This is a genomic window from Halococcus sp. IIIV-5B (assembly GCF_003602035.1).
Lineage (GTDB): Archaea > Halobacteriota > Halobacteria > Halobacteriales > Halococcaceae > Halococcus > Halococcus salsus.
Genome location: NZ_QZWE01000006.1, coordinates 55,048 through 110,958, shown reverse-complemented (window position 1 = coordinate 110,958; position 55,911 = coordinate 55,048). Strand labels below are relative to the sequence as shown.

Genomic DNA, 55,911 nt, shown 5'->3' with positions numbered 1-55,911 from the left:
CGGAGAGGAGGGCTGGCACGCCGTCGACGACCCGGAGGTCCGTGAGCGTCCGCGACCCCGTGTTCGTTATCGTGACGGTGACCACCACGGGGTCGTCGTGAGCGGCCGTCCCGTCGGAGACGGTTCGCGAGAGGTCGAGGTCGACGGTCGGCGGACCGACGAGAAGCGGATACCCCACGTACGCGATGCCGAGAAGCGACGCCGAAAAGAGCGACGGCGCTTCGAGATACAGCCCTGCCGTGCCCGTAAAGAGGACGAACAGGAGGGCGACTCGCCAGCGATGTGTCCGTTCGACCGACGTCACGGGCGGTGGGTCCTCCGTGACTCGTGACGTCGGTCGTAGGCGACGATCTCGTCGATGGTCCGGCGGGCCCCGTGACGAAAGGCGTGGCTAGCAGAAACTCGGGCGTAGAGGCGGACCGACCGGGGTGGCGAGGTGTCCCCGAGGAACCACGCCGCGGTAGCGTTCTCCGTCCAGTCACCGTGCCGTAGACGAGCGGCAGCGTCGTCCCGCTCGACGCCCGTCCGGCGACGGATAGTACCCAGAGCCGCCTCCCGGAGCCGCGTTCGGATCGCTTCGCGCTCCTCGTCGCCGAGGTGACGTCCGAGAAGCGGGTTCCCCAACAACGGTTCGAGGTTCGCACCGGTCCGCGGAACGTCGGGTACCCCCTCGGGTTCGTGGGGGCTCGCGTCGGTCCCTTCCGCGTTCGCGGTCGCATTTTCGGGACCTAGATACAGGGGAACGAGGAGGAGCGATCCCGCGAAGAGCGCGACTAGGCAGTACCCGACGACGAGGAGGTCATCCCCTCGCGGGTAGCCGGACGCGTTGAGCAGCGACGGAGAGAGGACATCGAGTCCGGTGAGGAGGCCGGCAACGACGACGAAGACGAGCGCCGTCAGCGCGAGCCAACGGCGAACACGGTGACGGGGGTGCTCATTCATCCGGAACGCCCCCGTCGTCGAGCCGTTCGAGCATGGCCCGGGCGTCGTTTCGACGGTCGTCCGTTTCGGACGCGTTGCCGTACCGAACGGCACAGAACACCTCAGTTATCGTCTCGACGGCATCGGGCGAAAGACCCGAGTCGACCGCGAGCCGCTGCCATTCGCCCGGGGTTCGCGACGATGGGGCCTCGACACCGTCGTCGATGCGGTGGACCATCGCGAGCCAAACCGCCCGGACCGACTGCGATTCCGTTTCGGGTGACCACGCCGGGTTCGTGGTTCCCGTCGACGGGGACCGGCCGGTCGGTTCGGTGCGTTCGCCGGACGAGGGCGAAACGCGGGGAACCGCGAGGCGATGGCGGTACTGATAGAGGAGCACCGAGACGGTGAGCGCGACGAGGAGTGCGACGACCGCGAGACGGTGGTGGTAGACGAACTGGAGAGCGACGATGACGACTCCAACGAGCCCCCTTCCGGCGGCCCGACCCGACGGGGCATCGAGAGTGACCCCGAAGAGCGCGAGGAGTCTGTTGATGACCAAGTAAAGGAGTTCGAGGATGGAGCCACCGGACGACGGCGGCATCGACTTCGGTGGTTCGGGAGCGACCGTCGTCGAGACCGTGGGTCCGAGGGTCCGTGTGACGGTGGCGAGCACCACCGCACCGAGAGCGATGGCGAGCGCCGAGAGCGAGCGAGCGAGCACGGACGCCGGTGGTGCGGTCTCCCATTGGTCGGCCTCTCTCCGATGGCCGTGATTTGTGCCGACCAGCCTTATGTAATTTTATACGTTCGGCGAGTCGTCCGGAACGGATCGCCGTCGCTGAACTCGGGTGCTCTCCCCTGCCGGGCGACGAACCGGGAGTTATCCTCGTTCGACGGCGTTTCGCCCGTATCCCCACGTCCAGAAGTCGCAGTTGGGACAGACGTATCCGAGTTCCGGGTCCTCGCACTTCGCGTCCGGGAGTTCGAACCGGTGGCCACACTCGTGACAGCCGATCATGCGTTGCGATGACACGTGGAGCCGAGAAATACGAGTCGCATGGACGGTCAGGGGAACGGTCCGGTCGTATCGAACGGTGAGCGGCGACCTCCCGCTTCCGACCGCCCGAATTGTCAGTATGCGAAAGCGTATAGTGGCCACCACCGGAGATCGACGGATGCGTACCGTCGTCATCGGGGCTACCGGCCACATCGGGTCGTATCTCGTACCACGATTGCTCGCCGCGGGGCACGACGTCGTGTCCGTGACCCGTGGCGAGAGCGAACCGTACCGGTCGCCCGGCTCGTGGGCGCAAGTCGAGCACGTCTCGATCGACCGCGAGGCGGCCGAGGCGGAGGGGACGTTCGGCGATCGGATTCGCGAGCTCCGACCCGACGTCGTCATCGACCTCATCTGCTTCGAACTCGACAGCGCGGAGCGGTTGGTGCGAGCGCTCGATGGGGAGGTTCAGCACCTGCTTCACTGTGGGACGATCTGGGTTCACGGGCCGAGCGCAGTGGTGCCCACGACCGAGGACCAGGCTAGAGAGCCCTTCGGCGAGTACGGGCGCAAGAAAGCCGAGATCGAAGCCTACCTGCTGGACGTCGCTCGCCGCGACGGGTTCCCGGTGACGGTCCTCCACCCGGGTCACATCGTTGGTCCGGGCTGGGAACCACTCAACCCGGCGGGTCACTTCTCCCCCGAGGTGTTCGAGCGGCTGGCGAACGGCGACGACCTCGCGCTGCCGAACCTGGGTTTGGAAACCGTTCATCACGTCCACGCCGACGACGTCGCACAGGCCTTCGAGGCGGCGCTGAACAACTGGAGCCGGGCCGTCGGGGAGAGCTTCCACGTGGTTTCGCCGTCCGCACTGACGCTCAGAGGCTACGCCGAGGCGGTCGCCGGGTGGTTCGGTCGGTCGGCGGACCTCTCGTATCTCCCGTGGGAGGAGTGGCGCGAGCAGGTCTCGGACGAGGAGGCGGAGGCGACGTGGGACCACATCGCGCACAGCCCGAACTGCAGCATCGAGAAGGCACGACACGCGTTGGGATACCAACCCCGCTATACGTCGCTCCAGGCCGTTCGGGAGTCCGTCGCGCGGCTCATCGAGGACGGAACCGTCGAGGCCGACCCGATCGCCTGAACCCGGAACGCCGTCGCTATACGGTCCGACCCCAGTCGACGACCTTGCGCTCCTCGGCCCGGGTTATCTCGTGGAGATCGGTCGTCGAGAGGTCCGCACAACGCTCGGCAATGGTCCGTTTCGCGCCCTGTGCGTCGATCCCGGGGGCGCTCAGGATGGCACGACAGTCCTCGGGAGCCGACGAGACGAAGCGATATCGGGAGACCCCGTCCCGGGGCGAATCGGGTGTCGCTGGTCGCGCTCGAAACCCAGCCTCGTACCGGTGCTGGCGCTCCTCAGCCATTCGTTTTCGTCCGAACTCGAGTTGGTGCAACCATCACTACTTCGACGTACGAAAACGGGATATTTGACTCTTAGCATGAACGTTCTAGGCCCCTCGCCCCGTCGATCGTTAGGCCCACTCGGGAGACGTTAGCCGTCGAATCTGTGGGTAGGGTGCCGTTCGGCGATGGTTCACGCGTCAGCGGTCGGCCGTCGGTGGGGAAGGGAACGTCCGAGTCGGGAACAGAGGGTATCCCAGGGGAGGAACATCGCGAAGAACACGAACACGTCGAAGAAGAACGGCCCGATGGCGACCGCGATCACGGCCTGCATTCCGAGCACGCCGACGACGAAGGGGTCTATCGGGAGCCGCGTCACCACCGCCACCAACAGCCCAAGTTCGAGAACCAGCGTCCCGACCGCGGCCGCCGAAACGAGAAGGGGATACTGGAGCAACGACGGTCCGATCGGTATCGGGTGCGAGTAGAGCGCGTTGCGGACGAGGACGATCCGGCTGAGGTTCGCGGGGCCGGCCCACGCGAGCCCCGCACTGAGGAGTTTGTCGACACCACCGCCGAAGTAGACGATCGCGATGACGACGAGGTTGTACTTCAGTGCGGTCATCGGGTAGGCAGCGTCTTCGGAAGCGGAGGACCGAGGGGTGGCCGTCTCGGGTGACGAGCGACTAGCGGTGGCCTTGGTCAGCCGCCGCCGGAGCGCCCGCCAGAGGACGGCCGCCGTGAGCACGTCCTGGTCGCGATACAGACCGAAGAGGATCAGGAAGTAGACGCTGAAGAACAGCGCCGTCGTCCCGCCCGAGGTGTTCACCGTATAGCGGACCGCACCGAGGTGCCCGACGAGCAACGCGCTCAGGAACGTCGTGAGACCGAGTCGATAGCCGACGAGGACCAGAACCAGAAGACCGATCAGCGCCCACTTCTCGACGACGAGGACCGTCGGCGAGGCGGGAACGAGGAACGTGTAGGTGTCCGCGACGGTGAAGGGCGTCGCGAGCAGCCGAGGCCAGTCGTACCAGACCGTCTTCCAGATCAGGTAGCCGGCGAGGATCATCCGAGCCGCCGCGAGGTTCAGCGGCGTCGAACGGGTCTCGTCGCGCACGTAGTTGATGAAGAGCGCCATCGGACGCGGTCAGGCTCCCGTCCTGTTGGTCGCCGATGGCGATGCCGAAGTGGAGGAACCGTCGAACGCACACGGGGCGGTGGAGAAGTTAGCGGCCGCTTCGGTCCCCTCACAGCCGGGATAGAACCCCTCGACGAGGGTCTCGGAGCGCGAGAGGACCTCGGTCCCGTCGGGAGAGGTGGTCAGGTTCGTTCGGTACAATCGGAGCCCGACGAGGGGGACGTTCGATCGGATCGTCGCTTCGTCCCACGATTCGAGGAAGCCGTGTGGGGGGAAGCGGAGGTACTGCACCACCGAGCGGTGGCGCGCCGCTTGACGATGGTCGCGCGCCCGAACGAGGAGGTATCGGACCAAGCGGCGGTTCTGGGCGGGCGAATACTCCGTTCGCATCTTCCGTGTGAGCGCGGAGAAGGAGACGGAATCGGCCGAGAGCGTCGCCTCGGTTGGATACGACAGCTCCTCGCCCTCGGCGGTGACGAGCCGGAGCGAGTGGTGGGTCTGTGATTCCGGGCGCGGCTCCGAGAACTTGTGCCAGTGCATCATCGGGAGCACGGCCAGCCCCGTGAGGTTGACGACCAGGAACACGACCAGAAAGCCCGCGACGTAACTCCGCTTGACGTATCGGTGCCGGTGGAACGCGAGCGCGAACGCCGTTCCGACGAAGAACGCGACGAAACACAGCTGAAGCAAGGACGAGAGCGACGGCAGCAGGGTAGAAAGGAGGTCTCCAGTTAGTTGGAGGGGAGCGGACGTCACGATGAACACCGGAAGCCCCCAGGATAAGTAATCTGTTATCTTCGAGGTGAGTACGGAGGGTCGGCGTCGTCGCCGACGAAGTGACGGGTAACTCGAACGGTCGGCTGCGACGAAAGGGGGAACCGCTCGCACTGACGAGGGCGACTGTTGGACGGGCGGTAACCAGCAGAGCGAAGTCCGTGTGTCCTGGATCGACGAACGATGGTAGATCCGCGACCGGTCGACGCTGGCGTACAGCGATTCGAGGGACGGCCACTCACCGATCGTGCCCGTCGGTGAGCGCGAGGACCGGCACGGCTTCGACGAGAACAGGAACTATCTCGCCGAGGCTCTCGGCAAGTTCGTCCCACAGGTCGTCGCACACCGGGCGCTCCGTGTCTCGGTCGAAACCGACGGGAAGCGATACGGGGTCGGCGAGCCGGTCACGATAACCGCGACGTTCGAAAACCGGCTGCCGGTTCCTATCGTGGTTCGAACGCCACGACAGCGGCTGTGGGGGTGGAGCGTCGATGGCGAACTCGAAGCCAGCGACGAGACCCGCTACACCCGAACGAAACCGGGTCGGTTCGGTTTCCGCCCTCGCGAGCGAAAGCGGATCGAGTGGCAGTGGAGCGGCCGGTTCGAGCGAACCGACGAACGCCGGTGGGTTCGTGCCGAACCCGACGAGTACGAGATCACGGTTTTCGTTGCGCTCGAAGGGGAGCGACGACCGTCGGCGACGACGACCGTCCGGATCGGGTGACGGCGTACTCGGAGACTACCCGCGATGGAGATGACAGGCCGCGAAGTGCGTCCCGGAGCCGTGCTCCGGCGTGACCTCGTAGGCGGGTTCCGCGGTGGCACAGATGCTCTGCTGGGCGAACGCTTCGTCCAGTAACCGATCCGCGGACTCCCAGTCGCCGGAGAGAACGTGGTCGATCGCCTGGTCGACGATCGACGCCGTCTCGCCCGCGAGCGACACGTCGGCGAAGAATCGACTTTTGAGGGATCGTTCGTCCGCCGGCTCGAACGTCCGGCGGTCGACCGCCCGCATGAACGCCCGCACGGCTTCCCACTGTTCGTCGGTGAGGTCGTACTCCGGTGGCTGGATGAGTTTCGGACACCGCGTTCTGAATCGACACCCGGAGGGTGGATCGATCGGGCTCGGTACGTCACCTTCGAGCACGCCGCGGGTCCCCGTCGCCAGCGGGTCCGGAACCGGGATCGAATCGAGCAGCGCCCGTGTGTAGGGGTGTTGGGGGTTCTCGAACAGCTCTTCCGTCCCGGCAAGCTCGACGAGCTGTCCGAGGTACATCACCGCGACGCGGTCGGAGATATACCGGATAACCGAGAGGTCGTGGGCGATGAAGAGGTAGGTCAGCCCGAACTCCGCCTGGAGTTCGTTCATCGTGTTGAGCACCTGGGCCTGAATCGAGACGTCGAGGGCGCTCACGGGTTCGTCACACACGATGAAGTCGGGGTTGACCGACAGCGCCCGCGCGAGGTTGATCCGCTGGCGCTGGCCGCCCGAGAACGCGTGTGGGTAGCGGTTGTAGTGTTGTGGGTCGAGACCCACCTTTTCGAGGAGTTCGTGGGCACGCGCCTCCCGTCCCTCGTCGTCGAGCATCCCGTGAGCCTTCATCGGCTCCTCGACGATGGACCCGACCTTCATCCGGGGGTCGAGGCTCGACTGCGGGTCCTGGAAGATCATCTGCATGTCCTGACGCTGCGCCCTGAGCTCCTCGCCGCTCAACTCGGCGAGGTTCGACCCTTTGAAGTAGACGTCCCCGTCGGTCGGACTGAGCAGTCGGAGGATGGTCCGGGCGAGCGTGCTCTTCCCACAGCCGGACTCGCCAACCAGACCGAGCGTCTCCCCCTCCCTGATGTCGAACGAGACGTCCTCGACCGCGCGAACCCGTTCCGAACCGAAGAATCCGGACAGGAACCCGCTTCCCTGGTCGAAGTGCTTGGTCAGCCCATCGACCTCTAGCAGCACCTCCGGGTCACCGGTCCGGTCGACCCCATCGGTCCGGCCGGTCCCGTCGTCGACGTCCGGCGACGTCCGTGCGTCACTCATCGTTTCCACCCACGCTGCGCTCGGCGTTCGACCGCTGTGACCGGCCTCCAGCCACGAGGTCCGGGGCGAATCCAGTATCGACCTCGTCGGTCAACGGGTCGCTGTCCCAGTACTCGACGTCGAACGCGTCGTGCATGAGGCAGGCGGCGTTGTGTCGTGGGTCGTCCGGGTCGCTCACGTCGCGCGCGTCCGGATGCACGCGAACACAGACCTCGCGGGCGTCCGGACACCGGGTGTGGAACCGACAGCCAGTCGGCGGGTTGATCGCCTCGGGCATGACACCCTCGATCGGCGAGAGCTCCCCGACCGTTCGGTCGGGGCGGGGGATCGATTCGAGTAGCGCCTTCGTGTAGGGGTGTTTCGTCTCGTAGAACAACGGTTCGACCTCGGCCTGCTCGACGATCTCGCCGAGGTACATCACGTTCACGCGGTCGCAGATCTCGGCGACCACGCCCATGTCGTGGGTCACCCAGATGAAGCTCGTCCCGTACTTCTCCTGAAGGTCGTCGACGAGGTCGAGGATCTGTCCCTCGACCGTGACATCGAGGGCAGTGGTCGGTTCGTCGGCGATGATCAGACTCGGTTCGCACGACAGCGCCATCGCGATCAGCACCCGTTGGCGCATGCCCCCCGAGAACTGGTGTGGATAGTCGTCGTAACGGTTCTCGGGTTCGGGGATACCGACCTCTCGGAGCATGTCGATCGCCTCGCGCTTCGCGGCGCTCGAATCGAGGTCGCGGTTGAGCTCGATGAACTCGCGGAGCTGCCCGCCGACGGTGAAGACCGGGTTGAGGCTCTCCATCGGATCCTGAAAGATGATGGCGATCTCCCGCCCTCGGATGCGTTCCCGCATCTCGCGGTTCGAGAGCATTCCATCGCGCTCGACGAGTTCGCCGTCCCCGCGCTCCTCGAGACCGAACAACGTCTCCCCGCGGAACGTGACCTCGCCGCCGACGATCTCGCCGGGGCGTTCGACCAGTCGGAGGAGGCTGGACGCGGCGACGCTCTTTCCGGCCCCGCTCTCGCCGACCAGACCGACGATCTCGCCCTCGTTCACGGTGAAGGAGATCCCGTCGACCGCACGAACGACCCCCGCCTCGGTGAAGAAGTGCGTCGTCAAGTCCTCGACCTCGAGAAGTGGTTCCTGACTCATTCTCGATCCCTCGTTTCGGTGTCTGTGTTCATAGTTGGTGATCGGTGGGCGTCCGTCGTGTCGCGAACCGGTTTCGTGTCGTTGCTGTCCCGTACATGTCAGTTGTTGAGCCGTGGGTCGAGTGCGTCCCGGAGCCCGTCGCCGAAGAGGTTGAACCCGACCACCGTGATCAGGATGGCGATCCCTGGCCAGAGGCTGAACCAGATGCTCTCGAGCATGTAGTTGCGCGACTGGGAGAGCATCTGTCCCCACGAGGGCGTCGGAGGTTGGACCCCGAAGCCGAGGAAGGAGAGGCCGGCGACGATAATGATGCTCACGCCGACCTGGAGGGTCGCTTGCACGAGCGCGGGCGCGAAACTGTTCGGGACGACGTGTCTGAAGATGATGTTGCGGTCCTTGACACCTGCCGCCCGTGCCGCCTCGACGTAGTCCTCCTCACGAACGCTGAGGACGCGCGAGCGTATCAGGCGAGCGAAGACCGGTATCGAGGCGATCCCGACGCCGATCATCGCGAAGAGCAGGTCCCGGCCGAAGACGGTCATGAACGTGACCACGAGGATCAAAAACGGGATCGCGTACAGGGTCTCGACACCGCGCATCAGCACGTCGTCGACCCAGCCACCGTAGTAGCCCGCCACCGCACCGATGACGACGCCGCCGAAGAGCCCGAAGGCGGTCGCGATGAATCCGACCTGGATGGCGATACGCGTGCCGTAGAACAGCCGGACGAGGATGTCGCGGCCACGGTCGTCGGTGCCGAGCGGATGTGCCCAGGTACCCGTGCCGAGCGCGTTCTCGACGTAGACCGGTGGCTGGAGCGCTCGCACAACTGCCGGGTCGGTCACGGGGATGACCCAGAACGTGTTCGCGAACCAGTAATCGAGGAGTTTCGCATCGACGTACGCGAACACCGCGATGGCGGTCATGAAGCCGATGATCACCAGTCCGGTCAGGGCGGTCGGGTCGTGACGGACCTGCCCGACGGTGTAGCGCCAGCCGATCCGTGATTCGACCTCGCGCTCCTGGTCGTTCGCTCCGCTTTCCTCGGTTCGCCCCGAGGAGAGCATCTCGTCGGACTGCGTTTCACCTGTCGCCATGTTATGCCCGCCCCTTCGTCGAGCGAGTTTCGCCCGGGTGTGTCTGTGTGTCCCTCATTTCATTCGTTCTCGCCGTAGGAGACGCGTGGGTCGACGTACGCGTAGGAGAGGTCGGTGAGGATCACGCCGACCACGAACGCCAGCCCGAACACGAGCGTCGTTCCCATGAGGAGCTGATAATCCTGGTTGAGCACCGCGGTCAGGATCAGCGTCCCCATCCCGTTGATACTGAACACCGTCTCGGTCAGTACCGCCCCGCCGAGCGCCGTCGAGAGGTTGAGTCCAAGTACGGTGAGGACCGGGAGCTGTGCGTTGCGGAAGGCGTGTTTCCGGAGGATCGTCGTCTCGGAGACGCCGTACGCCCGCGCGAGCTTCACGTACTCCTCCGAGAGCGTCTCGAGCATCGAGGAGCGCTCGATACGGGTGAGCGCCGCCATCTGCAGCGTCCCGAGCGAGAGCATCGGCAGGAGGAGATGCCGCCCCGATTCGACCAGGACGTCGAGACGCGTCGTGGCCCCCTCGACCCGGAGTGGGTGTGTCCAGGGGAGTATCAGGTTCGTCGCGGGGAGCCAGCCGAGCTTGAACGCGAAGATGATGATGAGCATCAGCCCGATCCAGAACGAGGGCGTGCTCACGCCGATCAGCGCGACGACCCGTGCGACGTGGTCGGTCGGCTTGTTCCGCCGCTGGGCCGAGACGACGCCGAGGGGTATCGACACGGCGATCGCGAAGACGAAACTCGAGAACAGGAGGAGCATCGTCACCGGAAGCCGTTCGAGGATCTTCTGGACGACAGGGACCTGATAGTAGAGGCTCTGGCCGAGGTCGCCCTGGGCGACGCCAACGAGGTAGTTGAGATACCGGACGTACAGCGGCTGGTCCAGCCCGAACTTCGCCTCCACCGCCGCGACCTGTCCCGGTGTCGGGGCGGGCCCGAGCATGATCCGTGCGGGGTTCCCGGGGATGGCGTTCGAGAGCAGGAACGTGATCGTCACGATACCGATCAGGACCGGGATGGCCTGGAGCAATCGACGAGCGGTGTAGCGGGCGAGTCCCACGAGTCACCGTCCCCGCCGGTATCGATCCGCGATGCCGAATCGTGTGGTCGTCGTGTGAATCATTGAGTATGCGAGCGGGTGTGGAGGTCACCTGACGTTACTTGTTGACCGAGACGTTGTTGTAGTTGGAGACGAGGCTGAGGCTGCTCACCGGATGGGCCGTGAAGTCGTCCACGTAGCCCTTCACCCCGAAGCTGTTCTTGAGGTTGTACGCTGGCAGGTTCACCCGGTCCTCGAGGATGGTCGTGATGGCCTGCTGGTAGAGCCGCTTTCGCTCGCCCCGGTCGGTCGACTTCCGGGCGTCGATGATCGCGGAGTTGACCTCGTCGTTCTGGTAGAAGTGGCCCTGTCCGACGCCCGCCTGTGACTGGGCGAACAGGAAGTACATGAACGAATCGGGGTCCGGCGACCCGGACCACCCGAGCGTGTACATGTTGTAGTCGTTGGGGTCCCCCGAGACGTACTTCTCGAGGAACGCACCCCAGTCGAGCCGCTGGACGGTCGCGTTGTAGCCGGCCTCCTTCAACCCGTTGGCGACGCTGGTACCTATCTGCTCGCGCTTGTCGTCCGGCGGGACGATGATCGTCGCGTTCCAGTTGTCCGGAACGTTGTCGCTGTCGTCGAGCATCGACTTCGCTTGGTCGATATCCTTGTCGTGGGGGATCTTCTTCCACTTCTCGATCGGCATATCCCAGTCGTCGACGAGGACCTTCGGCAGCGGGCTGTACTGACGAACACCGGTCGGTTCCACGAAGTTCGACACCGCCTGGTCCATCGAGAACGTGTAATCGATGGCCTCACGAACCGTCGGGTCCGCGGTCGGCCCGTTCTTACAGTTGAACGAGAGGTAGAAGTAGCCGACCCCCGGGACGGCGTCGATGGACGCATCGCCCATGCTCTTGACCGTGCTCCACGATTTGGGTGGTATCTCCTCGACGACGTCGTTCTCGCCGGACCGGAGGGTGGTGATCCGGGTGGTGCCCTCCTCGACCGGGATGAACTCCACTTCGGCGAGGTTCGGCTTGGGGTCACCCCAGTAGTCGTCCCAGCGTTTGATGCGGGTGTAGTTCCCCTCCTGCCAGCCCTCGAAGGTGAACGGACCCGCCCCGACCGGGTTCTCGGTGTTGAAGGCGTCCTTGTTCTTCTCACGAACCGATTTCGGGACGATGTAACCTGTGAGGTACGACTCGAACGCGCCGAACGGGTACTTCAGGTCGAACTGAACCGTCTTGTCGTCGACGGTTTCGGCCGTATCGATCATGTTGAAGTCGGCGGCGTTCTCCGTCTCCTCCTCGACGGGGGCAGTGAAGGAGTAGGCGACGTCCTCCGCCGTGACTGGGTCACCATTGTGGAACGTGGCGTTCCCGTTGAGCTCGATGACGTATCGCTGGCCACCGTTCTCGACTTCGGGTTTGCTGGCAGCGATCTGGGGTACGATCTCACTGCCCTGTTCGTTCCACGTGTACAACGGATCGAACACCAAACCCGCGATCTGGTCGGAGGGAACGTCGTTGAGCACAACGGGGTCGAACTCGATCGGGCTCTTGACCTGGGCGAGTTTGAGTTTGCCGTTGGAACTACCACCGCCACCGCCACTGCTTCCGTTCCCACCGCCACCACCTCCGTTCCCATCGCTTCCGTTCCCGCCGCCACCACTCCCGTTTCCGCCACTTCCGTTTCCACTGTCCGGCGCGGAAGCGCTGTTGAAACAACCGGCGAGGCTCCCGACACCAACGACCCCGGTTCCCTGCAGGATCCGGCGTCTGGTTACGTTGTATGTTGATTGTTCGTCCGTCATAGTCTGTCTCGGGTACCAATACCACCCTATGAGGATAGCTATATGTACTTTTGGATCGTTTGAGGCGTTTCGGTGTATCGATTAGTTATCCTCAATGACGATGCGCTGTCGCTGTCGGAATCGATTACGTATCCGGTTATAGTTCGACACTTATCAACATACTAATCATTCATGATATACGTGTGTTGGCACGGGGTGAGCAGTCATTGAGTAGCGGGGAACCCCAGACGAAAGAGAGGAACGCGCTACGCGAACTCTCCGGACCGCCTTCCCGGGGAGCTATCGGCGGGAGGAACGAACGCGCTCGACGAGCGTGCCGACAGCCGCCCGTCCGGGGGCCCCGTCCTCGATCCAGACCACGTACACGGCCACCGCTATGACGAGTTGGAGGGCGAATCCGGGTGAGAGTGAGATGTCCTGTAAGTGAGTGAGGAAGGTGCCCTCGTCGCCGAACGGTGGCGGCGGGAGGAGCGGCCACCCGAGATACGAGAGGTAGGCGTACTCGCCGGTGAAGAGGTAGGTGTAGCCGTCGGCGACGAGATGGGAGAAGTAGCTGATCGCGAACACCGCTCCGAGGTCGGAGCGCCCTCGCTTTCGACAGTAGGCCCAGACGATCGCGCTCACGAGGACGGCGGCGAACACCGAGTGTGCGAGCGAACGACCGCTCGGCAACACGTGGAGGGTCCACGTGAGCGGTTTGTCGACGAGGTCGGGGAGCTGGGTGCCGAGGACGATGGCGAGAACCGCAGCCGCGTCCGGGGGGTTCCGATAGACGAGCCGGGAGTACACCGAACAGAGCACGTAGCCGAACGCGAGATGCCCCCATGGCCACATACGGTTCGATCGAGACCGAGACTCCGCATAGGTCTTTTCGTCCGGAGGTGTGCGGTGTCACAGTCTTGGGTGACGAACTCCCGCGGGCGGCCATGCCCGCTGGTCCCGCCAACGGCCTGCCGTGTCGCCGTGCCGACGATCTCCTTAAATGAGAGTCTCGTCCCGTGGCGATCCGGTTCGTTCCTCGGCGCGAAATCGTCGTCGGAAACGACTTTTACTGGTTGTCCCCTCTCTCGAACGTGAACAGGGAGGATGACCACCGCTTACTACTTCATCAGCGACCTCCACATCGGTGGAGACGAACAGCTCCAGGACGTCGAATTCGAGGACGAACTCCTCGGCTTTCTCCGGGAACTCGAAACGGGCGACGAGGACGCGGAACTCATCGTCAACGGCGACGCCTTCGGGTTGTGGGAGTTCACCGAACTCGACGGGATGGAGAAGTTCGATGCGCTGCTCGAACGGTATCCGGAGCTCTTCGAGCAGCTCCGGGCGACCGGCGAACGGATCCCGATAACGTTCATCCCGGGAAACCACGACTACGAACTCGCCTGCTACCCGGAGTACGTCGAGCGGCTGGCCGAGTACAACGTCGTCCTCGACCAAGACGTCGCCATCACGCGCGACGTCGGTGACCACGTCGTCTGGATCGAACACGGCCAACAACGCGACCCGAACAACCGGAGCCCCGACTTCGGCAACCCGTACGCCAACCCGCCCGGCTACTTCGTGAACCGACACGTCACGAGCAAGGCGGGAAAGCTCTCCGGCCGCGGCAGGTTCAACTGGTTGAAGGACATCCAGTCGCTGACACCGATGGAGGAGATCCCCGACTGGATGGTCTCGAAGTACTTCTATCGGGAGATGAGCCCGTTCCTTCGATACGCGGTCCTCCCGTTCCTCCTGCTGTTCAACCTCAGTCTCCTCTACGCCGCCCTGGTCTTCCTCGACGGGGTGGGACTCTGGTCGGGACCGCTGGACGTCGTGACCACGCTGCTCCGCCAGTTCGGTGTCGTCGGTGAACTCCTCGACGTCGTGCTGGTGGTCAACCTCGTCGTCATCGCGATCCTGGCCCTGGTATCGGTCCCGCTGTTCTTCCTCGTGAGGGACGTCCGGAAGACGCTCGACCGCTTCGGGTTGCTACGACTCGACGAACCGAGAACGGCCGGGGGCAGCTACATGGAAGGCGCACGGGAGGTGTTCGAAACCCACCCGGAGGTCGCCGTCTTCGTCTACGGCCACACCCATCGCGCGTCGGTCACCGAGGTCGACGACCGCGCCGTCGTGAACACGGGAACGTGGCTGAAGCGGCTCCACCGTCAGTCCGTCGTACTCGGCGTGCTTCCGTGGGTCTTCTACCCCTCGTTCCGGCTGAACTACGTTCGGATATCAGCGGAGGACGGTGCCGTGGTCGTCGAGTATCGAGTCATCGAGAAGGAGGACCCCGAGGACTTGACGACGCTCGAAACCCTCCTCACGCACGACCCCCGACCGGACGAGTCGATCCCGGAACGAACGGTCGTCGACCCTACGTGACCGTTGGCCGTCAGCCCCGATCCAGCGTCATCGACGGACCCTCCAGCGCTACACCGCTATCCCGCCTGCCGAAGCGACCCACTTCGCGTTCGACCCGAGGGGTAGCAGGTGTGAAACCGGGGAGGAAGAGGAGGATCGTCGGGACGTGTTACAGGTGATGCCAGGCAACGGAGTCCCCGTCGATCCTACATCGTTCTCCACGCCGTTTCGTGATAAGTTTTGTGTGGGTTCCCGTCGGTCGCACGGGGAACGGGCCCGCGGGACTCTATCATCAAGAACCATATAGATTATAACATACAAAAGTGTTATATTGTGGTTATCGTGTTATACGGGTGGGAGGTGTCGAGTGGCATATCGGCCTCCCATCTACCCGACCGCTGCGTCGTCTCACTCCGCGTCGGCGACCCGATGACGGTAGACGTGAACCAGGTCGTCGGTCGTTGCCTCCCGGTGTTCATCACTGATATCGGCGTCGACGAGCGCCGCTTCCATCTCGTCGGCGGAGATGGAGGTCCCGTGCTCGGTCCCGTCGATTAGACGATCTACCAGCTCGCTCTCTTGCTCGCTCAGGGTAACGTTCGCCGTGTCGATGAGCGGAACGTGGCCGTTCTCCGAGTGGTTAGTGTTCTCGTTCGTCATGGTTCGTATCGTAGGGTCCTGTTCGGTACCAATCTTACGGCCGGTCGTCGACTCCAAAAAGGTGGCATTCCACACCAATGGAGCAGTGCAGAGTTTCCCGAGAAACCCACTCGGGACTGTCGGGAGCAGGAGGCACGTACGTCTGCGTTCTCGACTTCGACCGCTTCCAGTCGACGCTCAGCATCGAGGAACAAACCTGCCAACGAAAGCGAGCCGCTCATAGGCCGACCACACGTATCGAACGACGCGTTTCTGGGCTCGGGCGGTCGGGGATCGGTCTCCCGCCCGCCTTTCAACTCATCCGAGAACGGCAGGTGCCGGCAGTACCTACTGGTGGGTAGCCGCCCTCCGGTCGGATGGCATGGCAACCATTGACGAAAGCGCCGAAGGCAAGACCGTCGTGACCGCCGATGGCACGACCGTCGGAACCGTCGTCGACGCCGACAACGCGACCGCACACGTCGAGCCCGACCCCGGACTCACCGACGAGATCGCCGCAGAACTCGGCTGGGGTGACGCCGACGAGGGGACCTACCAACTGGACAACGACGCCGTCGAAACCATCACGGACGACGAGATCCGGCTCGAAGAGTACAACTGAAAAGAGGCCGACGACTACCGCGATCCCGTCCCGTGCAACGTGAGTAGGACCGCGGGTTCGGGGGAGACCTCGATACCGCGTACTCGGTCGGAGAACGTATTAGCGAGACCCTCAATATAACTTGTGTTCGTCCAGATTCAAGAAAATAACGTGGCGGTATGTCCTGTTTTTTCGGGATGATCGGCGCGAATCGACATATATTCCTGACGCCGGTTTCGAGTTGCGATCACATGGCGTGCGTACCAGTATCATGTCTCACGCGAGCCGCTATCGGACGGAGAACAAGCGGTCGGTTCCCTGAGTCACGGTCGTCGACTCGTTCGGGAATGGTTCGCTGATGGGGGTGCTCGATTCCCTGCTCAACGCGGATCGCGAGCACAGTAACTTCGTCTACGCCATCGCGCTCATCGCGGCGTTGAACGGGTTGTTGTTCGGGTTCGATATCGGGGTGATCTCAGGCGCACTCCTGTACATCGGGCAGACGTTCCCGCTCACACCGTTCCTCGAAGGGGTCGTCACGAGCAGTATGCTCGTCGGAGCGATGATCGGGGCTGCCACCGGCGGGAAGCTCGCCGACCGATACGGTCGTCGTCGGTTGACGCTCGCCGGTGCCATCGTGTTCTTCGTCGGGTCGTTCGGGATGGCCCTCTCCCCGACGCTCGAATGGCTCATCTTCTGGCGCGTCGTGGAGGGGGTCGCCGTCGGGATCGCGTCGATCGTCGGCCCGCTACTCATCTCGGAGACGGCCCCGTCGGATATCCGTGGGTCGCTCGGGTTCTTCCAGCAGCTCATGATCACGATCGGGATCCTGGGGTCGTACATCTCGAACTACATCTTCGCTCCCGAGTTCTTCGGGATCATCGGCTGGCGGTGGATGCTCTGGTTCGGCGCGGTGCCGGCGGCGGTCCTCGCGGTAGGGACGTACTTCCTGCCCGAGAGCCCTCGGTGGCTCATCGAGAACGACCGTGTCGACGAGGCCCGGGACGTCCTCTCCCGGATCCGAACCAAGGACGAGATCGAAGGCGAGATCGAACAGATCCGTGATGTGAGCGAAACCGAATCGAAAGGGAGCCTCTCGGACCTCCTGGAACCGTGGATCCGCCCGGCGCTCGTCATCGGTATCGGTCTGGCGGTCATCCAGCAGTTCAGCGGGATCAACACGATCCTCTACTTCGCGCCGACGATCCTGAGCAACATCGGCTTCGGCGACATCGCCTCCCTCGCCGGAACGCTCGGTGTCGGGGTCGTCAACGTGGTGCTGACGGGGGTCGCGATACTGCTCGTCGACCGTGTCGGCCGGCGGCCACTGCTGCTCGTCGGGACCGGTGGGATGACGGTGATGCTCGGGATCCTCGGCCTCGGGTTCTTCCTTCCCGGCCTATCCGGCGTGATCGGCTACATCACCCTCGGAAGCATGCTCCTCTACGTCGCCTTCTACGCGATCAGCCTCGGTCCGGTGTTCTGGCTCATGATATCCGAGATCTACCCGCTCCGTATCCGCGGTACGGCCGAGGGGACGGCGAGCGTCTTCAACTGGGGCTCGAACTTCGTCGTGGGACTGACCTTCCTGCCGCTCATCGACCAGATCGGGGAGGCGTTCTCGTTCTGGATACTCGGGGTCTTCTGTGTCTTCGCGTTCGTCTTCATCTACACCCGGGTCCCGGAGACGATGGACCGTTCCCTGGAGGAGATCGAAGCGGACCTGCGGGAGAACACGGTCGTCGGTGCCGACACGAAGTCGACCGAGTGACGCGGGACCCCTCGGCCGTCGAGTTCCGTGTGGGCTTCACCTCGCTCACTTCCACGGGTTCGACACCAGCTCGGTCTGGACGTCCGAACCCACTTCGATCCGGCAGTCGGATCGTGGCTCGGCGATACACAGGAGCACGTAGCCCGCTGCCAGATGGCGGTCCTTCAGGGCGCGTGGCGGGCGCGTGTGCTCGATCCGCCCGTCGACGACTCGTCCGGTGCAGGTGGCACACGCGCCGGTTCGACAGCCGAAGGGAAGCGCCAAGTCCGCACGTTCGGCCGCGCCCAGAACGGACTCGTCCGCACGGACCCCGATCACCGTTTCGCGACCCGCCGACCACGACAGGACGGTCTCGTGGACGCTACTGCCAGACATCGCTGGTACAGTCGCCGTCCGGCCAGCGGATCTCGTGGGCACGGGCCGGGCCGGCGGGAAGCTCCCCGAAGTCCACGAGGAACTCCTCGTCGAGCTGCATGGTTCCCTGACGTGGGTTTACGTCGGCCTTCAACATCACCGAGCCGCGCTCGGCCTCCTCGGGGTAGAACTGGTCGTCCCAGCTCGAGAACAACGAGGTGGTCCAGTAGAGACGCTCCCCGTCGAGACTGAGTTGGAGCATCTGTGGGCCACCGGCGAGTTCGCGGTCCTGAACCGGCGCTGGGTCGCCGAAGTGCCCGCCCGCCCAGATGCGGTCGGCGAGCCGCGGGTTCGACGGGTCCGAGATGTCGTACATTCGAACGTCGCCGTGGAGCCAGTTCGAGAAGAACAGGTAGCGGTCGTCCATCGAGACGAGGAGGTCGGTCACGAGCCCCGGGACCGGCATCTCCCACCCGTCGTGCTCCCGAGCTTCGACGTCGATGACGCACTCCGCGCGCCACTCGTCCCCGGCATCGTGGAAGTGGAACACGTTCGAGGAGAGCGCCGCCCCGACGTACCCGTGGGTGGCTTCGGGGCTGTGGAGGAAGCGGACTTCGAGGGGTATCAGCCCCTCCTCACCGAGGTCGATCGTCTGTTCGACGGTTCTGTCCCCCCAGTTCCAGACGTGGATCCGTCGGCCGTAGTCGCCCGCCTCGACGTCGTCCAGGTCGAATCCCGGATAGTACGTCTTGGGTGCGGCCCACTCGCTGGAGACCATCACGTCGTGTCGTGGCTGGTACCAGTAGTCGTAGTTCATCTCGATCTCGCCGGGCGGCTCCCACCGCCCCTCGACCTCGAAGTCCTCGTCGAGTGCGAGGAACCCGCCGGGAAGGTCGCCGTCCCGGTCGCCGAGCATCGAGATGAGGACGTTCCCGTCCGGGATACAGTGGACGGTGTGTGGGGCTGAGAGGTCGTGTTCGAACACTTCCTCGGGCTCGATGACCTTCGTGAGTTCGGGGTTCCGTCGGTCCTTCGTGTCCACGATGTGGATCCGCGAGGAACGCTGGCCGGGGATCACGAGATGGCGGCGTTCGAGCCCCTCCACGTGACAGGACGACGAACAGGCGTTCCAGCCGAAGTGGTGGAGTTCGTCGCCGCGGTTCGGCATCTCGACGCGGTCGATGACCTCGGTGTAGCTCTCCGAGTCGGGGTCGACGTCCACCACGCCGAGGAAGTCCGGCGCGTCGACGTCCGTGCCGACGTAGAGACCCATCACGTAGGCGACCTTTTCGGGGGTGGACTCCTCGATAGCGGCCTGCGGGGTCGTGTAGCCCGGCCCCTCCGAGCCACCCGGCTGTGCACCGTCGGTCGACGTCTCGTTCGGTTTTCGTGCGTCACTCATGCGCATACTCTGTCGGCGGACGTCGATATCAGGTGGCCGAAAGCGGCAACATGATCCGTTTCCGAGACGGGTAGGTGCGAAACCCCGTCCGCTATGGGGAGGCTGCCGACGGCAACACCCCACGAGGGTTCGAGATCGAAGGTGAGCGTGGAGTAACCGGCCCTGACGGATGACTCCTCTCTGGTCAGAGCCCAGGATCACCCTCGGAGCTTCCGAGGGAACGGAGCTATTCGGGCGGGGAGCTCCACTCCTCGCCGTTGTCCTGTGGCTCGTAACCGATCGTCTCGCGAGCGTGTTCGAGGTCGTCGAGCCACCGGCGGTCGTTCGCGCTCACGCCGTAGAAGTGGTCCCACTCGACCGTGTCGTCCCGGAGGCAGCACTCGACGAGGTGCGCGAGGTCACGCCGGGAGTGCCAGAGCCCTTTCATCCGGGCGACTTGCTCGTCGTACTCGTCGCTCCCCCGTTCGATGGTGCCATCGTCGACGCCGCGCTCGGCATCACCGTACGGGTGGTCGTACTCGGGTTCGCGACACGCCCCGATACGGAGCCCGTAGAAGCGGACGTCGTGCGCCTCCGCGGCGAGGCGACCGAGGTCCTCGCCGTACGACTTCGTGAGACCGTAGGCCGAGTCCGGTCGATGTGACTCGGTTTCGTCGGCCGTTACCCCGGAGTCCGAGGTGTAGACCCCGGGTGCGTTCCGCACCTCGACCATCCCGACCGCGTGGTTCGACGAGGCGAAGACGATGCTATCGAGGTCGGCCTCGATAGCTGCCTCGTAGACGTTGTTGATCCCGCGGAGGTTCGCCGCGAGGGGAGCGGACCACCCGACGCCGCGAGCGCTGGCTCCGCCGGTTCCCGGAACCAGGGCGAGGTGCACCACCGCGTCGTGGCCCTCGAACGCCGGCCGGATCGCCTCGTAGTCGGTCACGTCGGCGACGACCGTCTCGCGGTCGGGAAGCGGGTCCGTATCGAGACACGTGAACGAGTAGGCCGAATCGTCGCCCAGGTGGTCGAGGATCGCGCCGCCGACGACACCGCCCGCGCCAGTGATGAGGACGTCCATACTACGCGAACCCCGGCCCGTGCCATGAACCTTCGCTCCCTCCGGATACATTAGCGTCCGTCACGAAGCGAGGCTATGCCACGCGTCACGGTCGTCGCCGACGACCTCACCGGGGCGACCGACACCGGCCACAGCTTCGCGGTCCGCGGTGCGGCGACCCGTGTGGCGGTCCGACCCCTGGAGGGAGTCGCCGTCGACCCGAACGTCCGCGTGGTCAACACCGACTCGCGGTACGCCGACCCACGGACCGCCGCCGACTGGGTCACGAGAGCGGTCGATGGCTTCGATGGGCTGGTCTACGACAAGGTCGATTCGACGCTCCGCGGGAACGTCGTCGTGGAGGCGGAGGCCATCATGGACGCGACGAGCGCACGGTTCGGGATCGTCGCCCCCGCAGCGCCCGGACTCGGGCGCGTCACGGCCGGCGGCCACCATCTCGTCGACGGCCGTCTCCTCACCGACACCGAGTACGCGAACGACGCCAACGGCCCGACGACGGCACACCTCCCTACCCTCTTTTCCGAGTCGACGTATCCGGTGGTCCACCTCGACATCGGGACGGTCGCGAGCGGGAGGGAGGCCGTCGGCGAGGCGATCGCGGGCATTGCACCCGACCGGGCATTCGTGGTCTGTGATGTCACCCATCCGCGCCACCTCGCGACCGTCGCCCGCGCGGGCGCGTCGCTCGACGACCGCGTCGTCTACGTCGGGAGCACGGGGCTCGCGGCGGAGATCCCGATTCCGGGTGACACCGACGAACCGACAGTCGAACCTCCGGTGCTCGACGCGACGACCGGGGGCGGTGCACTCGGGATCGTCGGCAGCGTCAGCGACACGACCCTCCAGCAGTTGGCCGCGCTGCCCGACGACCGAGTGCTCTCGTTCGGTCCTGAATCGCTGCTCGCCGATCCCGAAGGTGCGGGTCTGCGGATGGGTAACCGGACCGTGAAGCGTCTCACGAACGGGGAGTCGACGATCGTCACCGCTGCACCGGACCGGCCGGCGGTCGAACGGACGCTCGCGGTCGGTGACAAGAAGGGCCTCACTGAGGCCGAGATCCGCGAGCGGGTCACACGCGCGCTCGCCGGGAGCGCCCGTCGAGCCATCGGGGACGCGAGCGGGCTGTTCGTCACCGGCGGGGACGTGGCGATGGCGGTTCTCGACGCGCTCGATGCCACGGAACTCGTCCTGTCGGGCGAGGCGGTCGAGACCGGGATCCCACGGAGCCGGATCGCGGGCGGTCCCGCCGACGGTCTGCCGGTGGTCACGAAGGCCGGCGGGTTCGGCTCCCCGTCAACAGTGATTAACTGTCTGGACTCCCTCCGTGGCGACGATGACTGACCGACCCACGGTCGGGGTCACGATGGGTGACCCGGCCGGAATCGGCCCGGAGGTACTCGTCAACGGATACCGCGCGCTGCGGGAGGTGGCGGACCCCATCGTGATCGGCGACGCGGGCGTGCTCGAAGCGGCGTGTCGCGTCTGTGGGTCGAACCTCGGCGTCGAACCCGTCAGCGCACCGACCGAGGCTGCGTTCGCCGCCGACCGGATCCCAATCATCGACCTCGACAACGTCGACGAAATCGACCGGGGAACGATCCGGGAGTCCTACGGACGGGCCAGCCTCGCGTACGTCGAGCACGCGATCGAACTCGCGCTGGACGGGACCATCGACGCGATGACGACGGCCCCGATCAACAAACAGGCGACCGCGCTCGCGGGGAGCGAGCACGCCGGCCACACCGGGCTGCTCGCCGAAGCGACCGGGACGGAGAACTACTCGATGATGCTGATCGAAGCGGACCTCCGGGTGAGCCACGTCAGTACCCACGTTCCGCTCTCCGAGGCCTGCGACCTCGTCACCGAGGCGGCGGTGCTGGAGACGATCCGGGTGACCGACGACGCACTCGCGGACCTCGGCATCGACGATCCAACGGTCGCAGTGGCGGGGCTCAACCCCCACGCCAGCGACGGTGGGTTGCTTGGAGACACCGAGAAAGCCGAGATCGAACCCGCCGTCTCGCGGGCTCGCGAGGAGGGTATCGACGCGTTCGGACCGGAGTCGCCGGATACGGTCTACGTTCGGGCCGCCCGTGGCGACGCCGACTGCGTCGTCTCGATGTACCACGACCAGGGGCACATCCCGATCAAGATGCTCGGCTTCCAGGGGGATGGCGCGGTGAGCGGCGTCAACGTCACCATCGGCCTCCCGATCGTGCGCACCAGCGTCGACCACGGTACCGCGTTCGACATCGCGGGCGAGGGGGTCGCGAGCGAGGCGAGTCTGGTCGATGCGGTGGAGGTGGCCGCCGAGATGGCCAGTAGTCAGGACCGCGCCGAACGTCGGGGTGAACCCGCGTGAACCTCGACTTTCCCGACGCCGAAACGCTGCGGGCGGCCAACGACGTGACGCGCGAGGACCTCCCCCGCTTCGCCCGTGTGCAGCGCGACCGCGACCTCGACTCGATCGACGACGTCGAAGCCGCGGGTCGCGAGGCGGTCGGAGACCTCGCCCTCGATTCGTTGCGTTCGGGTGCCGAGGTGGCGGTCACGGCGGGGAGCCGTGGGGTCCACGACATGCCCGCCCTGCTCTCGGGGGTCGTCGACGGGCTCGGTCGTCGAGGGTTCGAACCGTTCGTGATGCCGGCGATGGGGTCACACGGTGGCGCGACCGCCGACGGCCAGCGCGAGACGCTCGAAACGCTCGGGGTCACCGAGGACCGCCTCGGCTGTCCGGTCCGCTCGTCGATGGCCGTCTCCGCGATCGGCGAGGACTCGCTCGGTCGCCCGGTCTACGTCGCCGACGACGCGCTGGCCGCCGACGGCGTCGTGCTCGCGAACCGCGTCAAACCCCACACCGACTTCCACGGGCCCGTCGAGAGCGGGCTCTGTAAGATGGCCGTGATCGGGCTCGGGAAGCGTCGCGGTGCGGAGTCGCTCCACAACGCGGGGCTCGCCGCGGACTTCAGCGAGGTCATCGAGGAGCGCGCCCGGATGATCGTCGACGCATGCGTCGTCGGCGGGGTCGCGCTGGTCGAGAACGCCGCCGACCGGGCGACGGTCGTCGAGGGCGTGCCGCCGGACCGGATCCCCGACCGGGAGCCCGAACTGCTCGACCGGGCTCGCGCGGAACTCCCGATGCTGCCCGTCGACGACCTCGACCTGTTGGTCCTCGACGAGATCGGGAAGGACGTCTCGGGAACCGGGATGGACACCAACGTGGTCGGTCGGGTGCGCTTTCACGGCGAGCGCGAACCCGATGCGCCGAACATCACCCGGATCTACGTTCGCTCGATCACGCCGGCGTCACACGGCAACGGGCTCGGGATCGGGCTCGCCGACTTCGCCCACCGGGACGCCGTCGCCGCGCTCGACCTCGACGACCTGTACACCAACATCGCGACCAGCGGTGAACCCTCCCGGGCGCGACTCCCGTTCGTGGTACCGGACGACCTGACGGCCCTGACCCTCGCCTGTTCGACCACGGGGGTCGCCGATCCGACGGACCTGCGGGTGGCTCGGATCGAGAACACCATGGAACCGGACACGCTGGTCGTCTCGGAACCGCTCGCGAACGAACTCGCCGAGCGAGAACGGCTGTCCGTCGGCCCGCTCGAACCGCTCACCTTCGAGGCCGGGACGTTCACCGAGTGACGTGCTCAAGGGTAGTCACCGCTCGCTCTGTCGGGACCGTTCTCCGTGGTGAGATCACCGTGACGTCCGTCTCCGGATACAATTCGAGTGCGTACTCGAGCCCCGGCCATGCGTGATTCGAGTCCGTGAGCGGGACGAGTATCCGTTCCGTCATAGATACGAGTACACAGTTCTCAGGAGTTCTCCTCGTCGATCTCGGCCCCACAGTCGGGGCACTCCGTCTCCGCGATGGACACCCGGAGGTCACAGCGGGGACAGATGGCCAGGTAACACGCACGCTCACCCATGGTCTCGCTTGACGCTCGTCGCATAAAAGGTCTCGACGACAAGCGGGTATCCGCGTGTCGTACCGCTCTCGTGCCGTCCAGCTATCGAGTCGGTCGGCAGTCGGAATTTGGGAGGGTATTGGTTATCCTTCGTCAGCAGTCACGTGACGACCGGTCCCACACGCTCGGCCATATCCGCGGTCAACCACGGTGCTACACCCTTCGAAGTTTTTCGTTCCGTCTCAGCAACCGGATTTTCGTGCTGGCACTGCAAGCGTTATTGACCCGACCGGGGTAGAGGCGAACAACTGGGGTCCTTGAACACGCTGATCTCTCTTCGACGGGAACTAGGAACACTGTGGGCTGGCGGAAAGGGGAGGCAGCTAGTCGCGATAGCGCTCGGCTGGGGTCTCCTGAACGGGACGCGGATGATCTATCCGGTGTTGTTGCCATCGCTCAGCGAGAGCTTCGACTTCACGCTCACCACCGCTGGCCTGTTGGTCACCCTCATCTGGGTCACCTACGCGATCGGACAAGTCCCAGGCGGTGTGCTGGCCGACCGGTACGGTGAGCGGACGATACTGACGGCGGGATTGGTGATCGTCGCCGGTGCGGTGTCGTTGGTCGTCCTCGCCCCGACGACATGGAGCCTGTTCGCGGCAACCGGACTGGTGGGTGTCGGGCTCTCCCTGTATCCGGTCGCACGGATCACCGTTCTCTCGGACCTCTATCCCGACCGGATCGGTCGTGTATTGGGGATAACCATGGCGGCGGGCGACACCGGCCAGACGGTCCTTCCGTTGGTCGCCGGCGTTCTCGTCGGCCTCGCGTGGCAGGTCGGCCTCGGCTTCGTCGTGCCCCTTCTCGTGGTGGTCGCGGTCGCCGTCTGGCGAGCGCTCCCACCGACCGCCCCGTCCGAGACGGCGGACACGGAGCTGACCCTCCAGCGGGCCACGGACGTGCTCCGGGAGCTCTACCACCCGACGTTGGTGATAATGGTTGTCATCCTGACTCTATACATCGGGGTTCTGCAGACGTTCTCGGCGTTCTATCCAACGTATCTGATCGACGAGAAGGGGTTCTCCGCGACGACGGCGAGCGCGTTGTTCAGCCTGTTCTTCGCCTTCGGTATCGTCGCGAAACCGCTCGCCGGGGTCGCGTACGACGCGATCGGGATCCGGCGGTCGCTCCCGGTCATCCTCGGCGGGGCGGTCGTCGGTTTCACCCTCCTCCCTTTCCTCGATCGGTTCTGGTTGCTCGCCGCGGATACGGTCCTCATCAGCTCGATGCTAGGGTCGGGTGCGATCACCCAGTCGTACCTCTCCGAGACGATCCCACCGGAGATAGAGGGCACCGGATTGGGGGCCGTCAGGTCGAGCGCCTCGTTGCTCGCGTCGATGGGACCGGTGCTCTTCGGTGCGGTAGCCGAGCGGGGGTTCTTCGACGAGGGGTATCTCTCACTGGCACTGCTCATGGCCGTCGTTACGTTGCTCACGTTTCGACTTCCCGCCGAAGCCGACCAGCCGTGAGAGCATTGACTACCGAGGTCGGCGGGATCACACCGTCCGACAGCCACTCTCCTCGAACCGGGATGCATCTCGAACTCGTCAGGGATCTGATCCAGATCACACGGACGCTTCGGTCGGCGATCGATACCTTCGATCGACCAAGCCGAACACTTAATGGAACCTGCCGGCTGACTTTTATACGATGACCGAGCCCGGGCCGGATAGCCGAGGGGCAGCAGTTTCGCGTCGAGGACTTCTGAAGGGTATCGGTGTGGGAACGCTCGTGATGAGTGCTGGCTGTTCGTCGGACGACGATGGGGCCCCGACGACCGAGACGCGGCCGGAGGCGACCGCCGTAACCGAGGTCACGACCGACCCGCGCCAGCAGTCCATCATCACCACCGACTCCGTCGGCCCGACTCCCATTCCGGGGACGACCGGCACGCCGTCGAACCGGTCCGCCACCACCGGCGCGACGGTCCGAAACGGGACCCGCCGAACGAGCGGTCCGTGCTCCCGGTCGACGGCTGAGACGTCCTCGCCGACGGGGACCCTCCCCGGATCGTCGACGTGCTCCACTGGGACCGGGGTCCGCTCCCCGACGATAGCCGCCTCCACCTCGATGACCGGATCGACGACCACCTCGGAGTCCACGTCCACACCGACGACGACGTCGACGGCGGACGCGGCCTCTGCGCCCTCCGATCCGCTCCTCACAGGGGCCTACATCGGTGGCTCCGGGTCGTACGCCGGCAATCTCGAACTGTTCGAGGACTGGCTCGGCCATCCGCCCGCACTCACGATGGAGTTCGTCGAGGGGTTGCGATCGAGGGACGTCGTGAGCCGGTTCCTCGCCAATCGGATGACACCTATCTGGGAGGCCGGCTCCGTCCCCGTCGTCACGTGGCTTCCATCGACCGGCACGACCACCGAGACCGCCGACGACATCGCGCGCGAGGTCGCCGACGGGGACCACGACGCGCTCATAGAGCGGTGGGCGGCACGACTCAGGGACTGGACCTTCGGGGATGGGACTCAGCGGCGGTTCTACTTCCGGCCCGGCCACGAGATGAACGGCAACTGGTTCCCGTGGAGCGCCGACTCGTCGTCGACGACGAACGATTACATCGAGATGTGGCGGCGGATCCACGGGATCTTCACGGAGAACGGACTGGACGGGACGACGATGCAGTGGATGTGGTCGCCGAACGCCGACGAGATCGGTGGTGTGCGGGCCGAAGCCTACTACCCGGGCGACGACTACGTCGACTGGGTCGGTCTCGATGGGTTCAACTTCGGGGATTCCCAGTCGTACTCGGAGTGGCGGACGCCCGAGGAGATATTCGGGTCCATGCTCGAACGGATGCGGGAGTTGACCACGAAACCGGTCGCGCTCCCCGAGGTCGCCTCGTCGTCGTTCCGGGGTGACGACTACACCCCGTCGGCGAAGGCACGGTGGGTGCGGCGGTTGTTCTCGTTCGCCGACGACAACGACGTCCGGATGGTGAACTGGTTCAACACCGAGAAGTCCGGGGTGGACGAGTCCGACTGGGCGGTCTTCGGCGGCGAGCGGGGGACGGATACCCACGAGATCGACGGTGAGTCCTACGCCACCTACAACGCGTATCGGGCGACGGTGAACTCGCCGTCGGTCATTCGTGGCGACGCCGACACGGCCGCTCGCCTGACGGACCGCGAGTTCAGCGGCGACCTGTGAGGGACTTCCCCACGGCATGAGCATGTTCGGCGGCGGTGCGAGAGGTGAGGAACGATGAAAGCGACCGCGGAGTGAGGTCGACCTCGTCCCGTCGCCGTTGCAACACCGCTCCACACGGAAGAGGGTCATCGAGGCCCTCCTATCCGGGCCGCTGAGGGACGAACCGGGATCCGATGGCCTCGCTGCGTCCGTCGTCCCCGCTCGTCGAGCGGGGTTCCTCGTGACACGAAAATTCCGAGCCGAGGGCAGAACGAATATACTTGGGTGTGGTGCCTGCATGTGCCGTGTCCGGCGAGACCCGGATCGCCCGCAAACCCAACGCTTAGATGCGCTGATCACGAGATCCGCACACGATGTTCTGGACACGGACCGGTGGGGAAGAAGGCGAATGAGCGACCGCGAGCGCCCGCCCAACACGACCGACGACTCCGAACCGGCACTCGACGACGAGGATCAGAACGAAGAGGAGAGCGCCACGGAGGACGCGCTCCGGAGCACGATCGACAAGTCGGAGCAGGGGGCACCGGCCGCGGGGTCGGCGGTTCGTGACCGGTTCTCCGCCGACGAGATCTTCCAACGGATCCTCGCGACCGCCGACGAGGAGTTCAACCGAAGCTTTCGGTTGCTCTTCCTGAGCGGCCTCGCGGCGGGGTTCGCGATGAGCCTCTCGTTCGTCGGCGTCGCCGCGCTCTCGGGGCTGATACCCGGCGAGAACGGAGCCTCCTCGGCCGCGGGCTACCTGCTCTACCCGGTCGGGTTCATGTTCGTGGTGCTCGGGAGCTATCAGCTGTTCACCGAGAACACGCTGACGCCGGTGACGCTGGTGATGACCCGGGTCGCGTCGATCCCAGCCATGCTCCGCGTGTGGGCCGTCGTCTTCGCGGCGAACATCCTCGGAGTGGCGGCGAGCGCGTACGTCCTCGCCAACACCCACGTCCTCGAACCGGAAGCCGCCACCATGGCCAGCCGGATCGGCCACCACTTCTTCGAGCTCTCGTGGGGAGCCATCTTCTGGAAAGGGGTCTTCGCCGGCGTGCTCATCGCCGGCATGGTCTGGCTGATCCACGCCGCGCGTGACACCGCCGCTCGGGTGTTGGTCATCTTCGCGCTCACGTACGCCGTGGGAGCCGCCGAGCTCGCCCACTGCATCGTCGGCGCGGGCGAGACACTCTACGTGGTCTTCTCCGGCGGCGAGTCCCTCCTCGCCTTCTTCACCGAGTTCCTCGTGCCGGCGACGCTCGGCAACACCGTCGGCGGCGTGGTGCTGGTCGCGCTGTTGAACTACAGCCACACCCACGAGAGCCGGGCGTACAACCGGACCGACCTCGACTGGAACGACTGGCTCTTCGGGAACTACATCGGGAAACCGACGACCGCCACCTCGGCCGAGGGCGACGGTTCGACCTCCGACTGATCGGTCTTCGATTTCGACGATCGACGATATTCGAATCGACAGAGGCATATGACCGCTCGTCCCACCGGGGTCCATGAACAGCGTCGGCATCGACGCGGTCGCCATCCACGCCGGAAAGCTCAGGCTCGACCTCGCGGAGACGTTCGCCCCCGCGATGGACGAAGCACCCGAGAAGTACACCAAGGGCCTCGGCCTCCACGCGAGTTCGTTCCCCGACGTCGACGAGGACATCGTGACGATGGGCGCGAACGCCGCCCATCGACTGATGGACCGAAAGGGGCTCGAACCCGACGACATCGGCCGGATCGACGTCGCGACCGAGAGCGCGTTCGACAACTCCAAACCCGTCTCGACCTACATCGCGGGCTGTCTCGAACAGGTCTACGAGGGCGACTTCCACCACGCTAACAAGGGCGAGCGCAAGTTCGCGTGTATCTCCGGAACCCAGAGCCTCGACGACGCCTACAACTGGATCCGGGCCGGCCGCCATCGCGGCCGCGCGGCGCTCGTTATCGCGACCGACACCGCGCTCTACGCCCGCGGCGACGCCGGCGAGGCCACCCAGGGCGCGGGCGCGGTGGCGATGCTCGTGACCGAGGACCCGAGTCTGGTCGAACTCAGCCCCGAACAGGGCTTCGGAAGCGCCGACGAGACCGACTTCCTCAAACCCAACCAGCAGTTCCCGAGCGTCGACGGCAAACGGTCGGTCCAGGTCTACCTCGCCCGGATGCGCGAGGCGCTGGAGGACTACGAGTCGGTCGCCGAACCCACGCACCCCGACCAGTTCCGCTACATCCCGTTCCACACGCCGTTCCCAGGCATGGTGCGCAAGGCCGCGATGCTCGGCTACCGCCACATGATCCGCGATTCCTCGATCGAGGACGACCTCGCACCCGAGATCGGTCGCCAGCCCCGGATCGAGGCGTTCGACGACGAGGAGCAGTTCATGGACGCGGTCCGTGACTACATGGACGACCTGAAGGAGACCGAGGCGTACCGCGAGTGGTACGAGGGGGCCATCGAACCGACCCTCGACATCGCGCGCCACGTCGGGAACTGGTACACCGGTTCTGTGCACGTCGCCCGCGCGAGCGCGCTCAAGCGCGCGCTCGAAGACGACGTCGACATGACGAACGAGAAACTCCTCGTCGGGTCCTACGGTAGCGGCGCGCAGGCCGAGATCCACACCGAGACCGTTCGCGAGGACTGGGCCGAGGAGATCGGTGCCCTCGACATCGACGACCAGCTCGCGGCGCGCTACGACATCTCCTTCGAGGAGTACGAGCGGGTCCACGACGTCCACAACCACGACAAGGAGACCGACTTCGAGGCGTTCACGACGCCCGACGCCGAGTTCGTCCTGAGCGGGCGCGGCCCGATGGACGAACGGGTCTACGAGTACGTCGAATAGTCGGGATACCGTCCGAGAACTCCGACCGGCTTTTCAGTCCTCGTCGTCGGGAACGGAACCGAGAACGCCGTAGCGGAGCCGATAGACGACGCGACCCAACCGCGCCCCAAGCGAGAAGCTCCAGCGCGCCGCCGACCGGCCCTGGGGCAGTCGACGGACGAGCGTGTTCACGCCCCCCTTAACGCCCGCTCGCCGCGTCCGCGACGTCCGGAGGTCGCCGCGGTCGGTGTCGTAAGCCCACGAGTAGCCGACCCGGTAGACGAAGCCGGCGACCAGCCAGCGCGGGTCCGGGAACGTCGACTCCTCCTCGTCCGTCACGAGCCGTCCCCACGCCAGCAACACGGGGATCGAACAGAGGCTGACGAGGAACTCGAACCGGGCGCGCGTTCGGCGGCTGATCATACTCCTGGTCGGCGGAGCGAAACGATAGTTCTATCGCCGCTGACACGGGGGCCGATCCGCATCGGCCGTCGGACCGAACCGAACTCGCGCCGGTTAGCCGAACATCCAGTCGGGCGAGTCGTCCGTCTCGGGGGCGAGCTGCTCGGCGAGCCCGGCGTAGTACTGCTGGAGGTTCGCGGCGTACGTCCGGAGCGGGTCGGTGTCGACCGTGAGGTCGTAGACCGACTCGATCGCCTCCAGCAGCCGGATCGCGGCCTCGATGTCGGGGACCTGGGCGTGGACCGGCGTGACGAACACGCCCGTGCGGAGCGGCGACTCCATCCCGCGGGCGACGAGCTTGGCGTTGAGACCGTTGAAGAAGCCGCCGGGCATCGGCGGGATCTCGGTGTCGCCCAACCGATGGTCGCGGTAGTCCTCGGTGGCGACGTAGAACGTCCGGTGCTCGTCGGGGCCGTGCTGGTAGGGGACACCAGAGAGCACTGCTATCTCGTCGACGTCGTTCGCCTCGGTCCAGTCGAGGACGGACTCCGCGACGGCGTCGGTGGCCCACGGCGGCACGAAGAGCTCGTTCATGAACACCGTGATGTCGAGGTCAGGTCTGGAAAACAGCCGCGAGGCGTGGCGCGGCGCGCCGTTCTCGAACGGCGTCACGGCCGGCAGTCCCTCGGTGGTGACGTGGCCGATCTCCTCGAGTTCGAGGTGGTCGACGAGGTAGTCGGCGGCGGTGAGCCCCGCGAGCCCGAACTCCGCGAAACCAACGACGAGCGTCTCGGAGTCGGGCGCTTCCGTGTGACTGATGTCGAAAACGGACCGGTTCTGTCCCTGGGGTGCGGCCATGTCCCGGGTTCGTGGGAACCCCGTTTAACGATTCGCCATGCGGGGCACCGATCCGGGATCGGACCGCGAACTCAGGTCATCCCGCCGAGGGCGTCGAGCATCGTCTCGAGGTCGCCGTCGGTCACCGCGAGCGAGAAGCCGTCGGCACGCGCGAGCGCCGGGGCGTGCTCCCAGAGGTCCTCGGTGTCGAGGCCGTGGAGCACCACCGCGGTCGGGGTCTGGGTGAAGACCCGGAGGGCGACGAGGGCCCCCTCACCGTTCGAGACGCCGGTGAAGACGAGCGCGCGGTTCGTGCTCTGGCCGTAGAGCCGATAGAACTCCTCGGTGGAGAGCCGGACGATCGCCTCGATCGAGTTGATGACCGTGTGGCCCGCGACGGTGTCGCCGGTTCCCCCGACGATCTCGGTGGCGTCGATGGCGTCGTAGAACACACCGAGCCGTACGGGCGTCGGGTACTCCCGGAGGTCGCGGACGACCTCGCCCTCGAACCCCATCGAGAGGAGACGGGCGTACTGACGGAGGTGCTCGCCGCCGCGCGCCTCGTCGATGTCGAGCAGGCCGGTCACGATGCGTCTGACGACGCCGATGCCGGGGCTCTGCCGCCGACCGCTCTCGTAGTCGGAGACCACCGAGGCCGAGATGTCGAGTTCGTCGGCGAGCGCCGTCTGGGGGACGTCGAAGTCGGTGCGCCACTTCCGGATCGTCGCGCCGGGGTCGTCGCTCAGCACCACGTCGCCGGCGATCTTGCTCGCGAGCTCCCGGCGCGGGCCGCGGTCGGTCATACCCACCACACCTACGGCCCGAATAAAACCCTACTGGCCTTCGCACGAATCCGGGAGCGACGGCAGGCCTACGCGAACCGGGCTTTCAGTCGGGCGTAGCCGCCACGGTAGACGAGGTGGAACGCGATGGCGTACGAGACGAGGAGCAGGAACGTCTGGAAGAGGATCCCCCGGAGACCGTAATCGGCGAGCGCCGCGTACGAAGCGCCGATTCCCGTCAGCACGAACGAGGTGAGCGCGAGAACCACGAACGCGGCGACGAACATACAGAGAATATACAGGAAGAGGCGCTGGACGGACAGCGACCGCCGGACGAACACCACCGTCGCCGGGACAGCGAGAACGAGGGTGACTCCGGACGCAATCAACTGCGAGAACGGATCCGGCGGGATGAACAGGACGGGTACCGGCTGGATGACCGCGAACAGTCCCAAAAACGCGAGCACGTATCGGGCGAGGGCCGAGAGTCGAGACACGACTCGGCGATGGAAGGACGCTTGAATAGCCCTTCCGATGGTCTCGGAACGCGTAACTACGCACTCGACCACCCACCGGCATGGAGACCAGACGATACGACCCGGACCGGGATTCGTCGTCACTGTGGGGCCTGAAAGAGCGCTTCGAAGGCGAACTCGGTGGCCTCGGTGGCGACGAGAAGGCCGACACCTACGACGACAAACTCGACGAGGACTACCGCGAGCGCTACCTCGACTGGGCGGCGTGGTGCGTTGAGCACGACTCCAAGTGTATCGCGGTGGCCGACGCGGAGGGGAAGGAACTCGCGGGCTACGTCTTCGTCCTCCCCGAGGAACTCTCGATGATCTGGGATGCGGGCGTGGTGAACGAACTCTACGTCGGCGAGGCACACCGCGGGAGCGGTCTGGTCGACGACCTGCTCGACGCGGCCTTCGCGTGTGTCGAGGCCCAGGACCTCCCGCTCGATCGGGTCGCGCTCGATGTCGACCCCGACAACGGCCCCGCGAATGGGGTCTACCAACGTCACGGCTTCGAGCCCTGGGGCGAGCTCCTGATGCGCGAGCACTGAACTCTCGATAGCGAGGAGACCACGTCGAATAATTTCATCCCGAACGGCGACAGGGGCAGCTACCAGATCTCGATGCAAACGAGAGACCGCCCCGCCACCGCACCCGCCACGCGACGGCCACACGCCTCCCCAGCCGATTCACTCCGCTCGGGCTTCGCCCTCGCGTCGTTCATCCCTCGCACAGTGTCCGCACTCGGCGTTCGTTTCACTCACGCACGAGCGCGAGCGCGCGCCGACTGCATCCGGCGACCGGAACTGGGAACCAACCGGTCGAGATCGGATGTACGGCCGGGCGAGCGGGCGAACACCGAGCCCTTTTTGCTCCGTCGCGCGAACCGCTACCCGTGCTGTCGGTCGAGTTACACTGTCACTCCGAGCTGTCGTTCGACGGCCGCGACCCCGTCGACCTCCTCCTGGCCCAGGCCGAAGCGGTCGGGCTGGACGCGCTCGCGATCACCGACCACGACGAGATCGACGCCAGCCTCGCGGCCGCCGACCGGGCCGCCGACTACGGGTTGATCGGGATCCCCGGTTCGGAGGTCACCTCCGCCGCGGGCCACGTCCTCGCGCTCGGGATCAGCGAGCGGGTCCCGGCGGGGCTCTCCTTCGGCGAGACCCTCGCCGCGATCCGCGACCAGGGCGGCATCGCGGTGGTCCCCCATCCCTTCCAGCGCTCGCGCTCTGGGGTCGCGCCCCACATCACGCGCGCCGAACTCGCCACCGCCGACGCGATCGAGATCTACAACTCCCGACTCCTGACCGGGCGCTCGAACCGCCACGCCGAACGGTTCGCCCGCGCGAACGACCTCCCGATGACCGCGGGGAGCGACGCCCACATCGCGGAGATGGTCGGCCAGGCCGTGACGAAGGTCGACGCCGCCGAGCGAACCGTCTCGGGCGTGCTCGACGGGGTCACGGCCGGACGGACCGAGGTCATCGGCAAACGGACCCCGTGGCGGATCAGCCTCCGGCAGGCGAGCGGCGGGGTCAAACGCCGGATCCGGAGCCGGGTCACGGGTCTCTTCGGGTAGGCCGGACGAGATCCGAAATCGATGTGCGCTGACCGACGGTTTTGTGAGGGCTTTTGTGACGTGATCCCGAAGGGAGGGTGAGAATGACCTCCACCGCCAGCGAGCCGACCGACGCCGACGACCGACGGTGGTGCCACGACGCGCTGCAGGGCACCTCCCGGACGTTCGCACTCACGGTTTCGGCGCTCGACGAACCGATGGCGACCGAGGTCTGCGTGAGCTACCTCCTCTGTCGGGTCGCCGACACCGTCGAGGACGCCGGTCACATCCCGGACGAGGACCAGGCCGAACTGCTCTCGACCTACAGCCGCGCGCTCGACCCCGACGACGCCACCGACATCGAGGCGTTCGTGGCGGCCGTCGAACCGTGGCTTCCGGCCGACCTCGACGACGACTGGACGGTGGTCGCCCGAGCCGACCGCGTCGTCAGGACCTTCGACGGCCTCGACCCGACGGCGAAGGCGGCGGTCCGCGACCCGATCCGCGAACTCGTCGACGGGATGGCGATGTTCGTCGAGCGCCACACCGAGACGGGCGGCATCCGTATCGAGAGCCTCGACGAACTCGAGGAGTACTGCTGGTACGTCGCGGGCACCGTCGGCACCCTCGTGACCAACCTCCTCGCGCGCGACGCCCCGCCCGAGCGGGTCCGCCACCTCCGCGAACACGACCGCGCCTTCGGCCTCCTCCTTCAACTCGTGAACGTCGCGAAAGACGTCACCGACGACTACCACGAGGAGAACAACGTCTACCTCCCGGCGGCGTGGCTCCGCGAGCACGGCGTCGACCAGGAGCGAGTCTGTGCCGACGAGAACGTCCCGGCCGTCGCGTCCGTCGTTCGTCGCGTCGCCGAGCACGCCACGGGCTACCTCGACGGCGCGCGGACCTACCTCGAAGCCACACCCGAGACCAGCGGCAACACCCTCGCGGCGTGGGCGGTCCCCTACCTCCTCGCGGTCGGCACGCTCCGGGAACTCACCGACCGACCCGAGGACGTGATCCGCGAGGGCGGCGTGAAGGTCTCCCAGGCCGAAGTGTTCGCGATCGTCGAGCAGTTCGCCGAGGGCGTCGACCGCGAAGCCCTCTCGTCGCTTTCCGCGACGGTAGCCAGAAAACCCTTTCACCGGGCTGGGTAGCCCGCTTCGGGAACGAGGCGGACGTCGCGGTTCGGCGGTCTAGCCGCCGTCGCTCCCGCCGGCGTGCTCAATCGATGCGCTCGGCCGCCGCGAGCGCTTCCTTCGCGATCCGGATCGTATCACGTCCCAGCGAGTCGCTACCTGCTTCGGCGTCGAGATCCGTGGGGGTGTACCAGTCCCACGCCTCGGGGCCCGGTTCGTCGTCACCGGCGGGGGCGATCTCGCGGTGGGGAGCCCGCGCGAAGTAGACCTGGTCGATGTGCTGGTGATAGACGCCCTCGGAACCCACGTCGATGTCGTAGCACAGCTGGTAGCGTGGCGTCGGGAGCGCGCGACCGTCCGGGGCGTCGACCACGGGGGCGTCGCCGAGCAGGTCGACCTCGTACCCCGTCTCCTCGCGAACCTCTCGGATCGCGGTCTCGTGCGGGAGCTCGTCGCGGTCGACGTGGCCGCCGGGCGGGATCCGAATGCCGAGTTTGGGGTGGTGGTGAAGCGCGACCGCGCCGTCGTTGACGAGGTACACGGTGGCGGTGAAGTGCCGGGTCGTCTCCATACCGAGGTGGTGAGCGGTCGGGATTTCGAGCTTCCGGTCCCGGGGAGTTGTCGGGGAGGGGACGTGGCATCCCCGTGATGGTCGGACATTCGAAACGCTTAGTGGTCGCGCTCGCCGTCGTCGGATATGAGCGAAACGGCGGTCGACCCCGAGACGGTCGAGCACGTCGCCGAGCTCGCGCGGGTGGACCTCACGCCCGACGAGCGCGAGCGGTTCGCGGCGCAGTTCGCCGAGATCCTCGACTCCTTCGCGGCGCTCGACGAGGTGCCCGCGGTCGAGGCCGAGCCCGACCTCGTGAACGTCCTCCGGACCGACGAGGTACGGGAGGGGTTGTCCCAGGCGGACGCCCTCGGCAACGCACCGGCGACCGAGAACGGCTACTTCGAGGGGCCGCCGGTCGGATGAGCCACGACGCGTTCATCAGCCACGAGACGATCGAAGCCGCAGAGTCCGGCGTGCTCGACGACCGACGGGTCGCGGTGAAGGACAACATCAGCACTGAGGGCGTCGAGGCCACGTGTGGATCGGCGATGCTCGCCGACTACGTGCCGCCCTACGACGCCACCGTCGTCGAGCGGCTGAAGGAGTCGGGGGCGACCATCGTCGGCAAGACCAACATGGACGAGTTCGGGATGGGCACCACCACGGAGACCTCCCACTTCGGGCCGACGACGAATCCCGTCGACGAGGAGCGTGTTCCCGGTGGGTCCTCGGGCGGGAGCGCCGCGGCGGTGGCGGCGGGCGAGGCCGACCTCGCGCTCGGTTCGGACACTGGAGGATCGGTACGCTGTCCGGCGGCCTTCTGCGGCGTCGTCGGGATCAAACCCACCTACGGGTTGGTCTCGCGCTACGGACTGGTCGCCTACGCCAATAGTTTGGAGCAGATCGGGCCGCTCGCGCCCACGGTCGAGGAAGCCGCCGAGCTCCTCGACGTGATCGCGGGGCCGGACGAGCACGACGCGACGACGCGAAAGCAGGAGAGGGATGTCGACTACGCGGCGGCCGCCGACGGCGACGTCGACGGGATGACGATCGGGGTGCTCTCGGAGCTCGTCTCGGGAGCCGACGAGGGCGTGACCGCGGCCTTCGAGGGGACCATCGCGGACCTCGAAGCGCAGGGAGCCGAGGTTCGCGAGGTGAGCCTCGATTCGCTCGCCCACGCTGTCCAGGCTTACTACGTCATCGCGATGTCGGAGGCCTCCTCGAACCTCGCGCGGTTCGACGGGGTTCGATACGGGGTCTCGGGCGCGTCGGACGAGGGTGACTACGACGGGAACTGGAACGACGCGTTCGCTCGCTCGCGCGAGGCGGGCTTCGGGTCAGAAGTGAAGCGCCGGATCCTCCTCGGAACCTACGCGCTCTCGGCGGGCTACCACGACAAGTACTACAAGAAGGCCCAGGACGCCCGCGCGTGGATCAAGCGGGACTTCGACGACGCGCTCGCCGAGGCGGACGTGCTGGCTTCGCCGACGATGCCCGTCCTGCCCCCCAAACTCGGCGAGAGCCTCGACGACCCGCTCCAGCTCTATCTCATGGACGCGAACACGGTGCCGGTGAACCTCGCGGACCTCCCCGCGATATCGGTGCCCGCGGGGACGGCCGACGGCCTGCCGGTCGGCGCGCAGTTCGTCGGCCCGGCCTTCGGCGAGGAAGCGATCATCCGGGCGGCGAGCGCGGTCGAGTAGCTGACCTGAGGCGGTTCTGTTCGAACGGTAGCGGGGATCCGTGTGCTATTCTGGTGGCAGGAAACGGTTATTTACACGTAAGTGATGAGTAGTGGATGAAAGATGGATCCGAAGGAGAAGCGTGAGGTGTACGAGGTAGCGCGTCGGGCGGTGCGTGACGAGGTGCATGCGATGATCTCGGATCTCGTGGCGATGGCGATCGGGAGCGCGCTGTTGGTCATCGGCTTACTGGGTATCATCGATGCGGCGGTCCAGGGCTCGCTGCTCAGCCTCCAGGGTGGTTTCAGCGTGTTTCTCGCGCTGTTGGGTCTCGGGATGGTCGGCCGTCACCTGGCGCTGGGACCGCTGGCTCCGACGGCATCTCCCGGTCGGAAACACGACCCAGCGATAGGGGTTCGCGGGTGCTCGGTGACGGCCGAGCGGCCGCGGTGCGGCTGCGGCGGTTGCGGTCCTGGCGGATGAAGGGCGAGCGAGTGGAACGAGCGAGGGCTTCGGCGGTGCCGTGCGGTTGCGGTTGCGGAGGTGCTAGTGGTTGTACCGCGAGCGAACGGAGTGAGCGAGCGGGCCGAGGAACCCCCGAGTGAAACGAGGGGGTGACGCTGGCTTTTGATCCACATTTTGCTAGGGAGCGAACGAAGTGAGCGACCGCAGCAAAAGGTGGGTCCGGAAGGAACAAGTCGCTGGCTTCGTTTTGTCGAACCATGTTCGGAGGAGGCGGCGGCATGAATCCGCGGAAGCTCCAGCAGATGATGAAACAGATGGGGATCGACATCGAGGAGATCGATGCTGAGGAGATCGTGATCCGGACCCCCGACGAGGAACTCGTCTTCACGGACGCCGAGGTCCAGCGGATGGACGCCCAGGGCCAGGCGACCTACACCATCACCGGCGAGCCCGAGAGCCGCGCGGCGGGCGACACCGTCGAGGCGACCCCGCTCGACGACGGGAGCGAGTCGGCCGACACCGGTGGGGATGCCGGCGGCATTCCGGACGCCGACGTCGAGATCGTCGCCCAGCGCACCGGCGCGACCGAGGAGACCGCGCGCGAAGCCCTCGAAGCCGAGGACGGCGACCTCGCGGCGGCGGTCTCGCGGCTGGAGTGACCGCCGTCCTGTTGGTCGGCGAGGGTCGTGAGTACCTCCGCGAGCCGGGCGAGCGCCTCGAAACCGACCTCGGCTATCTCGACGTCCCGGACGAGATCGAGACGGGGGACACCGTCGAGACCCACCTCGGAACCGAGTTCCGGGTGCGTGGACTCCGGGGGCCCGACCTCTTCGAGCACTTCGAGCGCACCGGCGCGCCGATGCTCCCTCGGGATATCGGGCTGGTGATAGGGCACACCGGCGTTTCGGCGAGCGATCGAGTGCTCGATATCGGCACCGGTACCGGCGTGCTCGCGGCCTGTCTCGGGCGCACGGGGGCCTCGGTCGTGAGCTACGAGCGCGACCCCGAGTTCGCCGAGGTCGCGCGCGAGAACATGGCGCTCGCGGGCGTCGACGGGCGCGAAAACGAGTACGGCACCGTCGAGGTCAGAACCGGCGACGGGCTCGACGACCTCGAGACACACTCGGAGTTCGACCTCGTGACGCTCGACACCGGCGACGCACCGGCGATCGTCGAACACGTCCCCGACCTGCTGGTTCCCGGGGGATTCCTGGCGGTCTACTCGCCGTTCATCGAGAGCGTTCGCGAGACCGTCGAGACGGCGCGCGAGGTGGGGCTCGACCCCGAGACCTACGAGACTATCCAGCGCGAGATGGACGTCGGCGAGCGCGGCACGCGCCCCTCGACCGCCGGCGTCGGCCACACCGGCTATCTCGTCTTCGCGCGGGCGTAGCGCTACTCGACCGCTCTTATCAGGTCGAGGAGGTCGCCGCGGTACTCGCGCGGGTCGTTGGGAGCCTCTTCGCCAACCGCCGTGAGCAGTTCCGTGAAGCCCCGTGTCGGGTACGCGCCGCCGGCGAGGCGAAAGCTCCCTTTTCGAACCCAGACCCCGAGCCAGCCCTCGATGTCGACGTCGAATCCGTCACCCCACGCGACCGCGTAGCGCGCGGTGTACTTCGTGAGGCGGAGGCGCTCGCCCGACCGCGTTCGGGCTCGCTGGGTTCGGCCGCGGTCCACGTCCCGAAAGCCGCGCTCCCGGAGGTCGTCCGCGAACGTGCGCCGTGCCTCGGTCGCGACCGTCGGGAGGAGCGCCGCGGGGCCGATACCGGGTGCGAGCGGTGGTCGGAAGTCGAGCCGGGTGGTGAAGAAGAACCGCCAGGGCGCATCGAGGTCGCCGTCGGTCGCCCCGCGAAGCCGCGCCCGAAGCTCCGCGTCCTCGTAGAGCACGGTCGTGCCGACGACCTGTATCGTCGGGAGGCGGAACAGCGTCTCGGTGGTCGTCTCGGCGTGCGCCCAACCGCCGGCGTCGAGACGTTCGCTCGGGAGGTCCGGCGTTTCGTCACGGTCGACCATAGCGACGGTCGGGCTTCGACGGTGATGAGTTATCGCCCCGCCAACCGCTTGCCGGTGTGGCTCGGTGCCACAGGGGTCCTCAGAAACTGTCGATGACCGGGATGCCCATCGTTCCGAAGTCGCTCATCGCTTCCAGACGACTCGAGACGTCGTCGAGCGTCACGGTCTCGGAGACCACGGCACTGGGGTCGAGTTTGCCGTCGCCGACCATCCGGAATATCTCGTCGTAGTCCGTCGGCGGCATTCCGAGCGAGCCGATGAACTCGATCTCCTGCATCACCATCAGGTCCGTCGGGAGCGAGACCTCCCCACCCTCGTCCTGGGTCGAGAGCCCCACCTGGATGTGCTGGCCGTGGGTCGCGAGGCTCATCACGGAGTTTCGGCAGGTGGTCGCGATCCCGAGCGCGTCGACCGAGACCGTCGCGCCGCCGTTCGTGATGGCCTTGACCTCGCCCGGGACGTTCTCGACCTCGCTCGCGTTCACCGTCTCGCTCGCGCCGAGTTCGTTGGCCTTCTCGAGTTTGCCGTCCTCGAGGTCGACCGCGACCACGTTGCCGCCGAGCGCGCTCGCGATGTGGACCGCCGAGAGCCCGACGCCGCCACAGCCGTGGACCGCGACCCAGTCGCCGCCGCCGACGTCGGCTCGGTGGGCGAGCGCGTGGAACGAGGTCATGAACCGACAGCCGAGCCCCGCCATGTCGACCGGTGAGACGCCGTCGGGGAGCGAGACGGCGTTCTGGTCCGCGACGGGTACCCGGAGCTGTTCGGCGAACGCACCCGGGACGGACTCGACGAATCCCAGTGGTCGAACGTTCTCACAGACGTTGCCGTGGCCGGTGCGACACTGCGGGCAGGTGCCGTCGCCCAGATTGAACGGCACCGTCACTGAATCGCCCTCGGCGACGTTCTCGACGTCGTCGCCGACCGCGACCACCCGGCCCGCGGGTTCGTGACCGAGGATCTGGCCCGGTTGTGGTTGGATGCCGAGCCAGTCCCAGTCGCCCTGCCAGCCGTGCCAGTCGCTTCGGCAGATGCCACAGGCTTCGAGTTCCACCACTGCCCCCTCCGGTCCCGGGTCCGGCGCGTCTACGTCACGGATGTCGAGCGGTTCGCCGTAGTCTTCGAGGACAGCTGCTCGCATGGTGCGTGGCCTTCACGCCCTACGTTCATAATCGTTCTGTACAGATCAGGCGATCGTGGACGTTTTTCCGACCTCGAATTACCGTCGTTCATCTACGGCAGGAAGGTACTTTTCGCTGGAAGCCTATTCCCACGCATGGCGTTCCAGCTATCGGGCGAGCACGAGGCGATCCGGAAGGCGGTCCGGGGGTTCGCCGAGGAGGAGATCGTCCCCGTCGCGCGCGAACACGACGAGTCCGGCGAGTACCCTGAGGATCTCCGGCGCGAGGCCGCGAAGTACGACTTCGTCGCGCCGAACATCCCCGAGGAGTACGGGGGTGCGGGGATGGACAAGCTCTCGACCACCCTCGTCACGGAGGAGCTCTGGCGCGCCGACCCCGGCATTGGGAGTGCAGTGGGCTCGGCGGGCTTCGGGAGCGACATGATCATCGAGTACGGTGACGAGTGGATGAAGGAGGAGTGGCTCCCGCGGATCGCGGGGGGTGACTCGGCCTCCGCGAGCGCGATCTCCGAGCCGGCCCACGGCTCGAACGTCGCGGGGATGGAGACCACCGCCGAGAAGGAGGGCGACGAGTGGGTCATTGACGGCAACAAGATGTGGATCACGAACGGCTCGGTGGCCGACGTCGCCGTGGTGATGGCGAAGACCGACCCCGGCGCGGGCCATCGGGGGATCACGGCGTTCCTCGTCCCCACCGAGACGGACGGCTTCACCCCCGAGAAGATCACCAACAAGCTCGGGATCCGGGCCTCTGACCTCGCGGAGGTCCGCCTCGAAGGGGTTCGGATCCCGGAGGCGAACGTCATCGGCGAGGTCGACGAGGGCTTCTACCAGCTGATGGAGTTCTTCGCCTCCGGGCGCACCAGCGTAGCGGCGCAGGCGGTCGGCGCGGGGCAGGGGGCGCTCGACGCCGCCCGCGAGTACGCGACCGAGCGCGAGCAGTTCGACCAACCGATCAGTGAATTTCAGGCCATCCAGCACAAGCTCGCCGAGATGGCGACGGACGTCGAGGCCGCGCGGTCGCTGACCTACCGCGCCGCGAGCGCGGTCGGTGACGGGTCGGACGAGGCGGTGCGCTTCGCGAGCATGGCCAAGCTCTTCGCGAGCGAGCATGCCGTCGACGTCGCCGACGAGGCGCTCCAGGTCTTCGGCGGCGCGGGCTACGTCTCCGACCACCCTGCCGAACGCTACTACCGCGACGCCCGGATCACCAAGATCTACGAGGGCACCTCCGAGATCCAGAAGAACATCATCGCCGACCGGATACTATGAACCACGAGGACTGGGCGGCCGAACAGGAGACGACGACCGTGACCGTCGACGGCCACGACCTCTCGGTAGCCTACCGCGACGACGGCCCGGAATCGGGTACCGCCGACGACCCGCCGGTCGTCTTCCTCCACGGGATCCCCACCTGGTCGTTCCTCTGGCGTAACGTCACGCCCGCGGTCGCGGAGGATCGTCGGGTGGTCGTCCCCGATCTCCTGGGGTACGGCAACTCCGCGATGGCCGACGGGTTCGACCGGTCGATCCGGGCCCAGGAGGCGATGCTCGACGAACTACTCTCCGCCCTCGGTCTCGACAGGGTCTCACTGGTCGCCCACGACATCGGCGGCGGGGTCGCGCTCCGGTACGCCGCCCACCATCCCGATAGGGTGGACGAACTCGTCGTCTCGAACGCGGTTTGTTACGACTCCTGGCCGGTCGAGTTCATCTCGAACCTCGGGTTGCCGAAGACGACCGAGATGGCGTTCGACGAGCTCGAAGACCACGTCGGCTCGGTGTTCTCGCAGGGAACCTATGGCGAGGCGGACCCCGAGTTCGTCGAGGGAATGCTCGCCCCGTGGCTCTCGGAAGAAGGACGCACCTCGCTCGCACGGTGTGCGGTGGCGACGAACACCAACCACACGACCGAGATCGAGTATGGGGAGATCTCGGCGGACGTGTTCTGTCTCTGGGGCGCGGACGACGTCCTTCAATCGATGGAGTACGCCGAGCGGCTCGCCGACGACACGGGTGGAGAAGTGACCGCGCTCGACGAGGGCTACCACTGGGTGATGGAGGACCGGACCGATGGCTATAACACGGCGCTCCGGGAGTTCCTCGATGGATAATCGATGAGCGACGACACCCCGGAATGGGAGTTCTCCGAGCGCGACGTCACGATCCTGCGCGAGCTCGCCCGGGACCCGCAGGTCTCCTCGCGCCAGCTCACCGGCGTGCTCGCCGAGAAGTACGACATCGACGTCTCGCACGTCACCGTGAGCGAGTCGATCCGCCGGATGCGCGAGGCGGGCGTCTTCCGCGAGGCGATCATCCCGAACGAGGAGTTCTTCATCTTCGGGCTGTTCGAGTTCAAGTTCAACGGCGAGCGGTTCGCCGAGGGCTGGCGGCCCGCGATGGAGTACATCCGCGACTCGCCGAACACGCTGTTCTACTTCCTCTCGGACGGCGAGTACCAGTGGAAGACGGTGATGATGTTCCCGAGCCGCGAGGCCGAGTCCCGGTGGATCCACGAGTTCTACAAGGCCCACGGCGGCGTGGTCTCGAACATCCGGAACTCGGTGGTGACGAACGTCCTGAAGTTCGGCACCGACCCCGAACTCCTCGAAAGCCTCGGGGAGTGAGCGGGAGCGAATAGCGGGACCTTTTGCGACGGGGCGTGTGGCCCGGGTATGAACGTCGGAATCGTCGGGTCGGGCCCCGCGACGGACGCGGTCCGGGCGGCGCTCGGCGACGCGGCGACTGTCGAGGAAACCGAGGCGAGCGACATCGGCGGGGTCGACCTCGCCGTGGTCGTGGACACCGCGGGCGCGGCGGCCTTCAGCGAGGCGAACGCGGTCGCGCTGGCGAACGAAACCCCGTGGCTCGCGGTCGAGCTAGGTGGGCTCGCCGGTCGTGGGGTGTGTACGGCCGCGGTCTCCGGGTTCGCCCCCGGCACGGCCTGCTATACCTGTCTCTGTACCCGCGTCGAGGCGAACATCGAGGAGACCGCGGGCGACCCCGACGAGGTCGACGACGCGACCGCGTGGCTCGCGGGCGCACGGGCGGGCTACGAGACGCGCCGGCTCGTCGAGGGCGAGGAGTCGACGGTGCTCGGCGGGGTAGTCGAGGTCCCGCACGCCGAACGTCGGCTGTTGGCGGTGCCGAACTGCGAGTGCGAGCCCGACGACGATCGACGGACGGCGCTCCGTCGCGACCACGAGGAGCGCGACCTCGATGCAACACTCGGGCGTGCCGAGCAGGCGCTCGACCGGCGGACGGGGATCGTTCGCGAGGTCGGCGAGGTCGCGTCGTTCCCCGCACCGTACTACCTCGCGCGGGGCGGCGAGACCGCTGGCTTCAGCGAGGCCAGCGCGGCGAGCGAGGCCGCCGGGGTCGCGGTCGGCTGGGACGAGGCGCTGATGAAGGCGCTCGGCGAGGCGCTCGAACGCTACAGCGCCGGGGTCTACCGGGATTCGTCGTTCGTTCGGGGCGCACCCGAGGCGGTGGAGAACTCGGTGTCGCCGTCGTCGTTCGTGCTGCCCGAGGGGATCGACGCCGACCCCGACGACTCGATACCGTGGGTCGAGGGCGAACAGCTCTCGACCGGTGATTCTGTCCAACTACCGGCGGAGTTCGTGACCTTCCCGCCGCCCGAACGCCGTCACGGCCCGTCGATCACCACGGGACTGGGGCTCGGGAGTTCGGGTGCGGAGGCGCTGTGCTCGGGGCTCTACGAGGTGATCGAGCGCGACGCCGCGATGGTGTCGTGGTACTCGTCGTTCGAGCCGCTCGGGTTGGCCGTCGACGCCGAACCGTTCGCGACGCTGGCCGCGCGGGCGCGCTCGGAGGACCTGACGGTTCGTGCGGCGCTGATCACCCAGGACGTCGACGTGCCGGTGGTGGCGGTCGGGGTTGGACGTGGCGAGTGGCCCCAGCTCGCGGTCGGGTCGGCGGCGGACTTCGACCCCGAGGCGGCGGCGGGGGCGGCGCTCGCGGAGGCGCTCCAGAACTGGATGGAGCTCCGCGCGATGGGGCCCGAGGAGGCCGATGCGGCGGGCGGTGCAGTCGGGCGCTATGCCGCCGAGCCCGGTGAGGCGGCGGCCTTCTTCGACGTCGACGGCCAGATCCCGGCGGCGAGCGCCGGCCCCGAGACGGTGCCCGAAGGGGAGGACGAACTCGGAATGCTGCTCGACCGGATCGAAGACGCGGGTCTCGACGCCTACGCCGCACGGCTCACCCCGAGGGACGTCGAATCGCTCGGCTTCGAGGCGGTACGGGTGCTGGTGCCGGACGCCCAGCCGCTGTTCACCGACGAGCCGTACTTCGGCGAGCGGGCCCGCGAGGTTCCCGCGGCGTTGGGCTTCGAGGCGGACCTCGACCGGGCGTTCCATCCGTATCCGTAGCGCTCGGCCGTGCGCCGGTTGCGGTGCGGCCAGCGGTCGTGGTGCGGCTGCGGGGCGGTTGCGGTGCAGTTAGCGGTTGGCGGCTGCGGTCCTGGTGGATGAAGGGCGAGGGCCGAACGGAGTGAGGCCCGAGGGCTTCGGCGGTGCTGTGCGGTTGTGGCAGTGATTAGTGATTGCACCGCGAGCGACCGGAGGAAGCGAGCGGGCGCGAGGGTGACCAGCGGGAACCCGACGCGCTTTTGATCCACATTTTGCCAGCGAGGGAGCGAGCGCTAGCGAGCGACTGAGCGCAGCAAAAGGTGGGGTTCTCAGATCCCAAAGGTCGCCCGAAGCATATCTCTCGTCCCGGGCCCGAGCCCGACGACGATGATGGCGAGCATCAGAAGGTAGGCGTAGCGCGGGCTGTCCTCGAAGATGGACTCCTCGAACAGCCAGATCACGCCGACCGAGAGTGCGATCTTCACGACGAGGAACGGCCAGGAGTCGCCGATGACCAGGATGACGGAGTGGGGAACGACGAGTTCGGTGAAGCCCACGATGAGTTCGTTCACGGGGTGTTTCGCGGTGTACTCGAACGGGAGGCCGATGGCGTTCCACCAGTCGGAGGCGATGACGTTCGCGACGCCGTCGATGCCCTGGGCCCAGAGGATCGCGAGGCCGATGGTGCCCGTGCCGGCGTTGAGCGCGGGCGCGAGGCGGTCGATGGCGAGGTAGACCCCGATGGCGATGGCCGAGGCGATCCCGATGGTCGCGACCAGCATCTGCGGGTAGAAGCCCAGGTACTCGGTCGTCGCCGCGAGGTAGCCGAGATAGCCGACGGTGACCGCGAGCGCGAGGGTCCCGAAGCCCGCGAGCGCGTCCTCGTACCGCCCGACGATGTCACGGCGCGCGAGCCACAGACTGGCGAGCAGCGCGACGAGGGTGACGAGGAAGACGGTGACGTAGATCACCGGGCTGATGATGAGGGCGCTCGCGGGGTAGTCGATCCCGGTGGCCACGCTCGCGGGCACGACGTCGGCGGCGTCCTCGACGGTTCGGAGCGCACCGCCGAAGAGGACGAACGGGATCAACGCGAACACGACCCGCCGGTCGGTGCCGATGCCGAGCCGGCGCACGAGCAGGAGGACCCCGGCGAGCATGAACAGGAGGACGAGCGCGTAGCCGGCCTCCGAGACGAAGGTGTAGCCGGGTTCGGCGACGGTGAATCCCCGACTGACCGCGACCTGGCAGGCGTCCGCGGTCCCGAGCCGCTCGACCATCCCGTTCGCCCGGATCGCACAGACCGCGTTGTGGGCGTCGGCGTCGATGGGACCCCAGAAGTACCGCCAGACGAAGTTCGTGTAGACGGCTTTCGGGAACGCGACCGACGCGCCCGCGATGGCCACCACGCCGACGACCGCCGCCGCGAGCCACGTTCTGACGGGATCCGTTCGGTCAGCGATGGCGGCCATGAACGTCCGTAGCTCACGAACGCCGCGTCTTTAGTCCGTCGAATCCCCGCCACGCGCTCGGGTTTCGGGCCGGTCGCGCCGCTCCGGCTCGATGTGGAGTTTGCGAGGGCAAGACGCTCCATCTTGCCCGCACTTTCGCGCCGGGTGGCGCGCAGTGCGAGGGACAGGATTTGAACCCGTGGACCTCTACAGGAGCGGAGCTTGAATCCGCCGCCGTTTCCAGACTTGGCTACCCTCGCACGCAGTATCGAGTCGACCGGGATCCGGGTAAAACGTTGCGATCACTCGCCTCGGTCGGTGGTTCGTATCCGTATCGCGTCACTCAATAAGGTGGGCCGAGTAGAGCAGGTAGATGCGAATCGAGCAGCTGGGCGACGGCGAGCCCGAGATCGCCGTCGTCGGCGGGATCCACGGCGACGAACCATGCGGCGTCCGCGCGGTCGAACACCTCCTCGAAGCCGCCCCCGAGGTGAAACGACCGGTCAAGTGTATCGTCGCGAACGAGGAGGCGCTCGCGGCGGAGACCCGCTACCTCGATGCCGACCTCAACCGGGTCTTCCCGGGCGACCCCGACAGCGACGCCCACGAGAAACGCCTCGCGGCGGAACTCCTGACCGAACTCAAGGGCTGTGTCAGCCTCTCGATGCACTCGACGCAGTCCTACACCGAACCGTTCGCGGTGATCGACGAGAACGCGACGTTCGCCAAATCCGTCTGTCCGTCGCTCTCGCTCGACGCGGTGGTCGACGCCAGCGACTTCATCGACGGCCGGCTCATCAGACACGCCGAGGTCCTCGAAATCGAGTGCGGCTACCAGGGTTCGGAGCAGGCCGCCGAGAACGCCATCACGCTCACCGAGGAGTTCCTCACCGCCGTTGGGGCGCTCGACGGGGAGCGCTCGCCGACGCGCGAACTCCCGCTCTATCGGCTCACGCGGCTGGTCCCGAAGGAGGCCGCCGACGACTACGGGGTACCGGCAACCAACTTCGAGCGGGTCGCGGCGGGCGAGACCTACGCCAGCATCGACGGCGAGGAGCTCGTCGCGAACGAACCCTTCTACCCCGTGTTGATGTCGCCCTATGGCTACGAGAACGAGTTCGGCTACGCCGCGGAGCTCGTCGGCAAACTCGGCAGCGGACGGGTCGAAAGCGAAGCGACCTGAGATCCGCGTACTCAGTCGAAGTCGTTCGGATAGCGGGTGTCGTATCCCGCGTATCGACCGAGCGGTTCGAGGTTCGTCCTGCTCGGGATGGACGTGGAGCATCGGTCCGTGGCCATCGGGTGCAAATCACATTTCGAAGGGCAGGGGCCGTGGTCCGGGTTGTCGGGCCGGTCCACGAACCGGAACCCGCTTGCCGCTGAGCGGTGCCTCGACGACGTCACCGTCCCGGCTCATCCCGTGGGTGGGGCGAACTCCACCAGCGCGAGCTCGCGGTCGAGGTGGCAGTAGTCGTGGGGCGGGTCGCCGATGACCTCCTGGATACGGTACTCGGTCTCGAACTCCGCACCCGCGGGCTCGCAGTACGGGTGGCTCGGACAGCCGGTGTGCGGGCACGGTCCTTCGAGGTGAGCCTTGCTCCCGGCGTAGGCGCTCTTGGGCGAGACGTTCGCCATCACGGAGGCGGGTTCGACCTCGACGGCGCGCACGCCGGTGTCGTGCACACCGCATTCGAGGGTCTGGGCGTTCTCGCGCACGCTCGTGACGCGGTACTTCGTCCCCGTCGAGAGGTTGAGACACTGCTCGCGATAGGGACAGCCCTCGCACGCGCTGGCCTCGCCGCGATAGACGAACTCCGTTCCGGGTTCCGCGAGACGGGTGCCGATGAGGGTGATCTGTGACATACCGGCGGTATGTGCCGGGTCCGAATAAGAATACGGCTTGGGCGGTGCGGCTACTCGTTATCGGTGAGTTCGTCGAGCTTTTCGAGGTACGCCTCGCGCGGGACCTGATAGAGGTCGCGATAGTCGACCTCGCCGGCGGTGAAACGCTCGGCGAGCGCCACCGCACCCGCCACGGCCTCGGGCCGGCCGTCGTAGGTCTCGGCCTCGCGCTCGACCTCGGGTTCGAGGAAGAGCGTGACGTACCACGTGTTCGCGGTGCCGGGAGCCCGCTGCCGACCCGGGCGGCGTGACCGCCGACCGCGCGTGAGGTAGATCGTCGGGAGACACGCGGCGTCGAAGGCGTTCGTGTCGAACACGTCGGGCCGATAGACCAGCACGCACCGGTCGTCGGCCTCGTTCCAAACCACCCAGTCCTCGGAGAGTGTATCGAAGTCGCCCATGCCGTCGTTCGGTGACGACCCGGCAAGTCGTTCCCGGTCGTGGGAACCACGACCCCTGGAATTTTCGACGGTTTCGGTCGAAGAAAAGCCGTCCACGACCGAATTGGGAAAACAGTTATATGTCTCAAACCACTCCCTTTTAGTAGTATTGGTGGGTTCCTCTACCATGCTACGCCGTCCCGAGGCGCTCCACGGTGGTCCCCGAAACCAGTCACGGAGTGCATCGCCGGCCGTGCTGAATGACACGTGTAAGCACACAACAGTAGATCGGCCGCCCTCGGAAGCGACCGGTGGGCGTCGACCGATCCCCCGATCGAACCGATAAAACAATGTCAGGCGAAACAAACACGCTCGAAGCACTCAGTGAGGAGTACCGGGCATCGATACCGACCGACCTCCGGACGACCCAGACCTTCCAGTGGTATCTCGACGCGGTCCGCGACGAACCGCGTATCGCGCGCAACGCCCACCAGCGCGTCGCGGACATGTTCGATTTCTACGGCACCGAGTACGACGAGGACACCGGGATCGTCGAGTACCACCTCGCCACCGAGGACCCGTTGAGCGGAGGCGAGAACACCTTCTTCGGTCGCGAGATCCACGAATCGATCCACGAGTTCGTCAACAAGGCGAAATCCGGGGCCCGCGGACTGGGCCCCGAACGCCGGATCAAGCTCCTTCTTGGACCAGTGGGGTCGGGGAAATCCGACTTCGACCGGCAGGTCCGGCGCTACTTCGAGGATTACACCCTCCGCGAGGAGGGCCGGATGTACACCTTCCGGTGGACCAACCTGTGTGACGTGATCGCCGACCAGGACCCCGCCGACGACGTGGTCCGGAGCCCGATGAACCAGGATCCGTTGGTACTCCTGCCGCTCGACCAGCGAAACCGGGTGATAGCGGAGCTGAACGAACGGCTCGACGCACCCTACACGATCGAGAACGAGCAGGCGCTCGACCCCGCCAGCGAGTTCTACATGGATAGGTTGTTGGCCTACTACGACGACGACCTCCAGCAGGTGCTCGAGAACCACATCGAGATCATCCGTCTGACCGCCGACGAGAACAAACGGCAGGCGGTCGAGACCTTCGAGCCGAAGGACAAGAAGAACCAGGACGAGACCGAGCTCACCGGCGACGTCAACTACTCGAAGATCGCCGTCTACGGCGAATCGGACCCCCGCGCCTTCGATTACTCGGGGGCGTTCTGTAACGCGAACCGTGGTATCTTCTCGGGCGAGGAGCTCCTGAAACTCCAGCGGGAGTTCCTCTACGACTTCCTCCACGCGACCCAGGAGATGACCATCAAGCCGAAGAACAACCCCCGGATGGACATCGACCAGGTGATCGTGGGGCGGACCAACATGCCCGAGTACAAGGAGAAGAAGGGCGACGAGAAGATGGAGGCGTTCAACGACCGCACGAAGCGGATCGACTTCCCCTACGTGCTCCAGTACGAGGAGGAGGCCAACATCTACCGCAAGATGCTCCAGAACGCCGACGTCCCCGACGTCCACGTCGAGCCCCACACCCTCGAGATGGCGGGGCTGTTCGGGGTACTCACCCGGATCGAGGAACCCGACTCGGGAACGATCGACGTCCTCCAGAAGGCGAAGGCCTACAACGGCGAGATCGACGAGTCGGAGGACATCGACGTCAAGAAGCTCCGGGAGGAGGCCGCGGGGACCGCCGAGATCGGTGAAGGGATGGAGGGGGTCTCGCCGCGGTTCATCGGCGACGAGATCGCCGAGGCCATCATGGACTCGATGCATCGTAGTAGAGAGTTCCTCTCGGCGCTGACGACGTTCAACCATCTGGAGGGGAACCTCGAGAACCACGGCTCGATCGCCGAGGACCTCTTCGAGACCTACTACCGCTACCTCGAACTCGTTCGCGAGGAGTACCGCGAACGCGCGATCGAGGACGTCCGACACGCGCTGGCCTACGACCTCGACGAGATCCAGCGCCAGGGCGAGAAGTACATGGACCACGTCATGGCCTACATCGACGACGACACGGTGGAGGACGAACTCACCGGGCGCGAACAGGGCCCCGACGAGACGTTCCTTCGCTCCGTCGAGGAGAAACTCGACCTCCCAGAGGATCGAAAGGACGACTTCCGCCAGGAGGTCTCGAACTGGGTCTCGCGGCGGGCGCGCGAGGGCGATACGTTCAATCCCCAGGACAACGACCGCCTCCGGCGCGCGCTCGAACGCAAGCTCTGGGAGGACAAGAAACACAACATCAACTTCTCCGCGCTGGTGTCGTCGGGCGAGCTGGACGACGACGAGCGGAGCGCGTGGATCGACGCCCTCCGCGAACAGGGCTACTCCGAGGGTGGCGCGAAGGAGGTGCTCGAGTTCGCCGGGGCCGAGGTCGCGAAAGCAGAGATGGAGGGCTGATGAGCGACCGCCAGCCGGCGGGCGAGGCGTTCGTCGGGGCCGCCGACCGGGCGCTTCGGGCGACCTACGAGGAGCCCATGAGCCTCGCGGCGTACGTCGACGCGGCGCTCGCCGACCCCGCGATCGCCGCCCACGCCTCGAAGTACCTCGTGACCGCGATCGAGTCGATGGGCACCCGAACCGTGATCGAGGAGGGCGAGGAGCGCGAGCGCTACCGCTTCTTCGACGACCCGCACAACGACGGCGAACACGCGATCCTCGGGAATACCCAAGTGCTCAACGCGTTCGTCGACGACCTCCGGTCGATCGCGGCCCGGCGCGGCAAGGACGAGAAGATAATCTGGCTCGCGGGCCCCACGGCCACGGGCAAGTCCGAACTCAAGCGGTGTCTGATCAACGGCCTCCGGGAGTTCTCGAAGACCGACGCGGGGCGGCGGTACACCGTGGAGTGGAACGTCGCGGGCGTCGGCGGCGGTGGCGGGCTGACCTACGGCAACGAGTACCGTGACGACGAGGACGACTGGTACCAGAGTCCCGTGCAGTCGAGCCCCCTCACGGTGTTCCCAGCGGCGGTCCGCGCGGAGGTCGTCGCGGCGCTCAACGAACGGCTCGACGACCACATCCCGATCGTGGCCGAGGGCCGCCTCGACCCGTTCTGCCGGGAGGCCTACGACTACCTCGAAGAGCAGTACCGCCGCGAAGGGGTCCGTGACCTGTTCTCGGCCGTAACCGACCGCCGCCACCTCCGGGTGAAGAACTACGTGGTGGACGTGGGCCAGGGCATCGGCGTGCTCCACTCCGAGGACGACGGCAGCCCCAAGGAACGGCTCGTCGGCTCGTGGATGGCGGGGATGGTGCGCGAGCTCGATTCCAGGGGTCGAAAGAACCCGCAGGCGTTCTCCTACGACGGGGTGTTGAGCCAGGGCAACGGCCTGCTCACGATCGTCGAGGACGCCGCCCAGCACGCCGATCTCCTCCGGAAACTGCTCAACGTGCCGGACGAGGGCTCCGTGAAGTTGGACAAGGGGATCGGGATGGACATCGATACACAGTTAGTGATCATCTCGAACCCCGACCTCGAAGCCCAGCTGAACCAGCACGCCGAGCGCAACGCGGGCGACCCGCTGAAGGCGCTGAAGCGCCGGCTCGACAGGCGGGAGTTCGACTACCTCACCAACGTCTCGCTCGAAGCCGAGCTCATCCGGCGTGAGCTCACGAACGAGACGGCGGTCTGGGACTTCGACGAACGGGAACTCGACGAGACGATCCGCGAGGCGGTGACGATGTCGGTCGGCGAGGGCTCCGGGGGGACCGCGACCGAGATCGAACTCGCACCCCACACGGTGGCGGCGGCGGCGCTCTACAGCGTCGTCACCCGGCTGGACGCCGAGGCCCTCCCCGGCGGTCTCGACCTCGTGGACAAGGCACTACTGTTCGACCAGGGCTATCTCCAGCGGGGCGACGAGCGGGTCGAGCGCGAGGCGTTCTCGTTCCCCGATGGGAGCACCGACGGGGAGAGCGGGATCCCCGTGACCTTCACCCGGGACACGATCGCGGACCTGCTCTACGCCGACCGCGACCGCCAGCATTCCGATCTGCCCGTCGAGAACGTCGTGATGCCACAGGACGTGCTCGACGCGATGGCCGAGGGGCTCGCGACGGCCCCCGTCTTCTCGACCACCGAACGCGGCGAGTTCGAGGGCCGGGTGGTGGCGGTGAAGAACCAGGTGTTCGACCGCCAGGAGGACGACGTGCTCGGCGCGATGATGTACGACAAACAGGTCGACGAGGCCACCGTCGCCGAGTACGTCGAGCACGTCTACGCGTGGGCCACCGACGACGCCGTGGAGAACGACCGCGGCGAGGTCGTCGGGCCGGACCCGCTGGTGATGAAGGTCTTCGAGACCGAACACCTCGGTCGGTTCGGGGCCGAGAGCTACGACGGCAACCACCCCTCGCCCGCGGTCCGGGAGTTCCGCACCGAGAAGATCATCACCGCGATGAACAGACACGCCTGGCACAGCCGCGACGACGAGTTCCGGGCCAGCGACGTCGCGCTCACCGAGATCCCCGTGATAGATGCCGTACTCGGGAGCTACGACTGGTCGGACGTCCGCCGGACCTACGAGGACTTCGACCCGCGGCAGTGGCAGGACCCACCGCTAGGGACCGAGACCGCGAGTCTCAAGGACGAAACCATCGCGACGATGGTCGCGGAGTTCGGCTACACCGAGGCGTCGGCCGAACTCACGAGCCGGCACGTCATGGGCCAGGTGAGCTACCGATGGGACTGAGGGACGACCTCGATAGATATCGCGAGGTCGGCGAGGAGCGCCGTCAGGACCTCGCGGAGTTCATCCAGTACGGCGACCTCGGCGGGAGCCGCCCGGATTCGGTTCGGGTCCCGGTCAAGATCATCGACCTCCCCGGCTTCGAGTACGACCAGCGCGACGCGGGCGGGGTCGGCCAGGGCGACGGCGACACCCCACAGCCGGGTCAGCCCGTCGGCGAGCCCCAGCCGGGCGACGAGGAGGGCGACCCCGGCGAGAACGGCGGCGACCACGAGTACTACGAGATGGACCCCGAGGAGTTCGCCCAGGAGCTCGACGAGCGCCTCGGGCTCGACCTCGAACCCAAAGGCAAGCGCGTGGTCGAGGAGACCGAGGGCGACTACACCGACGTGAGTCGGACGGGTCCGAACAGCACCCTCGACTTCGAGCGGATGTTCAAACAGGGGCTGAAGCGCAAGCTCGCGATGGACTTCGACCGCGACTACGTTCGCGAGGCGCTGCGGGTCGACGGGATGGGCCCGGAGGGGGTCTTCCAGTGGGCGCGGGAGCGACACCTCCCGGTGAGTCACGCGTGGCTCAACGACGAGTACAGCAAGCTCGGGGCCGCCGAGCGCTCGCGGTGGGCGAGCATCGACGAGATGGAGGCGAACGTCGAGGAGACCAAGACCGCCGCCCGGATCCGGAGCGAGGGCATCGACCACGTCCCGTTCCGCCGGGAGGACGAGCGCTACCGCTACCCCGAGGTGGTCGAAGAACAGGAGAAGAACGTCGTCGTGGTGAACATCCGCGACGTCTCGGGCTCGATGCGCGAGCGCAAACGCGAACTCGTCGAGCGGACCTTCACCCCGCTCGACTGGTATCTCACGGGCAAGTACGACCGCGCGGAGTTCGTCTACATCGCCCACGACGCCGAGGCCTGGCGAGTCGAGCGCGAGGAGTTCTTCGGCATCCGCTCCGGCGGCGGCACCAAGATCTCCTCGGCCTACGAGCTCGCGGGGAGCGTGCTCGACGAGGAGTACCCCTGGAGCGACTGGAACCGGTACGTCTTCGCCGCGGGTGACTCGGAGAACTCGAGCAACGACACCGAGGAACGCGTGATCCCGCTGATGGAGGGGATCCCGGCGAACCTCCACGCCTACGTCGAGACCCAGCCGTCGGGCAACGCGATCAACGCGACCCACGCCGAGGAGGTCGAACGCCACTTCGGCGACGCCGGGAACGTCGCGGTGGCCTACGTCAACGGCGCGGACGACGTGGTGGCCGCGATCGAGACGATCCTGAACACCGAGGACGAGAACGATGAGTAACACCGACCGCATCACCGCCCGGCGGATCGCCGAATCGCTCGAAGAGCCGGTCGCGGAGGCCGCGAACCTCGCCCGAAAGCTCGGGCTCCGGCCCTACGCCGTCAACTACTGGATCGTCGACTACGACGAGATGAACGAGCTCATCGCCTACGACGGCTTCCAGACGCGCTACCCGCACTGGCGCTGGG

General features: G+C 66.5%; 57 protein-coding genes and 1 tRNA gene (2 of these 58 cut by a window edge). 29 read left to right on the top strand and 29 right to left on the bottom strand.

The features are described 5' to 3' along the window. The 4 genes from D3261_RS06495 to D3261_RS19975 all read right to left on the bottom strand — a co-directional run. Positions 1-304, bottom strand: the start of a protein-coding gene (locus D3261_RS06495) for a DUF58 domain-containing protein (RefSeq protein ID WP_120070485.1). 983 nt of this gene lie to the left of the window's left edge; the window shows 304 of its 1,287 coding nt (coding positions 1-304); its start codon is at positions 302-304; its stop codon lies beyond the left edge, outside the window. Further along, complete coding sequence (locus D3261_RS06490) at positions 301-942, bottom strand: hypothetical protein (protein ID WP_120070482.1); 642 nt, start codon at positions 940-942, stop codon at positions 301-303. Before D3261_RS06490 ends, D3261_RS06495 begins: the two co-directional genes overlap by 4 nt. After that, positions 935-1,645, bottom strand: a complete 711-nt coding sequence (locus D3261_RS06485) for a DUF4129 domain-containing protein (protein WP_120070479.1) — start codon at positions 1,643-1,645, stop codon at positions 935-937. The genes D3261_RS06490 and D3261_RS06485 overlap by 8 nt, the downstream gene beginning before the upstream one ends. 159 nt (positions 1,646-1,804) lie before the next feature. After that, positions 1,805-1,957, bottom strand: coding sequence for a hypothetical protein (locus D3261_RS19975; protein WP_158589359.1), 153 nt, complete (start codon positions 1,955-1,957; stop codon positions 1,805-1,807). Positions 1,958-2,099: 142 nt separating this feature from the next. Here D3261_RS19975 and D3261_RS06480 point away from each other — a divergent pair, with 142 nt between their 5' ends. Next, the gene (locus D3261_RS06480) at positions 2,100-3,065 is read left to right on the top strand and encodes an NAD(P)-dependent oxidoreductase (protein ID WP_120070477.1); all 966 of its coding nucleotides are present in this window, start codon (positions 2,100-2,102) and stop codon (positions 3,063-3,065) included. Positions 3,066-3,081: 16 nt separating this feature from the next. Here D3261_RS06480 and D3261_RS06475 read toward each other — a convergent pair whose 3' ends face one another. From D3261_RS06475 to D3261_RS06465, 3 genes are all read right to left on the bottom strand, one after another. After that, the gene (locus D3261_RS06475) at positions 3,082-3,348 is read right to left on the bottom strand and encodes a hypothetical protein (protein ID WP_120070474.1); all 267 of its coding nucleotides are present in this window, start codon (positions 3,346-3,348) and stop codon (positions 3,082-3,084) included. A 170-nt stretch (positions 3,349-3,518) separates the two neighbouring features. After that, entirely contained in the window at positions 3,519-4,466 is a 948-nt protein-coding gene (locus D3261_RS06470) for a hypothetical protein (RefSeq protein ID WP_120070471.1), read from the bottom strand. A gap of 9 nt (positions 4,467-4,475) precedes the next feature. Beyond that, a complete protein-coding gene (locus D3261_RS06465) occupies positions 4,476-5,222 on the bottom strand; it encodes a hypothetical protein (protein WP_233553910.1) in 747 nt (248 codons plus the stop codon). A gap of 265 nt (positions 5,223-5,487) precedes the next feature. Between D3261_RS06465 and D3261_RS06460 the strand changes: the two genes are divergently transcribed. Continuing rightward, positions 5,488-5,964, top strand: a complete 477-nt coding sequence (locus D3261_RS06460) for a hypothetical protein (RefSeq protein ID WP_120070468.1) — start codon at positions 5,488-5,490, stop codon at positions 5,962-5,964. A 15-nt stretch (positions 5,965-5,979) separates the two neighbouring features. On the opposite strand, the gene D3261_RS06455 is transcribed toward D3261_RS06460, so the two are convergent. The 6 genes from D3261_RS06455 to D3261_RS06430 form a co-directional block, all read right to left on the bottom strand. Beyond that, positions 5,980-7,278, bottom strand: coding sequence for an ABC transporter ATP-binding protein (locus D3261_RS06455; RefSeq protein ID WP_120070465.1), 1,299 nt, complete (start codon positions 7,276-7,278; stop codon positions 5,980-5,982). Then, positions 7,271-8,431: an ABC transporter ATP-binding protein gene (locus D3261_RS06450; RefSeq protein ID WP_120070462.1), complete on the bottom strand. Its 1,161-nt coding sequence runs from the start codon at positions 8,429-8,431 to the stop codon at positions 7,271-7,273. The genes D3261_RS06455 and D3261_RS06450 overlap by 8 nt, the downstream gene beginning before the upstream one ends. 98 nt (positions 8,432-8,529) lie before the next feature. Beyond that, positions 8,530-9,528: an ABC transporter permease gene (locus D3261_RS06445; RefSeq protein WP_120070460.1), complete on the bottom strand. Its 999-nt coding sequence runs from the start codon at positions 9,526-9,528 to the stop codon at positions 8,530-8,532. A 59-nt stretch (positions 9,529-9,587) separates the two neighbouring features. Then, positions 9,588-10,586, bottom strand: coding sequence for an ABC transporter permease (locus tag D3261_RS06440; RefSeq protein ID WP_120070457.1), 999 nt, complete (start codon positions 10,584-10,586; stop codon positions 9,588-9,590). A 97-nt stretch (positions 10,587-10,683) separates the two neighbouring features. Further along, entirely contained in the window at positions 10,684-12,384 is a 1,701-nt protein-coding gene (locus D3261_RS06435; RefSeq protein ID WP_120070454.1) for an ABC transporter substrate-binding protein, read from the bottom strand. A 279-nt stretch (positions 12,385-12,663) separates the two neighbouring features. Next, on the bottom strand, positions 12,664-13,218 hold the full coding sequence (locus tag D3261_RS06430) for a metal-dependent hydrolase (protein WP_120070451.1): 555 nt from the start codon (positions 13,216-13,218) through the stop codon (positions 12,664-12,666). A 252-nt stretch (positions 13,219-13,470) separates the two neighbouring features. Between D3261_RS06430 and D3261_RS06425 the strand changes: the two genes are divergently transcribed. Beyond that, complete coding sequence (locus D3261_RS06425) at positions 13,471-14,754, top strand: metallophosphoesterase (RefSeq protein WP_120070450.1); 1,284 nt, start codon at positions 13,471-13,473, stop codon at positions 14,752-14,754. A gap of 387 nt (positions 14,755-15,141) precedes the next feature. On the opposite strand, the gene D3261_RS06420 is transcribed toward D3261_RS06425, so the two are convergent. Continuing rightward, positions 15,142-15,393: a hypothetical protein gene (locus tag D3261_RS06420; protein ID WP_120070447.1), complete on the bottom strand. Its 252-nt coding sequence runs from the start codon at positions 15,391-15,393 to the stop codon at positions 15,142-15,144. A 361-nt stretch (positions 15,394-15,754) separates the two neighbouring features. Between D3261_RS06420 and D3261_RS06415 the strand changes: the two genes are divergently transcribed. After that, a complete protein-coding gene (locus D3261_RS06415) occupies positions 15,755-15,994 on the top strand; it encodes a hypothetical protein (protein WP_120070445.1) in 240 nt (79 codons plus the stop codon). Between the two features lie 337 nt (positions 15,995-16,331). After that, entirely contained in the window at positions 16,332-17,744 is a 1,413-nt protein-coding gene (locus D3261_RS06410; protein ID WP_120070443.1) for a sugar porter family MFS transporter, read from the top strand. A 45-nt stretch (positions 17,745-17,789) separates the two neighbouring features. On the opposite strand, the gene D3261_RS06405 is transcribed toward D3261_RS06410, so the two are convergent. The 3 genes from D3261_RS06405 to D3261_RS06395 all read right to left on the bottom strand — a co-directional run bounded on the left by D3261_RS06405 (position 17,790) and on the right by D3261_RS06395 (position 20,563). Continuing rightward, on the bottom strand, positions 17,790-18,119 hold the full coding sequence (locus tag D3261_RS06405; RefSeq protein WP_120070441.1) for a 2Fe-2S iron-sulfur cluster-binding protein: 330 nt from the start codon (positions 18,117-18,119) through the stop codon (positions 17,790-17,792). Beyond that, the gene (locus tag D3261_RS06400) at positions 18,106-19,500 is read right to left on the bottom strand and encodes a selenium-binding protein SBP56-related protein (protein ID WP_120070438.1); all 1,395 of its coding nucleotides are present in this window, start codon (positions 19,498-19,500) and stop codon (positions 18,106-18,108) included. Before D3261_RS06400 ends, D3261_RS06405 begins: the two co-directional genes overlap by 14 nt. A gap of 226 nt (positions 19,501-19,726) precedes the next feature. Further along, positions 19,727-20,563 carry an NAD(P)-dependent oxidoreductase gene (locus tag D3261_RS06395; RefSeq protein WP_120070436.1) on the bottom strand — a complete coding sequence of 279 codons (837 nt, stop codon included), beginning with the start codon at positions 20,561-20,563 and terminating at the stop codon, positions 19,727-19,729. A gap of 75 nt (positions 20,564-20,638) precedes the next feature. Between D3261_RS06395 and D3261_RS06390 the strand changes: the two genes are divergently transcribed. From D3261_RS06390 to D3261_RS06370, 4 genes are all read left to right on the top strand, one after another. Further along, entirely contained in the window at positions 20,639-21,904 is a 1,266-nt protein-coding gene (locus tag D3261_RS06390) for a four-carbon acid sugar kinase family protein (protein ID WP_120070433.1), read from the top strand. Continuing rightward, a complete protein-coding gene (gene pdxA / locus D3261_RS06385; RefSeq protein WP_233553909.1) occupies positions 21,897-22,925 on the top strand; it encodes a 4-hydroxythreonine-4-phosphate dehydrogenase PdxA in 1,029 nt (342 codons plus the stop codon). Before D3261_RS06390 ends, pdxA begins: the two co-directional genes overlap by 8 nt. Then, positions 22,922-24,217 carry a DUF362 domain-containing protein gene (locus tag D3261_RS06380; RefSeq protein WP_120070427.1) on the top strand — a complete coding sequence of 432 codons (1,296 nt, stop codon included), beginning with the start codon at positions 22,922-22,924 and terminating at the stop codon, positions 24,215-24,217. Before pdxA ends, D3261_RS06380 begins: the two co-directional genes overlap by 4 nt. Positions 24,218-24,911: 694 nt before the next feature. Next, a complete protein-coding gene (locus D3261_RS06370) occupies positions 24,912-26,012 on the top strand; it encodes an MFS transporter (protein ID WP_120070424.1) in 1,101 nt (366 codons plus the stop codon). Between the two features lie 174 nt (positions 26,013-26,186). Here the strand turns inward: D3261_RS06370 and D3261_RS06365 are convergent, their stop codons facing one another. Beyond that, complete coding sequence (locus tag D3261_RS06365) at positions 26,187-26,651, bottom strand: hypothetical protein (protein ID WP_233553908.1); 465 nt, start codon at positions 26,649-26,651, stop codon at positions 26,187-26,189. Here D3261_RS06365 and D3261_RS06360 point away from each other — a divergent pair. From D3261_RS06360 to hmgB, 3 genes are all read left to right on the top strand, one after another. Then, the gene (locus D3261_RS06360) at positions 26,614-27,708 is read left to right on the top strand and encodes a glycoside hydrolase family 26 protein (RefSeq protein WP_120070418.1); all 1,095 of its coding nucleotides are present in this window, start codon (positions 26,614-26,616) and stop codon (positions 27,706-27,708) included. The two genes, D3261_RS06365 and D3261_RS06360, sit on opposite strands and share 38 nt — an antisense overlap. 388 nt (positions 27,709-28,096) lie before the next feature. Then, entirely contained in the window at positions 28,097-29,122 is a 1,026-nt protein-coding gene (locus D3261_RS06355) for a formate/nitrite transporter family protein (protein WP_120070415.1), read from the top strand. 73 nt (positions 29,123-29,195) lie between these two features. Further along, positions 29,196-30,533 (top strand): hydroxymethylglutaryl-CoA synthase, encoded by a 1,338-nt coding sequence (gene hmgB, locus D3261_RS06350; protein WP_120070413.1) that lies wholly within the window; start codon positions 29,196-29,198, stop codon positions 30,531-30,533. A 33-nt stretch (positions 30,534-30,566) separates the two neighbouring features. Here the strand turns inward: hmgB and D3261_RS06345 are convergent, their stop codons facing one another. The 4 genes from D3261_RS06345 to D3261_RS06330 all read right to left on the bottom strand — a co-directional run bounded on the left by D3261_RS06345 (position 30,567) and on the right by D3261_RS06330 (position 33,030). Continuing rightward, positions 30,567-30,935, bottom strand: a complete 369-nt coding sequence (locus D3261_RS06345; RefSeq protein WP_120070411.1) for a hypothetical protein — start codon at positions 30,933-30,935, stop codon at positions 30,567-30,569. A gap of 93 nt (positions 30,936-31,028) precedes the next feature. Beyond that, entirely contained in the window at positions 31,029-31,772 is a 744-nt protein-coding gene (locus D3261_RS06340; RefSeq protein WP_120070409.1) for a proteasome assembly chaperone family protein, read from the bottom strand. Positions 31,773-31,843: 71 nt separating this feature from the next. After that, entirely contained in the window at positions 31,844-32,554 is a 711-nt protein-coding gene (locus tag D3261_RS06335; RefSeq protein ID WP_120070407.1) for a helix-turn-helix domain-containing protein, read from the bottom strand. A gap of 68 nt (positions 32,555-32,622) precedes the next feature. Next, positions 32,623-33,030, bottom strand: a complete 408-nt coding sequence (locus D3261_RS06330; protein ID WP_120070405.1) for a hypothetical protein — start codon at positions 33,028-33,030, stop codon at positions 32,623-32,625. A gap of 80 nt (positions 33,031-33,110) precedes the next feature. On the opposite strand from D3261_RS06330, the gene D3261_RS06325 reads away from it, so the two are divergent. From D3261_RS06325 to D3261_RS06315, 3 genes are all read left to right on the top strand, one after another. Then, positions 33,111-33,599: a GNAT family N-acetyltransferase gene (locus D3261_RS06325; RefSeq protein ID WP_120070403.1), complete on the top strand. Its 489-nt coding sequence runs from the start codon at positions 33,111-33,113 to the stop codon at positions 33,597-33,599. 344 nt (positions 33,600-33,943) lie between these two features. After that, entirely contained in the window at positions 33,944-34,630 is a 687-nt protein-coding gene (locus D3261_RS06320) for a PHP domain-containing protein (RefSeq protein WP_120070402.1), read from the top strand. Between the two features lie 83 nt (positions 34,631-34,713). After that, the gene (locus D3261_RS06315; RefSeq protein WP_120070400.1) at positions 34,714-35,766 is read left to right on the top strand and encodes a phytoene/squalene synthase family protein; all 1,053 of its coding nucleotides are present in this window, start codon (positions 34,714-34,716) and stop codon (positions 35,764-35,766) included. A gap of 67 nt (positions 35,767-35,833) precedes the next feature. Here D3261_RS06315 and D3261_RS06310 read toward each other — a convergent pair whose 3' ends face one another. Further along, positions 35,834-36,319: an NUDIX hydrolase gene (locus D3261_RS06310; protein ID WP_120070398.1), complete on the bottom strand. Its 486-nt coding sequence runs from the start codon at positions 36,317-36,319 to the stop codon at positions 35,834-35,836. A gap of 126 nt (positions 36,320-36,445) precedes the next feature. Between D3261_RS06310 and gatC the strand changes: the two genes are divergently transcribed. The 5 genes from gatC (at position 36,446) to D3261_RS06285 (ending at position 39,841) form a co-directional block, all read left to right on the top strand. Next, the gene (gatC, locus tag D3261_RS06305) at positions 36,446-36,724 is read left to right on the top strand and encodes an Asp-tRNA(Asn)/Glu-tRNA(Gln) amidotransferase subunit GatC (protein ID WP_120070396.1); all 279 of its coding nucleotides are present in this window, start codon (positions 36,446-36,448) and stop codon (positions 36,722-36,724) included. Next, on the top strand, positions 36,721-38,004 hold the full coding sequence (gatA, locus tag D3261_RS06300) for an Asp-tRNA(Asn)/Glu-tRNA(Gln) amidotransferase subunit GatA (protein WP_120070394.1): 1,284 nt from the start codon (positions 36,721-36,723) through the stop codon (positions 38,002-38,004). The genes gatC and gatA overlap by 4 nt, the downstream gene beginning before the upstream one ends. Before the next feature lie 102 nt (positions 38,005-38,106). Continuing rightward, positions 38,107-38,466 carry a hypothetical protein gene (locus D3261_RS06295; protein WP_233553907.1) on the top strand — a complete coding sequence of 120 codons (360 nt, stop codon included), beginning with the start codon at positions 38,107-38,109 and terminating at the stop codon, positions 38,464-38,466. Between the two features lie 239 nt (positions 38,467-38,705). Continuing rightward, positions 38,706-39,107, top strand: a complete 402-nt coding sequence (locus D3261_RS06290; protein WP_120070392.1) for a nascent polypeptide-associated complex protein — start codon at positions 38,706-38,708, stop codon at positions 39,105-39,107. Further along, positions 39,104-39,841, top strand: a complete 738-nt coding sequence (locus D3261_RS06285; RefSeq protein ID WP_120070389.1) for a methyltransferase domain-containing protein — start codon at positions 39,104-39,106, stop codon at positions 39,839-39,841. Before D3261_RS06290 ends, D3261_RS06285 begins: the two co-directional genes overlap by 4 nt. 2 nt (positions 39,842-39,843) lie before the next feature. Here D3261_RS06285 and D3261_RS06280 read toward each other — a convergent pair whose 3' ends face one another. Together D3261_RS06280 and D3261_RS06275 are read right to left on the bottom strand one after the other, a co-directional pair. Further along, the gene (locus D3261_RS06280; RefSeq protein ID WP_120070386.1) at positions 39,844-40,461 is read right to left on the bottom strand and encodes a hypothetical protein; all 618 of its coding nucleotides are present in this window, start codon (positions 40,459-40,461) and stop codon (positions 39,844-39,846) included. A 79-nt stretch (positions 40,462-40,540) separates the two neighbouring features. Then, positions 40,541-41,602, bottom strand: coding sequence for a zinc-dependent alcohol dehydrogenase family protein (locus tag D3261_RS06275; RefSeq protein ID WP_120070383.1), 1,062 nt, complete (start codon positions 41,600-41,602; stop codon positions 40,541-40,543). Positions 41,603-41,737: 135 nt separating this feature from the next. On the opposite strand from D3261_RS06275, the gene D3261_RS06270 reads away from it, so the two are divergent. The 4 genes from D3261_RS06270 to D3261_RS06255 are packed head-to-tail and all read left to right on the top strand — an operon-like array spanning position 41,738 to position 45,990. Further along, positions 41,738-42,874, top strand: a complete 1,137-nt coding sequence (locus D3261_RS06270) for an acyl-CoA dehydrogenase family protein (RefSeq protein ID WP_120070380.1) — start codon at positions 41,738-41,740, stop codon at positions 42,872-42,874. After that, a complete protein-coding gene (locus D3261_RS06265) occupies positions 42,871-43,716 on the top strand; it encodes an alpha/beta fold hydrolase (RefSeq protein WP_120070378.1) in 846 nt (281 codons plus the stop codon). The genes D3261_RS06270 and D3261_RS06265 overlap by 4 nt, the downstream gene beginning before the upstream one ends. A 3-nt stretch (positions 43,717-43,719) precedes the next feature. Further along, the gene (locus tag D3261_RS06260) at positions 43,720-44,229 is read left to right on the top strand and encodes an Lrp/AsnC family transcriptional regulator (protein WP_120070375.1); all 510 of its coding nucleotides are present in this window, start codon (positions 43,720-43,722) and stop codon (positions 44,227-44,229) included. Between the two features lie 48 nt (positions 44,230-44,277). Continuing rightward, entirely contained in the window at positions 44,278-45,990 is a 1,713-nt protein-coding gene (locus D3261_RS06255; RefSeq protein WP_120070373.1) for a YcaO-like family protein, read from the top strand. 308 nt (positions 45,991-46,298) lie between these two features. Here D3261_RS06255 and D3261_RS06250 read toward each other — a convergent pair whose 3' ends face one another. Then, on the bottom strand, positions 46,299-47,441 hold the full coding sequence (locus tag D3261_RS06250; RefSeq protein WP_120070371.1) for a DUF63 family protein: 1,143 nt from the start codon (positions 47,439-47,441) through the stop codon (positions 46,299-46,301). Between the two features lie 155 nt (positions 47,442-47,596). Continuing rightward, positions 47,597-47,680: transfer RNA gene (locus tag D3261_RS06245), tRNA-Leu, on the bottom strand. Positions 47,681-47,793: 113 nt separating this feature from the next. Between D3261_RS06245 and D3261_RS06240 the strand changes: the two genes are divergently transcribed. After that, entirely contained in the window at positions 47,794-48,603 is an 810-nt protein-coding gene (locus D3261_RS06240) for a succinylglutamate desuccinylase/aspartoacylase family protein (RefSeq protein WP_120070368.1), read from the top strand. 230 nt (positions 48,604-48,833) lie between these two features. Here D3261_RS06240 and D3261_RS06235 read toward each other — a convergent pair whose 3' ends face one another. Together D3261_RS06235 and D3261_RS06230 are read right to left on the bottom strand one after the other, a co-directional pair. Then, the gene (locus tag D3261_RS06235; protein WP_120070365.1) at positions 48,834-49,283 is read right to left on the bottom strand and encodes a UPF0179 family protein; all 450 of its coding nucleotides are present in this window, start codon (positions 49,281-49,283) and stop codon (positions 48,834-48,836) included. A gap of 50 nt (positions 49,284-49,333) precedes the next feature. Then, on the bottom strand, positions 49,334-49,723 hold the full coding sequence (locus tag D3261_RS06230) for a DUF5820 family protein (protein ID WP_120070363.1): 390 nt from the start codon (positions 49,721-49,723) through the stop codon (positions 49,334-49,336). Positions 49,724-50,052: 329 nt separating this feature from the next. Between D3261_RS06230 and D3261_RS06225 the strand changes: the two genes are divergently transcribed. The 4 genes in view from D3261_RS06225 to D3261_RS06210 are tightly spaced (each overlapping or abutting the next) and all read left to right on the top strand, a layout consistent with a single transcriptional unit that may run on beyond the window. After that, positions 50,053-52,125 carry a PrkA family serine protein kinase gene (locus D3261_RS06225; protein WP_120070360.1) on the top strand — a complete coding sequence of 691 codons (2,073 nt, stop codon included), beginning with the start codon at positions 50,053-50,055 and terminating at the stop codon, positions 52,123-52,125. Beyond that, the gene (locus D3261_RS06220) at positions 52,125-54,419 is read left to right on the top strand and encodes a PrkA family serine protein kinase (protein WP_120070357.1); all 2,295 of its coding nucleotides are present in this window, start codon (positions 52,125-52,127) and stop codon (positions 54,417-54,419) included. Before D3261_RS06225 ends, D3261_RS06220 begins: the two co-directional genes overlap by 1 nt. Beyond that, the gene (locus D3261_RS06215) at positions 54,410-55,723 is read left to right on the top strand and encodes a YeaH/YhbH family protein (RefSeq protein WP_120070354.1); all 1,314 of its coding nucleotides are present in this window, start codon (positions 54,410-54,412) and stop codon (positions 55,721-55,723) included. The genes D3261_RS06220 and D3261_RS06215 overlap by 10 nt, the downstream gene beginning before the upstream one ends. Further along, a protein-coding gene (locus D3261_RS06210; RefSeq protein ID WP_120070352.1) for a SpoVR family protein crosses the window boundary here: on the top strand, positions 55,716-55,911 show its start. The gene runs 1,802 nt beyond the window's last position; only the first 196 of its 1,998 coding nucleotides appear in the window; the start codon lies at positions 55,716-55,718; its stop codon lies off the right edge, out of view. Before D3261_RS06215 ends, D3261_RS06210 begins: the two co-directional genes overlap by 8 nt.

What these genes read in the sequence shown, in the direction of transcription:
- D3261_RS06310 (WP_120070398.1), bottom strand. Translation starts at nt 36,319, where the DNA reads ATGGAGACGACCCGGCACTTCACCGCCACCGTGTACCTCGTCAACGAC.
- D3261_RS06480 (WP_120070477.1), top strand. Translation starts at nt 2,100, where the DNA reads ATGCGTACCGTCGTCATCGGGGCTACCGGCCACATCGGGTCGTATCTC.
- D3261_RS06265 (WP_120070378.1), top strand. Translation starts at nt 42,871, where the DNA reads ATGAACCACGAGGACTGGGCGGCCGAACAGGAGACGACGACCGTGACC.
- D3261_RS06425 (WP_120070450.1), top strand. Translation starts at nt 13,471, where the DNA reads ATGACCACCGCTTACTACTTCATCAGCGACCTCCACATCGGTGGAGAC.
- D3261_RS06405 (WP_120070441.1), bottom strand. Translation starts at nt 18,119, where the DNA reads ATGTCTGGCAGTAGCGTCCACGAGACCGTCCTGTCGTGGTCGGCGGGT.
- D3261_RS06435 (WP_120070454.1), bottom strand. Translation starts at nt 12,384, where the DNA reads ATGACGGACGAACAATCAACATACAACGTAACCAGACGCCGGATCCTG.
- D3261_RS06255 (WP_120070373.1), top strand. Translation starts at nt 44,278, where the DNA reads ATGAACGTCGGAATCGTCGGGTCGGGCCCCGCGACGGACGCGGTCCGG.
- D3261_RS06295 (WP_233553907.1), top strand. Translation starts at nt 38,107, where the DNA reads ATGGATCCGAAGGAGAAGCGTGAGGTGTACGAGGTAGCGCGTCGGGCG.
- D3261_RS06290 (WP_120070392.1), top strand. Translation starts at nt 38,706, where the DNA reads ATGTTCGGAGGAGGCGGCGGCATGAATCCGCGGAAGCTCCAGCAGATG.
- D3261_RS06450 (WP_120070462.1), bottom strand. Translation starts at nt 8,431, where the DNA reads ATGAGTCAGGAACCACTTCTCGAGGTCGAGGACTTGACGACGCACTTC.
- D3261_RS06280 (WP_120070386.1), bottom strand. Translation starts at nt 40,461, where the DNA reads ATGGTCGACCGTGACGAAACGCCGGACCTCCCGAGCGAACGTCTCGAC.
- D3261_RS06345 (WP_120070411.1), bottom strand. Translation starts at nt 30,935, where the DNA reads ATGATCAGCCGCCGAACGCGCGCCCGGTTCGAGTTCCTCGTCAGCCTC.
- D3261_RS06400 (WP_120070438.1), bottom strand. Translation starts at nt 19,500, where the DNA reads ATGAGTGACGCACGAAAACCGAACGAGACGTCGACCGACGGTGCACAG.
- D3261_RS06275 (WP_120070383.1), bottom strand. Translation starts at nt 41,602, where the DNA reads ATGCGAGCAGCTGTCCTCGAAGACTACGGCGAACCGCTCGACATCCGT.
- D3261_RS06235 (WP_120070365.1), bottom strand. Translation starts at nt 49,283, where the DNA reads ATGTCACAGATCACCCTCATCGGCACCCGTCTCGCGGAACCCGGAACG.
- D3261_RS06325 (WP_120070403.1), top strand. Translation starts at nt 33,111, where the DNA reads ATGGAGACCAGACGATACGACCCGGACCGGGATTCGTCGTCACTGTGG.
- D3261_RS06410 (WP_120070443.1), top strand. Translation starts at nt 16,332, where the DNA reads ATGGGGGTGCTCGATTCCCTGCTCAACGCGGATCGCGAGCACAGTAAC.
- D3261_RS06250 (WP_120070371.1), bottom strand. Translation starts at nt 47,441, where the DNA reads ATGGCCGCCATCGCTGACCGAACGGATCCCGTCAGAACGTGGCTCGCG.
- D3261_RS06355 (WP_120070415.1), top strand. Translation starts at nt 28,097, where the DNA reads ATGAGCGACCGCGAGCGCCCGCCCAACACGACCGACGACTCCGAACCG.
- D3261_RS06315 (WP_120070400.1), top strand. Translation starts at nt 34,714, where the DNA reads ATGACCTCCACCGCCAGCGAGCCGACCGACGCCGACGACCGACGGTGG.
- D3261_RS06470 (WP_120070471.1), bottom strand. Translation starts at nt 4,466, where the DNA reads ATGGCGCTCTTCATCAACTACGTGCGCGACGAGACCCGTTCGACGCCG.
- D3261_RS06220 (WP_120070357.1), top strand. Translation starts at nt 52,125, where the DNA reads ATGAGCGACCGCCAGCCGGCGGGCGAGGCGTTCGTCGGGGCCGCCGAC.
- D3261_RS06340 (WP_120070409.1), bottom strand. Translation starts at nt 31,772, where the DNA reads ATGGCCGCACCCCAGGGACAGAACCGGTCCGTTTTCGACATCAGTCAC.
- D3261_RS06395 (WP_120070436.1), bottom strand. Translation starts at nt 20,563, where the DNA reads ATGGACGTCCTCATCACTGGCGCGGGCGGTGTCGTCGGCGGCGCGATC.
- D3261_RS06215 (WP_120070354.1), top strand. Translation starts at nt 54,410, where the DNA reads ATGGGACTGAGGGACGACCTCGATAGATATCGCGAGGTCGGCGAGGAG.
- D3261_RS06490 (WP_120070482.1), bottom strand. Translation starts at nt 942, where the DNA reads ATGAATGAGCACCCCCGTCACCGTGTTCGCCGTTGGCTCGCGCTGACG.
- D3261_RS06260 (WP_120070375.1), top strand. Translation starts at nt 43,720, where the DNA reads ATGAGCGACGACACCCCGGAATGGGAGTTCTCCGAGCGCGACGTCACG.
- D3261_RS06390 (WP_120070433.1), top strand. Translation starts at nt 20,639, where the DNA reads ATGCCACGCGTCACGGTCGTCGCCGACGACCTCACCGGGGCGACCGAC.
- gatC (WP_120070396.1), top strand. Translation starts at nt 36,446, where the DNA reads ATGAGCGAAACGGCGGTCGACCCCGAGACGGTCGAGCACGTCGCCGAG.
- D3261_RS06370 (WP_120070424.1), top strand. Translation starts at nt 24,912, where the DNA reads ATGATCTATCCGGTGTTGTTGCCATCGCTCAGCGAGAGCTTCGACTTC.
- D3261_RS06445 (WP_120070460.1), bottom strand. Translation starts at nt 9,528, where the DNA reads ATGGCGACAGGTGAAACGCAGTCCGACGAGATGCTCTCCTCGGGGCGA.
- hmgB (WP_120070413.1), top strand. Translation starts at nt 29,196, where the DNA reads ATGAACAGCGTCGGCATCGACGCGGTCGCCATCCACGCCGGAAAGCTC.
- D3261_RS06420 (WP_120070447.1), bottom strand. Translation starts at nt 15,393, where the DNA reads ATGACGAACGAGAACACTAACCACTCGGAGAACGGCCACGTTCCGCTC.
- D3261_RS06270 (WP_120070380.1), top strand. Translation starts at nt 41,738, where the DNA reads ATGGCGTTCCAGCTATCGGGCGAGCACGAGGCGATCCGGAAGGCGGTC.
- D3261_RS06360 (WP_120070418.1), top strand. Translation starts at nt 26,614, where the DNA reads ATGACCGGATCGACGACCACCTCGGAGTCCACGTCCACACCGACGACG.
- D3261_RS06225 (WP_120070360.1), top strand. Translation starts at nt 50,053, where the DNA reads ATGTCAGGCGAAACAAACACGCTCGAAGCACTCAGTGAGGAGTACCGG.
- D3261_RS06240 (WP_120070368.1), top strand. Translation starts at nt 47,794, where the DNA reads ATGCGAATCGAGCAGCTGGGCGACGGCGAGCCCGAGATCGCCGTCGTC.
- gatA (WP_120070394.1), top strand. Translation starts at nt 36,721, where the DNA reads ATGAGCCACGACGCGTTCATCAGCCACGAGACGATCGAAGCCGCAGAG.
- D3261_RS06335 (WP_120070407.1), bottom strand. Translation starts at nt 32,554, where the DNA reads ATGACCGACCGCGGCCCGCGCCGGGAGCTCGCGAGCAAGATCGCCGGC.
- D3261_RS06475 (WP_120070474.1), bottom strand. Translation starts at nt 3,348, where the DNA reads ATGGCTGAGGAGCGCCAGCACCGGTACGAGGCTGGGTTTCGAGCGCGA.
- D3261_RS06415 (WP_120070445.1), top strand. Translation starts at nt 15,755, where the DNA reads ATGGCAACCATTGACGAAAGCGCCGAAGGCAAGACCGTCGTGACCGCC.
- D3261_RS06230 (WP_120070363.1), bottom strand. Translation starts at nt 49,723, where the DNA reads ATGGGCGACTTCGATACACTCTCCGAGGACTGGGTGGTTTGGAACGAG.
- D3261_RS06430 (WP_120070451.1), bottom strand. Translation starts at nt 13,218, where the DNA reads ATGTGGCCATGGGGGCATCTCGCGTTCGGCTACGTGCTCTGTTCGGTG.
- pdxA (WP_233553909.1), top strand. Translation starts at nt 21,897, where the DNA reads ATGACTGACCGACCCACGGTCGGGGTCACGATGGGTGACCCGGCCGGA.
- D3261_RS06455 (WP_120070465.1), bottom strand. Translation starts at nt 7,278, where the DNA reads ATGAGTGACGCACGGACGTCGCCGGACGTCGACGACGGGACCGGCCGG.